Raw genomic sequence first — 56,547 nt, 5'->3', positions numbered from 1 at the left:
ATCGAACCTGCGCCGTCCAGTCTTCACCTTTCACACCGTTGCCACGGCTAATGGCCCGGACAAGCTTCCCGCCCTGGTACACCAGCGTCACAGCCACGCCATCCACTTTGGGCTGCATCCAGAGATGTTGCCGGGCTCGCATCCACTGGCTGAGCTCAGCTTTACTGGCAACCTTATGCACGCCCGTATGCGCAACCGGGTGTGTCACACTACCTGTCAGAGGTGGCGGTCTCTCTTCGGAAGAGACATGACCAAAGCAGCGCTGCCACTGGTTCAACCGCGCGTTAAGCTGATCGTAAACCCCGTCATCAACGTCACTGACTCCCTGCTTCCAGTAAGCATCGTCCCAGCGTTTGATCTGCGCGCTCAGCGCTACAATTTCCTTTTCTGCTTTTGCCTGCGACCATACCGGGCATACCGCTAACCCGGTGCTACACCACAACAGCGCAAACCCGCTTATCCATCGCCACATTATTACCCCTCCTTTGCGTTGGAGGAGGTATAACCCGGTATTGAAAACGACGCGAATGGCAACGTTACGCTTTACGAGGCGTTATCCAGCGTTTCTTTTTGTTGCTGCAAACCGCAGACAAAACCTGAAAACGGCACGCAAAATTTAATCATCCACGGGAAAAAGTGTGACAAAGGCTACGTCACACAGCGGCGACGTGTATAATAAGCCCGTATGTAGGACTTCTTCGTTAACACATACAAAAGACTCTCATGGCTCAAGGCACGCTTTATATTGTTTCTGCCCCTAGTGGCGCGGGTAAATCCAGCCTTATTCAGGCACTGTTAAAAACCCAACCGTTGTACGATACGCAGGTTTCTGTTTCTCACACCACGCGAGCACCGCGTCCGGGTGAGGTGCACGGTGAACACTATTTCTTTGTGAATCACGACGAATTCAGAGCGATGATTGGCAGAGACGCGTTTCTTGAACACGCAGAAGTATTCGGTAACTACTACGGTACTTCGCGTGAAACCATTGAGCAGGTTCTGGCGACCGGCGTGAACGTGTTCCTGGATATCGACTGGCAGGGCGCGCAGCAAATTCGTAAGAAAATGCCTGATTCGCGCAGTATCTTTATTTTACCGCCATCGAAAGATGAACTGGATCGCCGCCTGCGGGGTCGCGGCCAGGACAGCGAAGAAGTTATCGCGAAGCGTATGGCACAGGCTGTTGCAGAAATGAGCCATTACGCGGAATATGATTACCTTATTGTGAATGATGATTTTGATGCCGCGCTGAGCGATCTCAAAACTATCCTTCGCGCAGAACGTCTGCGTATGAGCCGCCAGAAGCAGCGACATGACGCATTAATCACCAAACTGTTGGCAGACTGAACCCACTTTCAGTATCATGCCCAGTCATTTCTTCACCTGTGGAGCATTTTAAGTATGGCACGCGTAACTGTTCAGGACGCTGTAGAGAAAATTGGTAACCGTTTTGACCTGGTACTGGTCGCCGCGCGTCGCGCTCGTCAGATGCAGGTAGGCGGTAAAGATCCGCTGGTACCGGAAGAAAACGATAAAACCACCGTTATTGCACTTCGCGAAATCGAAGAAGGTCTGATCAACAACCAGATCCTCGACGTGCGTGAGCGCCAGGAGCAGCAAGAGCAGGAAGCCGCAGAACTGCAGGCCGTAACCGCCATTGCTGAAGGTCGTCGTTAATTAAACCTGCGGGTCGCCCTTGTATCTGTTTGAAAGCCTGAATCAACTGATTCAAACCTACCTGCCTGAAGACCAGATTAAGCGTCTTCAGCAGGCGTATCTCGTTGCACGTGACGCTCACGAGGGCCAGACACGTTCAAGCGGTGAACCCTATATCACGCACCCGGTAGCGGTGGCCTGTATTCTGGCCGAGATGAAACTCGACTACGAAACGCTCATGGCCGCCCTGCTGCATGACGTGATTGAAGATACCCCTGCCACCTACCAGGACATGGAACAGCTGTTTGGCAAAAGCGTTGCCGAGCTGGTGGAAGGGGTCTCTAAGCTTGATAAGCTGAAATTCCGCGATAAGAAAGAGGCACAGGCCGAAAACTTTCGCAAGATGATCATGGCGATGGTGCAGGATATCCGCGTCATTCTCATCAAACTTGCTGACCGCACCCACAATATGCGCACGCTGGGCTCACTTCGCCCGGATAAACGTCGCCGCATCGCCCGTGAAACCCTCGAAATCTACAGTCCGCTGGCGCACCGTTTAGGTATTCATCACATTAAAACCGAGCTGGAAGAGCTGGGTTTTGAAGCGTTATACCCGAACCGCTATCGCGTGATTAAAGAGGTGGTGAAAGCCGCTCGCGGTAACCGTAAAGAGATGATTCAAAAGATCCTCTCTGAAATCGAAGGGCGCTTGCAGGAAGCCGGTATTCCGTGCCGCGTCAGCGGTCGCGAAAAGCATTTGTACTCTATCTACTGCAAAATGGTGCTCAAAGAGCAGCGTTTTCACTCGATCATGGATATCTACGCGTTCCGCGTCATCGTCCACGACTCTGACACCTGCTACCGCGTGCTGGGGCAGATGCATAGCCTGTACAAGCCACGTCCGGGGCGCGTCAAAGATTACATCGCCATTCCAAAAGCGAACGGATATCAATCTTTGCACACCTCCATGATTGGCCCGCACGGCGTTCCGGTTGAGGTGCAAATTCGTACCGAAGACATGGATCAGATGGCGGAAATGGGTGTCGCGGCGCACTGGGCTTATAAAGAGCACGGCGGTGAAAGCAGCACCACCGCGCAAATCCGCGCCCAGCGCTGGATGCAGAGCCTGCTGGAGCTGCAACAGAGTGCAGGTAGCTCGTTTGAATTTATCGAGAGCGTTAAATCCGATCTCTTCCCGGATGAGATTTACGTTTTCACGCCGGAAGGGCGCATTGTCGAACTGCCTGCGGGCGCGACGCCGGTCGACTTCGCTTACGCCGTGCATACCGATATCGGCCATGCTTGCGTGGGTGCCCGCGTCGACAGGCAGCCTTATCCGCTGTCGCAGCCGCTCTTCAGCGGGCAGACTGTCGAAATTATTACCGCGCCGGGCGCACGTCCTAACGCTGCCTGGCTGAACTTTGTCGTGAGCTCAAAAGCGCGCGCAAAAATCCGCCAGCTGCTGAAAAATCTCAAGCGCGACGACTCCGTTAGCCTGGGGCGTCGTCTGCTCAATCACGCGCTGGGTGGCAGCCGCAAACTGGCAGAGATCCCACCAGAAAACATTCAGCATGAGCTGGAGCGTATGAAGCTCGCCTCGCTGGATGACCTGCTGGCAGAGATTGGCCTCGGAAACGCCATGAGCGTGGTCGTGGCGAAGAACCTGCAACAGGGCGAAACGACAGCCGTTCCTGCTAACGCGCAAAATCATGGTCACCTGCCAATCAAAGGCGCTGACGGGGTGCTCATCACCTTCGCCAAATGCTGCCGCCCTATCCCGGGCGACCCGATTATTGCGCACGTCAGCCCGGGTAAAGGGCTGGTGATCCACCACGAATCTTGCCGTAACATCCGTGGCTATCAGAAAGAGCCTGAGAAGTTCATGGCGGTCGAATGGGATAAAGAGACAGCGCAGGAATTTATCACTGAAATCAAGGTGGATATGTTTAACCACCAGGGTGCACTGGCGAACCTGACGGCAGCGATCAACACGGCCTCGTCAAACATTCAGAGCCTGAATACTGAAGAAAAAGATGGCCGCGTTTACAGCGCCTTTATTCGCCTGACCGCCCGTGACCGCGTACATCTGGCCAATATTATGCGCAAGATCCGCGTGATGCCGGATGTCATTAAAGTCACCCGTAACCGAAACTAGCATTATGAATTCAACACGTTACGAGCGAATCTGCGAAATGCTCGCCAGGCGTCAGCCTGATCTGACGGTCTGCATGGAGCAGGTCCATAAACCTCATAACGTCTCTGCTATCGTTCGCACCGCAGATGCCGTCGGCGTGCATGAAGTCCACGCCGTCTGGCCAGGCGCACGTATGCGTACCATGGCCTCCACCGCCGCAGGCAGCAACAGCTGGGTATCCGTGAAAACTCACCAGACTATTGGTGAAGCGGTCTCGCACCTGAAAGGGCGTGGCATGCAGGTTCTGGCAACCAACCTCTCAGCTAAAGCCGTGGATTTCCGTGAGATCGACTACACCCGTCCGACCTGCATTTTAATGGGCCAGGAGAAAACGGGGATCACGCAGGAAGCACTGGATTTGGCTGACCGGGACATCATCATTCCGATGATCGGCATGGTCCAGTCACTCAACGTGTCGGTCGCCTCAGCGCTGATCCTGTATGAAGCGCAGCGCCAGCGTCAGAATGCCGGAATGTACGAGCGCAGCAACAGCATGCTGCCGGAAGAGGAGCAGCAGCGCCTGCTGTTTGAAGGTGGCTATCCGGTGCTGGCTCGCGTTGCGAAGCAGAAGAAATTGCCTTACCCCCACGTCAACGCGCAGGGCGAAATTGAAGCCGATGCCGAGTGGTGGTCCACCATGCAGTACGCAGGGTAAATCATGAAAGGCCGCCTGCTGGACGCCATACCGCTCAACAGCCTGACGGGCGTGGGCGCGGCACAAAGCAGTAAACTGGCGAAGATTGGCCTGCACACCGTGCAGGATCTCCTGCTCCACCTCCCCCTGCGTTACGAAGACCGTACTCAGCTTTATAAAATTGGCGATCTGCTGCCCGCTATTTACGCCACCGTTGAAGGGGAAGTGCTGAGCTGCAACATCACCTTTGGCGGACGCAGGATGATGACCTGCCAGATCAGCGACGGCACCGGCATTCTCACCATGCGCTTTTTCAACTTCAATGCGGCGATGAAAAACAGCCTTGCCACCGGACGACGCGTACTTGCGTACGGTGAAGCCAAACGGGGCAAATACGGCGCGGAGATGATCCACCCGGAATACCGCGTGCAGGGCGATCTCAGCTCACCTGAGCTACAGGAGACGCTCACGCCGGTCTATCCAACCACCGAAGGCATTAAGCAGGCCACGCTGCGCAAGCTCACCGACCAGGCGCTGGAGCTGCTTGATACCTGCGCCATTAACGAGCTGCTGCCGCCAGAGCTGGCGCAGGGCATGATGAGCCTGCCGGAGGCGTTGCGCACCCTGCACCGTCCACCGCCAACGCTTCAGCTTGTTGATTTAGAAAGCGGTAAACATCCCGCCCAACGGCGTCTTATCCTTGAGGAATTACTGGCTCACAACCTGAGCATGCTGGCCCTGCGCGCAGGTGCGCAGCGTTTCCACGCGCAGCCATTAAGCCCGCATGATGAGCTCAAAGATAAGCTGCTGGCCACACTGCCGTTTAAACCCACTGGCGCCCAGGCGCGGGTCACCGCCGAGATCGAACGCGATATGGCGCTGAATGTGCCGATGATGCGCCTGGTGCAGGGCGACGTGGGTTCCGGGAAAACGCTGGTTGCCGCATTGGCCGCTTTACGCGCTATCGCCCACGGCAAGCAGGTGGCGCTGATGGCGCCGACAGAACTGCTGGCCGAGCAGCACGCCAACAATTTCCGTAACTGGTTCGCCCCACTGGGGATCGAAGTGGGCTGGCTGGCCGGGAAGCAGAAGGGCAAAGCACGTCTTGCGCAGCAGGAAGCCATTGCCAGCGGGCAGGTGCAGATGATTGTCGGCACGCACGCCATTTTCCAGGAACAGGTGCAGTTTAACGGCCTGGCGCTGGTCATTATCGACGAACAGCACCGCTTTGGTGTTCATCAGCGTCTGGCGCTGTGGGAGAAAGGTCTGCAACAGGGCTTCCACCCGCATCAGCTGATCATGACCGCCACGCCGATTCCGCGCACCCTGGCGATGACGGCCTATGCCGATCTGGATACCTCCACCATCGACGAGTTGCCGCCGGGCCGAACGCCGGTGACCACGGTTGCCATACCGGACACGCGGCGCAGCGACATCATTGACCGCGTGCGCAACGCCTGTACGCAGGAAGGGCGTCAGGCGTACTGGGTCTGCACCCTGATTGAAGAGTCTGAGCTGCTGGAAGCGCAGGCTGCCGAAGCCACATGGGAAGAGTTAAAGCTCGCCCTGCCAGAGCTGAACGTCGGTCTGGTTCACGGGCGCATGAAGCCTGCCGAGAAGCAGGCGGTGATGCAGTCGTTCAAACAGGGCGAGCTGCACTTACTCGTTGCGACCACGGTTATCGAAGTGGGCGTGGATGTGCCGAACTCCAGCCTGATGATTATTGAGAACCCGGAGCGTCTGGGCCTGGCGCAGCTCCACCAGCTACGAGGCCGCGTGGGCCGTGGCGCGATCGCCTCTCACTGCGTGCTGCTCTACAAAGCCCCGCTGTCGAAAACCGCGCAGATGCGTTTGCAGGTATTACGCGACAGCAATGACGGCTTCGTCATTGCGCAAAAAGATCTGGAGATCCGCGGCCCGGGCGAACTGCTGGGCACGCGTCAGACGGGTAACGCCGAATTTAAAGTGGCGGATTTGCTGCGCGATCAGGCCATGATCCCCGAAGTACAACGCCTTGCGCGTCATATTCATGAACGCTACCCCGAACAGGCGGCAGCGTTAATTGAACGCTGGATGCCGGAAACCGAGCGGTATTCCAACGCCTGACGGTCAGCCAAACATCGGCAGCATCAGGTAGAGCTTAATGACCAGCGCGTTGACGATATCAATGAAGAATGCGCCCACCATCGGCACCACCAGAAACGCCATGTGCGACGGGCCGAACCGTTCGGTGATCGCCTGCATATTCGCGATGGCCGTTGGTGTCGCTCCCAGACCAAATCCACAGTGACCCGCAGCCAGTACCGCCGCATCATAGTTTTTGCCCATCATGCGCCAGGTAACAAAGATGGCATACAGTGCCATAAACACGGCCTGTACCGCCAGGATCGCCACCATCGGCAGCGCCAGCGAGGCCAGTTCCCACAGCTTGAGGCTCATCAGCGCCATCGCCAGGAACAGCGACAGGCTGACGTTCCCCAGCACGGACACCGCGCGTTCGAAGACGCGGTAGAAGCCCATCTGCGCCAGACCGTTGCTCAGGATCACCCCGATAAACAGCACGCAGACAAAGGTTGGCAGTTCGAAAGCCGTTCCCGCCAGCCATTGCGCAACGATTTTGCCCACGGTGAGGCAGATGGCAATCATGGCGATGGTTTCAATCATCACCAGCGAGGTGATGCTGCGACCAACGTCCGGTTTTTCGAACGCGGTCGGCACCATTTCATCGTCTGGTCTGCCTTCCGGCGTAGTGGAATGTTTCACCAGATAGCGCGCCACCGGGCCGCCAATCAGCCCGCCAAGCACCAGGCCAAAGGTCGCGCAGGCCATTGCCACTTCCGTTGCGTTTTCAAAGCCATAGCGTTCGATGAACAGCTTGCTCCACGCCGCGCCCGTTCCGTGGCCACCTGACAGGGTAATCGACCCCGCCAGCAGACCCATCAGCGGATCCAGCCCCAGCAGCGACGCCATACCGATGCCGATGGCGTTTTGCATCAGCAGCAGGCCCACCACGACAATCAAAAACACGCCCAGCACCTTGCCACCCGAACGCAGGCTTGCGAGGTTAGCGTTCAGGCCGATAGTGGCAAAGAAGGCCAGCATCAACGGATCTTTCAGGGACATATCAAAATCAATTTCCCAACCCATACTTTTTTTCAGCACCAGCAGGGCCAGCGCCACCAGCAATCCACCGGCGACAGGTTCAGGAATGGTGTACTTTTTCAGAAAGGAAACACTGTGTACCAGCTTGCGACCAAGCAGAAGAACCAGCGTTGCGGCAACAAGGGTCGACAACGTATCGAGATGAATCATAAAAGGCTCCTGTTATGCGCGTGTTCCATACACACGCGGCGTTATCCTGGGCCGGGTGATGCTCGTCATGAGCCGCCGGCGCGAAAAGTGTAATTTTTTTTTCCTGTTCGTTGTAGAAAACCTGCTCACACCGGCAGATTTTCTCTCTTTTTTTTGCTGGCAATCGTTTGCTTTTACCAGGTGGTCAGCTAAAATGCCCGCTTTTCCACCGTGGGATTGCCGCCGATGTCTGTTAACACTCTGGAGTCTGCTGATGCGCAACCGATTGCGCAGAAGCAAAACAGTGAACTGATTTACCGCCTTGAAGATCGTCCCCCGCTACCTCAAACCCTGTTTGCCGCCTGCCAGCATCTGCTGGCGATGTTCGTTGCGGTCATCACGCCGGCTCTGCTGATTTGTCAGGCGCTGGGGTTACCGGCGCAGGATACGCAACACATCATCAGTATGTCTCTGTTCGCTTCCGGTGTAGCCTCCATCATTCAAATTAAAGCCTGGGGTCCGGTGGGTTCGGGGTTGCTGTCGATTCAGGGCACCAGCTTTAACTTTGTGGCGCCGCTGATCATGGGCGGTACGGCACTGAAAACCGGCGGCGCAGATGTCCCGACGATGATGGCGGCGCTATTCGGCACCCTGATGCTGGCAAGCTGCACAGAGATGATCATCTCCCGCGTTCTGCACCTTGCGCGCCGGGTGATCACCCCGCTGGTCTCCGGCGTGGTGGTGATGATTATCGGCCTGTCGCTGATTCAGGTGGGTCTGACCTCCATCGGGGGCGGCTACGCGGCAATGAGCGACCATACCTTCGGCGCGCCGAAAAACCTGCTGCTGGCAGGCGTGGTGCTGGCGATCATTATTCTGCTTAACCGCCAGCGTAACCCGTACCTGCGCGTGGCTTCGCTGGTGATCGCCATGGCGGCCGGTTACCTGCTGGCGTGGGCGCTGGGCATGCTGCCGGAAAACACCACCCCAACCAACAGCGCGTTGATTACCGTGCCAACGCCGCTCTACTACGGCCTGGGCATTGACTGGAGTCTGCTCCTGCCACTGATGCTGGTCTTTATGATCACCTCGCTGGAAACCATTGGCGATATCACTGCCACCTCCGACGTGTCCGAGCAGCCGGTCTCCGGCCCGCTGTACATGAAACGTCTGAAAGGCGGCGTGCTGGCGAACGGACTGAACTCGTTTGTCTCGGCGGTGTTCAACACATTCCCGAACTCCTGCTTCGGCCAGAACAATGGCGTGATCCAGTTGACCGGCGTGGCCAGCCGCTACGTGGGCTTTGTGGTGGCGCTGATGCTGGTGGTCCTCGGCCTGTTCCCGGCGGTAAGCGGGTTTGTGCAGCACATCCCTGAGCCGGTCCTGGGCGGCGCGACGCTGGTCATGTTCGGTACCATCGCGGCCTCCGGCGTGCGTATCGTCTCCCGCGAGCCGCTGAACCGCCGCGCAATCATGATTATTGCGCTGTCTCTCGCCGTAGGACTTGGCGTCTCCCAGCAGCCGTTGATTTTGCAGTTTGCCCCGGACTGGGTGAAAAACCTGCTCTCTTCCGGCATCGCCGCGGGCGGTATTACCGCTATCGTGCTGAATCTCATTTTCCCGCCTGAAAAGAACTGATCCCCACACGGCAGGCTGTAATGCCTGCCGTGACATCTCTTTACACCATTCCCGCCTTGAGCATTGCGCATAATTCGTGCATAACACCCTTATGTGCGTTTCGCGGGAAGGAAGACCATGAAATTTATTGGAAAGCTGCTTATCTATCTTCTGGTAGCCCTGCTCATTGTAGTGCTCGCCTTTTATTTTCTGCTCCAGACCCGCTGGGGCGCATCGCAGGTCAGCAGCTGGATCACGGTGAATACCGATTACGAGCTCAACTTTGACCTGATGGATCACCGCTTTTCATCCCCTTCTCACATCCTTCTGGAAAACGTTACCTTCGGACGAGATGGCAAACCGGCCACGCTGGTCGCTAAAAAAGTGGATATTGGCTTAAGCAGCCGCCAGATCACCGACCCGCTGCATATGGACGCCATCACCCTGTTCGATGGCACACTGAATTTATCTCCACAGACGGCGCCGCTGCCGTTCCAGGCCGATCGTCTGCAACTGAATAACATGGCCTTTAACAGCCCGAATACGGAGTGGGATCTCAGTGCGCAAAAGGTGACCGGCGGCGTCAGCCCGTGGCAGCCCGAGGCGGGGAACGTACTGGGGAAAAATGCGCAAATCCAGATGAGCGCCGGGTCGCTCACGCTCAACGGCATACCGGCCAACAACGTGCTGATTCAGGGACAACTCAACGGCAAAGAGGTGGTGCTCAATACCATCGGTGCCGATATGGCGCGCGGCTCGCTTACGGGGTCGGCTCAGCGTAATGCCGACGGTGGCTGGGTTATCGACACCCTGCGTCTGAATGAGATCCGCCTGCAAAGCGACAAATCGCTGCTGGATTTCTTCGCTCCTCTCTCCACCCTGCCTTCGTTACAGATTGGGCGGCTGGAAGTGACCGATGCCCGTCTACAGGGGCCAGACTGGGCGGTAACCGACCTCGATCTCAGCCTGCGTAACCTCACCCTGAGTAAAGGGGACTGGCAAAGCCAGGAGGGACGGTTATCCATGAACGCCAGCGAATTTATCTACGGCTCGCTGCATCTTTTTGACCCTATCCTGAACGCGGAATTCTCCCCGCAGGGCATTGCGCTGCGTCAGTTCACTTCCCGCTGGGAAGGGGGCATGGTGCGCACCTCCGGCAACTGGCTGCGCGACGGGAACGCGCTGGTGCTGGACGACGTTGCCATTGCCGGGCTGGAATATACGCTTCCGGAAAACTGGAAAACGCTGTGGATGGATCCGCTTCCGGCATGGCTGAACAGCGTGACGCTGAAAAAATTCGGCCTGAGCCGCAACCTGGTGATCGACATCGATCCGGCGTTCCCATGGCAGATCACCTCCCTCGACGGTTATGGCGCTAATCTGCGTCTGGCGCAAGACCATAAGTGGGGCGTGTGGGGCGGTAACGCAACCCTGAACGGGGCGGCAGCAACCTTTAACCGCGTCGACGTGCGACGCCCGTCGCTGGCGCTGAATGCCAACGCCGCAACGGTAAACATTACCGACCTGAGCGCCTTTACCGAGAAAGGGATCCTGGAAGCGACCGCCACCGTGTCACAGCTGCCACAGCGACAAACCACCGTGAGCCTGAACGGGCGCGGTGTACCACTCAACGTTTTGCAGCAGTGGGGCTGGCCAGCGCTGCCGATTGCGGGCGACGGCAATATTCAGCTCACCGCCAGCGGCAGCGTGCAGGCGAATGCGCCGCTGAAGCCGACGGTGAACGGGAAGCTTAGCGCGGTGAATATGGATAAACAGCAGGTGCAACAGACCATGACCCGCGGGATGGTGTCGGCGGTGGCTCCGGCACAGTAAAAAGCCGGGTGGCGGCTTCGCCTTACCCGGCCTACGAGGTTTTGGTTCCCTCTCCCCGTGGGTGAGGACATCAGACCGCATAATTACCGTAGGCCCGGTAAGCAAAGCGCCACCGGGCATTTTTCCAGCTCAGAGGTGGATCACCACCTCATCCCCCTCGGCTTTCACCACCACACCCCACTCGCTGCCCGCATGTGAACCGCCTTTCACGCCGCCAACCTTTTGCACGTTGCGCAAGCACACCGACCAGTTTTGCGCATCTCCCGCGCCGGTAAAGGTCACGACGTCGCCCTGACGTGACGCCTTCAGCGTAAACACCACAGAACCGTCCGCCGCAGGCACTTCGCTTACCGCCGTTGCGCCATCGCTCAGGTTGAAGAGCTGGAAGGCTGTCCCCTCGTGCCACGCATAGTCCGGCTTCTGGTTATTATTGCCGAGCGCCAGCAGCGTGTTGTCGCGCACATAGACCGGCAGGCTCTGGAAATCGTGCTGCTGCTTATGCCAGCGGCTGCCCTCGATTACATCGTTGTGCCACAGGTGCGTCCAGCGCCCTTCCGGCAGCCAGAACTGCACGTCGCCCGCCTCGGAGAACACCGGCGCCACCATCATTGAATCCCCCAGCATGTACTGGCGGTCAAGGTAATCGCACGCCGGGTCGTCCGGGAACTCCAGCATCATCGCCCGCAGCATCGGCGTGCCGAACTCGCGGGCCAGCGCAGCCTGACGATACAGGTACGGCATCAGCTGGCATTTCAGCTGGGTGAAGTGGCGCACCACGTCGCAGGACTCATCATCGTACGCCCACGGCACGCGGTAGGATTTGCTGCCGTGCAGGCGGCTGTGGCTGGAGAACAGCCCGAAAGCGCACCAGCGTTTGTAGACGTGTGCCGGAGCGGTGTTTTCGAACCCGCCGATATCGTGGCTCCAGAATCCGAAGCCGGACAGGCCAATCGACAGCCCGCCGCGCAGGCTTTCCGCCATCGATTCATAGTTGGCGTAGCAGTCGCCGCCCCAATGCACCGGGAACTGTTGCGCACCCACGGAGGCAGAACGGGCAAACAGCACCGCCTCTTCTTCTCCCACCGTCTCTTTCAGCACGTTCCACACCAGTTCGTTGTAGATGTAGGCGTAATGGTTGTGCATCTTCTGCGGATCGGAACCGTCAAACCACTGGACGTCCGTCGGGATACGCTCGCCGAAGTCGGTCTTGAAGCAGTCGACGCCGATCTCCACCAGGCCTTTCAGCTTGTCGGCGTACCACAGGCACGCGTCCGGGTTGGTGAAGTCGTAGATCGCCAGCCCCGGCTGCCATTTGTCCCACTGCCACAGGGAGCCGTCCGGGCGCTTGAGCAGGTAGCCCTTCTCTTTCAGCTCACGGAAGATCGGCGATTTCTGGCCGATGTACGGGTTGATCCACACGCAGACCTTCAGCCCTTTCTCTTTCAGGCGGCGGATCATCCCTTCCGGGTCGGGGAAGGTCACCGGGTCCCACTCAAAATCGCACCACTGGAAGGCTTTCATCCAGAAGCAGTCGAAGTGGAACACGTGCAGCGGCAGGTCGCGCTCGGCCATGCCGTCGATAAAGCTGTTGACCGTCGCTTCGTCGTAGTTAGTGGTGAAGGAGGTGGTCAGCCACAGGCCGAACGACCACGCCGGCGGCAGCGCCGGACGCCCGGTGAACTGCGTATAGCGGTTTAATACCTCTTTTGGCGTCGGGCCGTCGATCACGAAGTACTCCAGATACTCCCCTTCCACGCTGAACTGCACTTTGGACACTTTCTCGGAGCCGACTTCAAACGAGACATTTTCCGGGTGATTCACCAGCACGCCATAACCACGGTTGGTCAGGTAGAACGGGATGTTTTTGTAGGACTGCTCGGTGCTGGTGCCGCCGTCGCGGTTCCAGGTTTCGACCGTCTGACCGTTGCGCACCAGGGCGGTAAAGCGCTCGCCCAGGCCGTAGACCGTTTCCCCCACGCCCAGATCCAGACGTTCAAACACATAGTTGCGATCGGTGTTGGTATCCTGCACGTAGCCGTTGTTTTTCAGCTGGCTGCCGGTAATGCGCTGGCCGTTGCGCAGGAAATCCAGCGCCCAGAACTCGCCTTTGGTGACGCGCACGCTGGCGCTGCCGCTTTTCAGCTCGGCAAATTCGGCGTTGTTTTCAATCTCTACCTTCACGTCTTTCAGAACGTTCAGCGGATAGTGCGGGCCGTTGTTCAGCGCGCCCTGGAAGTGCTCAATGCGCACCCCGACAATCCCTTCCTGCGGGGCAAACAGGCGCACCGTGAACATCAACGTGTCGAGCTGCCAGGTGCGTTCGCGCACGTCACGCGGCGCGACGTACACCACCAGGTCATTGCCCTGCTGCTCCACGTCGAACACCTGAACCGGATACGTCACGTTAAGGCCCGGTTGGATAAGCCAGTTTCCATCACTGATTTTCATGCTTACGTCCTCTTAGTTCTGCAATTCTTTACTGACCGGCAGGTTTTCAAACTCCTGCTGATTGCGGCGCGCACCTTGCGCCAGCTCGCGCAGGATTTTGGTCAGGAAGGGGGTTTTCAGCGTGTAGTAGCGTTTGGCGATAATGGCGCTCAGCACGTAGCAGATCGCCGGAGCCAGCGTAAACAGACCGATAATGATGCTGATGGTCGCGCTGTTCTGGGTTTTGGCTGCCGCGTCGTAGCCGCCGCCTGCCAGCATCCATCCGATCATCGCCCCGCCCAGCGCCAGGCCGAGTTTCAGCACAAACAGCGTGCCTGCAAAGCTGATGCCGGTCAGGCGTTTGCCGTTGGTCCATTCGCCGTAGTCGACGGTATCGGACATCATAACCCACTGAATCGGCGTCACCAGTTGATGCAGCACGCCGATAACGAAGATGAAGCCGAACATCAGCACGGTGGCATGCATCGGCACGAAGAACATCGCCACGCTGACCACAGCCAGCGCGGCGTTGGTCCACCAGAAGATGCTGACCTTACACTTCCAGTCGGTGAGCGGTTTCGCCAGCGCGGAGCCAATCAGGTTGCCGACGCAGTAGGTGGTGAGGAACGCGACGAACACTTCCGGCGAGCCCATGATCCAGGTGCAGTAATACATCATCGCGCCGCCGCGCACGCAGACGGCGAGAATGTTGAGGATGGTCAGCACGCCGACGATGCGCCACTGGTCGTTTTGCCAGATATCACGCAGATCTTCACGCATGGAGGTGGTGCTCGGCGGCACCTGGATGCGCTCTTTGGTGGTGAAGAAGCAGAACGCCAGCATCAGGAACGCGACCACCGACAGCACGGCGATCCCGCCCTGGAAGCCGAACGCCTTATCGTCGCCGCCGATCAGGTTCACCAGCGGCATCATCAGCACCGTGGAGAGCATGCCGCCCGCCGTCGCCAGCACAAAGCGCCAGGACTGGAGGGAGATACGCTGCGTCGGGTCGTTGGTGATCACGCCGCCCAGCGCGCAGTACGGGATGTTGACCACGGTATAAAGCAGGGTCAGCAGCGTGTAGGTGATAGCGGCGTAAACCATTTTGCCGTTGAGGCTGAGGTCCGGCGTGGTGTAGGCCAGCACGCAGACGATGCCGAACGGAATGGCGCCGAACAAAATCCACGGGCGGAACTTGCCCCAGCGGCTGCGGGTGCGGTCGGCAATCAGCCCCATGCACGGGTCGGAGATCGCATCCAGCGCGCGGGCCAGCAGGAACATGGTGCCGACAAACCCGGCGGGAATACCAAAAATATCGGTGTAGAAAAACATCATGTAAAGCATGACGTTATCAAAAATGATATGGCTGGCGGCGTCTCCCATGCCGTAGCCAATCTTCTCTTTTACTGACAATACTTCGCTCATATTTTTATCCTTCACGCTGTAGGGGGCGCTGAGACCGGTTGCATTGGTTTTAAACCATTGTTTCAGGAGCGGGTATTGCGTTTTCTGGTTAAGAGATTACGTTTCTTGTTTTTTGTGATCGGGATAAAAGTTGATGAGCACGAAATGCTAACCTGAGGATTTTCTTAAGAATTAGCTGAAACAGGGGGATTCAGGTCAAAAGAGAGGTGAAAAAAGTGGTGTGGGGTATGTGGTAAATGCCTGAAAGTAGCTATAATGCGCCCCGCCTCCATGTAGCAATGCAGGCGCGGAAGATCGTCATCTCCGGTGAGGTGGCTGGACTTCAAATCCAGTTGGGGACGCCAGCGTTCCCGGGCAGGTTCGACTCCTGTGATCTTCCGCCAAATATCATCTCCCCACGTCCGAAACAGTCCTTTAAAACCATTATTTACAGCAAGTTATCTAATACCGACATCCGTATCAGTCCGAGAGAATCTCCCTAAATCCACGAAAAATATGTATAGTGTTGTGTATATTTTTTTTATACACAGATTTCACTTATACACATGCCACTTACAGACATACAAATCCGACGCGCTAAGGCACAAGACAAGCCCTACACCCTCAATGATGGACAAGGCTTATCCTTGCTCATAAATCCCGACGGGAGCAAAGGATGGAGGTTCCGCTACCGGTTTGCAGGTAAAGCCCGGTTAATGTCATTTGGTTCCTACAGTCTCGTCTCGCTTGCAGAGGCACGCGACAAACGCGAAACAGCACGCAAGCAGGTGGCAAATGGCATTGATCCAGTCGAAGAACGCAAAGCTCAAAAGTTGGCACAGCAGCTCTCAACAGAAAACTCATTCGAAGCTATATGTCGGGAGTGGCACACAAATAAAGCAGATCGCTGGACGGTGGCCTATCGCGAAGAAATTATTAAGACATTTGAGCAAGATGTTTTCCCTTACATTGGTAAGCGCCCCATAAGTGATATTAAACCGCTGGAACTGCTTGAGGTGCTACGGAGGATAGAGAAGCGTGGAGCGCTAGAGAAAACACGTAAGGTGCGTCAGAGGTGCGGTGAGGTTTATCGCTACGCAATCATAACTGGCCGCGCTGAATACAATCCTGCGCCTGATTTAGCCATCGCTCTGGCCGTGCCCAAGCAAAAGCACCATCCATTTTTATCCGCTGAAGAGTTGCCTCATTTTATTCGGGATCTTGAAGCGTATACCGGCAGCATCATCACTAAGAATGCGACAAAAATCGTCATGCTAACTGGCGTAAGAACTCAGGAGATGCGCTTTGCTACGTGGGAAGAGGTAGACCTCGAAAAAGGTATATGGGAAATCCCGGCAGAGCGGATGAAGATGCGCAGACCCCATATCGTGCCATTATCCACACACGTGATTGAGCTCTTCAGGCAGCTCAAACCTATTACCGGCCATTATCCTTACATTTTTATTGGTAGAAATAATCGTAGCAAACCGATCTCTAAAGAAAGTGTGTCACAGGTGATTGAGTTACTTGGCTATAAAGGGCGTGCTACAGGTCACGGTTTTAGACATACAATGTCGACAATTCTGCATGAGCAGGGTTTTGATAGTGCTTGGATTGAAATGCAGCTGGCTCATGTGGATAAGAATAGCATTCGTGGTACCTATAATCATGCTCTTTACTTGAAAAAACGTCGAGAAATGATGAACTGGTATTCAAACTTAATAAAAGAGCACATTATATGTTTAAAATAATATCCATTATGGAACAAAATAAAGCTATAAATCTTTCTGAAGATAAAGATAATAGCCATAACACATTCACTGTCATTACTGGTAAGAATGCCTGTGGAAAGAGCAGTTTACTTGGAAAAATAGTAAATTCATTTATTTTTCAAGGAGAGTCAAAACGAATGAATCTAGCAGAATCATCTGTTAGCCAACCAAAAAAAGTCATAGCCGTATCAACGAGTAGATTTGATAAATTCCCGACAATAGAAAACGCTAAAAATAACATTAACTTCTCAGGGTCTTATAATTACTTAGGGTTTAGTGGAAAACACTCGTCACCATCTGATATATTATCCGATGGTTTTCTTTCTATAATAAAGGGGATTATGCATGATGATAAGAACACTTCTCGAATTGGTGACGTTTTTAATTATCTAGGCTTTAATCAAAATATCAGTGTCAACTTTGATATAAAAGTAAATATTGGTTACTTACATACAAAAGAGTACAATAATTATGCAAAAAAATATATAGCATCGATTGATAACAAAATATATAACCATAATGAAATGAGAGATTATATAAATTTTTCAAAATGGTTCAACCAAATTTTTCTTGAAGATTATATAGCACGTGACAGCGACATAAAACATCACTTCCTTAACCAAAAAGACACTTATCAATCCAATATAGATCGCTTAAGTTTTTTAAAATACATCGAAAATACAACTAATAGTTTTGGTGGGAAAAACTTTAATATCAAATTCGATCTTTACGATAAAGATAGTATTGATAAAGCAGATTATGAATGGCTTATATACCTAATGTCTAAAGGTGCAGTTAAGGTAAAAAATATAAATCTTACGAATAAGAATGAAAAAACATCTTTTAGCTTTAATCAAGCAAGCTCTGGTCAACAATGCATCATGACCATGATGATAGGCATTGCTGGTTCAATTGACGATAACTCACTGATTTGTATTGACGAACCTGAAATTAGCTTGCACCCTCAATGGCAACTTGATTTTATAAAATTACTACAAGAAACATTTAATCATTATAACGGCTGTCATTTCATAATCGCTACTCATTCGCCACAAATAGTTTCGGGCTTAGAGCAAAAAAATGGATATATTTGCTCCTTGGAAAAAAATAAATTACATGATGCATTAACTACTTCAAAAAAATCTGCTGATTTTCAATTGGCTGAGATTTTTAATTCCCCTGGATATAAAAACGAATATCTTTTAAGGGTTTTATTATCTTTTTTAACCAATCCTCATGAATTCTCCAACACTTCTGAAAATTCTCTTTCAGAAATACAAAGAATTATAAATCAAAAAGAAAATATAACACCTACTGATCCTGTATATAAATTAATTTGTCTAGCGGAAAATGTATTGATGGAGGGAAAAAATGTACTTAACCTCCAATGATTTAAAAGGAATTTGCAAATCTGCCTACAATGACTTCGCCGCTTTGCCGGAAGAGGAAAAAAAAGGCACATATTGGAATGACCTAGAGAATAAAGAATTAAGTCATTTCAAAACATTTGTGAAAGATTTTTACATGAGAAGTCAAGACTTTACATGTCCTTATTGTAAACAACGTATCGTTGTTGATCATCAAGGAATTTGGGATGCTGAGCATATTATCCCTAAAGATACTCACCCACACTTTTTGATGGAACCGAGTAATCTTTGTGTCTCCTGTAAGGATTGCAATTCCGAAAAGGGAAATAAAAACGTACTTAAAAATAAAAACAGAAAAACACTTCCTGCAAATGGAGATGATTACATAATTAGCCATCCGAACTATGATACATATACTGACAATATAAAAATAATAGAATTGTGTGGGTATTATCTACCAATTAATGATAAAGGTAGGGCAACAATAGAGATTTGCGGACTCCTACGTTTTACATATGAGTATGCAAACTATGGTAATCTTTCATTGAAAACTAAAGAGTTAATTAATCACTTAAGCACTGAGTTAATAAAATGCTCAACTCCATATGAAGAAGCAGCATTGTTAGGTTTCATAAGAGAATTGGCAACAAAAGGATTAGCGCAGATGGCTGAGGATTTTCTTGCGGCTCAACAGCAAAAACTTAATGCTATGGCTTAGCGCGCAATGCTCTCCCCGCCCCGCCTGCCCGCTTAAGGGGGCGCTTTTAATGCAGGTGCATGACCGGCCTCAGGGCGCGCCAGCGCTGGCACTGGCGGGGGATCCAGTGTCGGTAAAACGCATGCAAAACCATGCACCTTATGCATGCATGGCTTTTTTAGGGGATAAAGGCGTGATTTTCGGGAATTTTTGAAAGGACTACTGCGCGGCCAGCTCTGCACGGCGGCGGGTGTAATTCAGGTTCTGTGCAGGCGTGAATTTTTCACGATTATCATCGCGCGAAGCCGCGTCAGGCCTGAATTCGATGGCCGTTAAAATGTCATTATCCTGCGCCGAATAATTGATTTTTTCACCGGCGGACAGCCAGAGCTGTAGCGCCTCGCGCAGATAATCGAGTGAGTGCTGCATAGCGCAGCGCTGAACGGCGGAATGTTGCCCGGAATAATTCATCAGTTCAGGGGCAAGGGCGGCGGCCAACTCCGCGCCGTGCGCCTGCATAAAATCATTTAATCGGTCGCGGATGCTGATGCGCTGCACCTCCTCATGTGAGCGGATGTAGCGACCGGCAGCCTGATTAATTTCCCATTTTTTCACGTCGATAATCTCACGCAGCGTTTGCAGGCTCCGGCCGCTGTGGCCGCTGCCGGCAAGCTGTTCGCGGTATGCCTGTTCGGCCTGCGTCAGTTCTTCCCTGCGTTGCAGCCAGGCGGATTTGTTTGCCTGACAGGCCTCAAAGGCTTTCTGTAGCGTCAGTGTGGTCACGTATGTTTCTCCTGATGACTGGCCGTGCTTACGCACCGGCACGGTTAACGGTGGCCGCCGGTGCGGGTAGCGGGATAACCGGCTCTGTCACCGGTGAACGAATAACCCCGTCGATGGATTCAAGCGTGCGGAACGTGGCCGAGCACTCGATGTTCATGCACTGGTGATAGCGCTGTTTGACGTTATCGGACAGATAGCGACTGGTGCGGGAATGCGCGCTGGTTTTGCAGAACGGGCAGTGAAACATGCTTACCCCTCCGCTTCTGTCTCGCCATTTTCAGCCAGCTTTCTGGCAAGCATCATTCTCTTCGCAGGGCTGCGTAACAGCTCCGTATCAACGTCAGTAATCTGCGGCCGGTGCATGCCCGTCACGGACAACACCGGCTCCTGCGTCATATCGAAGTGATACAGGCTGCCCTCACGGCTCAGCGCATCGCGCAGCTCGCCGGTGGCCACGGACTCCGGTGCGCTTTCTCCCTTCATTTCGAGGGCACGAATGCGCAGCAGGAAAGCGCGGATGAGGGTGACAGGAACCGCATTGACAGCCTGAGCCCATTCCGCACCGGCGTAAGCGGTAAAGGCATCTTCATGCGCTGAAAGGTATTTATTGCCGGTGGAGCAGGCATTCAGCATGGCGCGTGTCCGGTCGGTCTCCAGCTCCGCAATCAGACCGGTGAACTCGTCGGCCAGCTCGCGGCTGGCGATACGCCTGCTGTGCTCAGCCTTCATTTCAGGGGTGAGACTGCCGCGCAGGGTGCGAAAGCGGCTGCGCCAGTCCTGCTCCGCCTCAGTGCTCTCATCGAGGGCGGTCTGCCGCTCCTGCTTACAGCGTTCAATGGACGTATCAATCTCTTTCAGAACCTGCATGCTGGCCGCGTGGGTGTCTCTTGCCGCAGTGAATGCGCTCAGCTTGTCGGTGATGCGCTGGCTGTTCTCTGCGTACCGCTGAGCGGCAACGTCTTGCAGGGCGGTAATGAGTGTTTCGGGTTTCATGTTCAGGCTCTCCGTTTATTCAACCTGAAATGATTCTGCCCTTCATGACACAACATCTCGATTCATTGCAGTTGTGGCAGTTCTGGCACAAACAGCACTTTAAACCCGGCTTGCCAGATAAAGGTCTCAGCAAAACCTTACTCATCGTTTGTTTTTTTACATATAACTGTTCACTACTGTTCACCTTAAATAAAAATATAAGTAATACAGTAAGATAAAGGGTGAACAGTTGAGGGTCTGACTGTTCACCGTCTGTTCACCACTGTTCACCCATCTTCTGAACTCTCCTGGAGGTGTATATATTTTTTATTAATAAAAAATAAGCTATTAACCACTTTTGGTTATGTATGGATGTGCCAGAATGTGCCAAAGGATACCCACGATATACCAGAACATTGTCAGAGATTGTCGCTGTATAAAAAACAGTCTGTTGTGTGGTGAAGTACTGCAAAATGACTTGTTGCCCTGAGGGAAAATATTCACAAAATAGAGAGCTACCCGAGGCCGGACGGACATGACCGGCACTGTATGGACTTTATAAGGTAGCCCGATGCACACCGCTTTTTCTTCCCCGTCTTCTGCCCCTGCCACCCCACTGATGCCGGTTTCTGATGCCGTTCAGGAGCGCTTTCTCCGCCTGCCCGAAGTGATGCATCTGTGCGGCCTGTCCCGGTCAACCATTTACGACCTCATCAGCCGGGAAGCCTTCCCGAAACAAATCTCCCTCGGTGGAAAAAATGTGGCGTGGGCGCAGTCTGAAATCACCGCATGGATGGCAGATCGCATTGACGAACGCAACCGGGGCTATGACGCATGATGATGACCGTTCAGCATTCAGCCCCTTTTTCTGGCTTGCTTCCTGTCGTCGTTTCCAGGTATAGTTTTCCCGCTGTCGCAAAATCGGCAGCCGGAATTGGCGTTCCGAATAACTTCAAGGCGACACGACACGCGCCATGCGTGTTTTTTTATGTCGTTGCTCAGGCACACCCATTTTCAGGGCTGTGGTGTTTATTCGTGCACCCGAGTCCTTTTCTGATAATGGTAGTCCGGGCGGGGCAGCCTTCGGGCTGGCCGGTTTCCTTGAAGGCCGGTTACGCCAACCCCGTTCGGGCTGCCACCAGTGAAATTGGCGTTTCCGGTGGTAGTTTTTCAAACTACTTCAAGGAGGCTGCCATCATGGCTACTACCCTCACCCCATCGTACCCGCAGTTTGTCTTTGTGTTTGCCGCCGTTCGTCGTGCAGACCGTAAACCCCGTATCTGTATGCTCCGCACCGTTGCCGGTGATGAACACGCCGCACGCCTGTCGCTCGTTCGCGACTACGTTCTGTCGTTCGCTGGCCGCCTGCCGGTTGCGGAGGTGCGTGCATGAGACACACCACCATTACCGCCCGTGACCTCGAATGTCTGGAGCATATGCGCAACGTCGGCCAGCTCGTCAATGAGCTGATGCAGGTGCAGGACTGCGCCACCATTCGTCGTGACCCTGCGCAGCAGTCGCAACTCACCTCCGTGATTTACCTTATGACCGCTCAGCTCGACGGCGTGGTAGAGCGCTGCAATCAGCGCTGGCTGACCGGGGAGGGCAACGTATGAAAAAGCCTTTACCGCCCGTATTACGCGCCGCGCTATATCGGCGCGCCGTGGCCTGTGCATGGCTGACGGTATGCGAACGCCAGCGCCGCTATCCGCACCTCACCCTTGACGCGCTGGAAAGCGTCATTGCCGTCGAGCTGGAGGGCTTCTACCTGCGCCAGCACGGCAAGGAAAAAGGCCGCCAGATTGCCTGTGCACTGCTGGAAGATTTAATGGAAGCCGGACCACTCAAAGCCGCGCCGTCGCTGTCCTTTCTCGGGCTGGCCGTGATGGATGAACTCTGCGCCCGTCACATGCAATCGCCTGTTATGCACTGAGGGAGAAAATAACGATGAAAATGAACGTAACGGAAACCGTAAAACAGGCGTGCGGCCACTGGCCGCGCATTCTTCCGGCGCTTGGTGTGAAGGTCATGAAAAACCGGCATCAGGCCTGTCCGGTGTGCGGCGGCTCTGACCGTTTTCGCTTTGACGATAAAGAGGGGCGCGGGACGTGGTTCTGTAACCAGTGCGGTGCGGGTGACGGTCTTAAGCTGGTCGAAAAGGTGTTCGGTGTAAAACCATCAGAGGCAGCCCAAAAGGTGAACGCCGTGACCGGCAACCTGCCGCCGGTTACCCCGGAAGTGATTGCGGCCGCAGAGGCTGAAACGGAGGCTGACCGCAAGGCGGCGGCCGCACTGGCCGTCAGGCTCATGGAGAACACCCGACCTGCCAGCGGCAACGCCTACCTGACCCGCAAGGGCTTCCCCGACCGGGAATGTCCGGTACTGACGGTCACGCATAAAACCGGCGGCGTGACGTTCCGCGCCGGTGATGTGATTGTCACGCTGTATGACGATACCGGCGCACTGGTTAACCTTCAGCTTATCAGTTCTGACGGTCTCAAACGCACCCTGAAAGGCGGGGCGGTAAAAGGAGCGTGCCATACCATCGAAGGGAAAAAACAGGCCGGAAAACGCCTGTGGATAGCGGAGGGCTATGCGACCGCGCTCACCGTGCATCACCTGACCGGTGAAACCGTCATGGTGGCGCTGTCGTCCGTGAACCTCCTTTCTCTGGCGAGCCTTGTCCGCCAGAAACACCCGGCCTGTCAGATTGTCCTCGCCGCCGACCGTGACCTTAACGGTGACGGCCAGAACAAAGCCGCTGCGGCCGCAGGAGCCTGTGAGGGCGTTGTCGCCCTGCCGCCGGTGTTCGGTGACTGGAATGATGCTTTTATACAGCACGGCGGGGAGGCCACGCGGAAAGCGATATATGACGCCATCCGGCCACCGGCGCAAAGCCCGTTTGATACCATGAGCGAGGCGGAATTTACGGCCATGAGCGCCAGCGACAAGGCTCTGCGGGTGCATGAGCATTACAGCGAAGCGCTGGCGGTGGATGCGAACGGCCAGCTCCTGTCCCGCTATGAAAACGGCATCTGGAAAAATATCCCGGCAGCCACTTTTTCACGGAATGTGGCTGACTTATTCCAGCGCCTGCGCGCCCCGTTCTCATCCGGGAAAATTGCCTCGGTGGTGGAGACCCTGAAACTGATTATTCCGCAGCAGGCCGCACCGGCACGGCGTCTGATTGGCTTTCGCAACGGGGTGCTCGATACCCAAAGCGGCATATTCAGTCCACATCATAAATCGCACTGGCTGCGCACGCTGTGCGACGTGGATTTTACCCCGCCGGTGGAAGGCGAAATGCTGGAGACTCACGCGCCGAATTTCTGGCGCTGGCTTGACCGGGCGGCCGGTAAAAATCCACAAAAGCGCGACGTGATACTCGCTGCGCTTTTTATGGTGCTGGCGAACCGCTATGACTGGCAGCTCTTTCTCGAAGTCACCGGTCCCGGCGGGAGCGGCAAAAGTATTCTGGCCGAAATTGCGACCCTGCTCGCCGGAGAGGATAACGCCACGTCGGCCGACATCGACACGCTGGAAGACCCGCGCAAGCGTGCATCCCTGATTGGCTTCTCGCTGATACGTCTGCCGGACCAGGAAAAATGGAGCGGTGACGGCGCAGGGCTGAAGGCCATCACCGGCGGCGATGCGGTCTCGGTTGACCCGAAATACCAGAACACGTATTCAACACATATTCCGGCGGTAATTCTGGCCGTGAACAACAACCCGATGCGCTTTACCGACCGCAGCGGCGGCGTGTCCCGTCGCCGGGTGATTATTCATTTCCCGGAGCAGATTGCACCGGAAGAGCGCGACCCGCAGCTCAGGGATAAAATTGCGCGCGAGCTGGCCGTTATCGTGCGCCAGCTTATGCAGAAATTCAGCGACCCGATGACCGCGCGCGCACTGCTCCAGTTGCAGCAGAACTCCGACGAGGCACTCAATATCAAGCGCGATGCTGACCCGACGTTTGATTTTTGCGGTTATCTGGAAATGCTGCCACAGACCAGCGGGATGTTTATGGGTAATGCCAGCATCGTCCCGCGTAATTACCGTAAGTATCTCTATCACGCGTATCTGGCCTATATGGAGGCCAACGGGTACAGAAACGTGCTCAGCCTGAAAATGTTCGGGCTGGGGCTGCCCATGATGCTGAAAGAGTACGGCCTGAATTATGAAAAGCGGCACACAAAGCAGGGGGTACAGACCAACCTGTCGCTGAAAGAAGAAAGCTACGGCGACTGGCTGCCGAAATGCGATGAACCCGCAGCAACATAACCCACTCCAGACCGGCTACAGCCGGTCTTTTTCTTTCCGGCAATTGCCATAAGGTGAACAATGCACTGTTCACCCTTCACCAACTCATCACCACTTAACTGCATGATATAAAATGAGAAATAACCGAGGTGAACAGTGTGAACAGTGTGAACAGTGTGAACAGTGTGAACAGTTAAATGCAAAAAAACTTTTTTATCATCATCTACACTCTGCTCGCTGTCATATAATTCTGTACCGTATTCACGATATGCTGTTGAAAGTAATTTTTTAAAATATCAAGGGCGGTCAAATCGTCCGCATTCAATGAGGTTAATAATGGCGCAGGATGCTTGGGTGGTGCAATTGCAGATGCTATTAGCTCATATACCTGTCAAGGATGTAATGGTTAATGCGGTTGGAAGCTTTGTTGGTGGTGTAGCACTCATTTGGCTCGCAATGAGTAAGCATGGAGTTCGTATTTTAAGGTCAAAGTTAGCAAGACCTAATGTACGTATCGAACGTCGTAGAACACCTGAAAATATATTCTCAGGGATAGAGCTTGGTGCTCCATCTCGCTGGGTTGAACAACAACTAGGTGTTCCTAACCGCATAGGGGATAAATGGTGGGGATACAGGTTTTCAGACTCATTGGTTTCTCTGACATTCGATTCAAACGATTCTATTGAAACCATCGCAGTGGCATTGATTGACCATGATACAACTTTCGAATTTCCATCTTGGCACCTTTGCTGTCCACCGCTGGGAAGATTAACCCTAAAAGATCTTATGGAAGAGGAACACTTAACTTTGGAGTATAGGGAGTCCTTACGGCATCAAGAACTCCTAGTTTCAGGAAGAGAGGGGCCACCAGGTGCATGGAATTATGTTGCTTTTGGGGCGCTGTCGCCTCATGCCCCTGGGCAGTTGTTACCGAGTGATTTTGAATGGGATAGGGCTAATGAAACTCTTCTTAGCAGTTCAAAAGATGTAAAAATCAACTGGGCAGCAGTTTCAAGCACCTCATACATCGATGTTTTTCCATGGGATTTAGGTTTAACGCTTCGACCTTGATAGCCACGATTTGGCGTATCTGCTTATATTGGTAAGTAGGGCAGGTATTCGTGAATGGGATTAGTGTTCAGGCCAAAATTTTTGACCTAAAGAGGTTGTATAAAAAACGAATGCATCCGCCAGTGTGTATAGATTTGTGTATAGGTTTATTTTTCATATTCTGTTTTTATAGTTAAATCAATTGCTTAGTTTGTTTTGTTGACTCCTGTGATCTTCCGCCAAAATTCATATAATTAATTTTTTCAAATATCCATTCTTAAAGCATATAATATTTTTATAACTATCACTCAGGAAGTGTTATATGAACATATTATTTGGCATGGAAACAAAAGATATAATTATGACAGCAGCAGTTATTGTTGGCCCTGTTCTTGCTGTTCAAATACAAAAAACATTAGAGCAATTCAGAGAAAGAAAACAAAGCCGCTTATCGATATTCAGAACTTTAATGTCTACCAGAGCTCAAAGATTGCATAGAGAACATGTGCAAGCATTAAATATGATCGATCTAGAATTTTATGGAAGAAAACTCCCAATAATAAGAATCAGATATCAAACTAAGAAAGAACAAACTGTTACTCATGCCTGGAAAAGTTATAATAGCCATCTAAATAAAATTAATGACTACCCAGATATTAATATTTGGATATCCAAATCCGATGATCTTTTTACTGACTTGCTCTACGCTCTTTCACAAGCAATGAATTACGATTTTGATAAAGTACAATTACAAAGAGACTGCTATAGGCCAATTGCTCATGGCGATTTAGAAACAACACAAGCAAATATCTTAAAAGGGCTAGAAAAAGTTTTCTCTGGCGATACAGCCTTACCGATGTTCATCACTAATGCCCCCATGAATAATTCAAATCAGAATGATGAAGTCATGCCTGAAACTACAACTGATTGCGATACAGAAACACGCTGACATATTCATGCTTTCGGTGAAATACCCTTAGCTCGTAACGCCTCCCTCGCCAGTTCCTTCAACCAACTGGCGAGGCTCACCCCTTCTTGAGCCGCCACAGCATCCAACTGCTCCTTCAATGCCGGATCAATACGCATCTTAAACTGCGGAGACTGCCCGCCGCCTTTTGGTTTTTTTTCGCGCGATATGATTGACATGAGGCCACCTATCCATCTACCCTGATACATATAGGAGGCCACCTAAACCTCCTGTATTTGCAACGCCCCGATGTGCGGGAACACAACCGGAGCGTCTAACCTCATCAACTATCAAGGAGTTGATTATGGCTGATTCGCATTCTACCTCAGACACCGACCAATCCGGAACCGAGCGTTCGGTAATTGTGGGATATCGCCCGAATGTTTTCGACAAATCCACGCCGAAAATCATCCTTTCCGGCAAATGGCTACGCGCCGCAGGTTTTGATACCGGACAGCAGGTCACAGTAAAGGTCATGAAAGGATGCATCGTTCTGGTGGCGTATAACGAGCAGGAGCAGCGTTTGCAGGACGATTATAAACGGACGAAAGCAAAGCTTATTGAGATAGAGGACGCGCTTGCAGCGATCCAAATTCCACATGCTGGAAAGCGCCTCGCAAAATCAAATACAAACCACCTGGCTTAGCGGCTGTTTCTGGCATACTACCTGCCTGGTGCATTAGATGTGGAGGCGACATGGCAGATAAAGACGTAATCCAATCCCCGGCAGGCGAATTTGTTATGTTTGCCTGTGATGACGGAACGGTTCGCATTACATGTCGCTTTAAACATGAAACGCTCTGGCTGTCGCAAGCAGCCATAGCGGCTCTTTATCAGGTCACTCCTCAAGCCATTACTCAGCATATTAAAGCAATTTACGAAGAAGGTGAGCTTGAATAAAAAGTAACTTGTAAGGCTTACTTACAGGTTCAGCAAGAAGGTCAATCGCAACACATTTCACTATTGCCTTCCCGGCTTCCTCGCTATCGGTTAGGGCAGGCCAGGCGCTTCAGGAATACCTAGTAAATGGCTTCGTTATGGATAACAAGTGCCTGAAGAATCTCTCAATCGGATCATCCGCCCTATATGTTTATTTCGAAGAAATGCTGGAAAGCGCCTCGCAGTTTCTCACTTGCACCATCCGTTTGATATCCCTTCTTTGTCATACTCCTGCCACTCACGCCCTGGCTGCCACTGACAGCCATTGCATTTATCAACTACAGCTTATATTCTTTTTATAAGCTACAGCTTATCATGGACGAAAGCATGTGGACGGTACTGTTTAGTAAGGTATTCGAGCAATGGTTGCTTGAACAGGAAGATGGGTTGCAGGAAAAGGTACTGGCAGACCTGTTAAATCTACAGAATTATGGACCGCGTCTTCCTCGTCCCTATGCGGATACCGTTAAGGGCTCACAGTATAAGAATATGAAAGAGTTACGTATTCAATATGCGGGTCGCCCGGTTCGTGCGTTCTTCGCGTTTGATCCTGTACGTCAGGCCATTGTGCTTTGCGCGGGCGATAAGCGTAATGACAAAACCTTTTATGAAAAACTGATTCGCATTGCGGATGCTGAATTCACCCTTCATCTGACAAGCCTGGAGGCAGCCAAGTGAAAACCTTAAATGAAGTGATTGCGTCACGCTCACCGGAAAGCCAACAGCGCATTCAGGAGATGGCAGAGGAAATGTTCCTCGAAACCGGTCTGCAACTTCTGCGTGAAGAGCTCCAGCTTTCGCAAAAACATGTCGCCGATCTTATGGGCGTAAGTCAACCTGCGGTAACACAGCTGGAGCAGCGTGGAAACGATCTGAAGATTGCTACGCTTAAGCGTTACATCGAAGCGATGGGCGGAAAACTTAGCATTAACGTGGAACTACCCACTGGCAAGCAGGTTGCGTTTCATCTCTAGCGCGATTGTATCTGTAGTTGATGGCGCAACTATATAAGCCGCATTTTACATCCACCTCAGAAAATTAATTCTGCGACGTGCGCCACACCCCAGGCGTACAACCATACTCCGTCTGAAAATGACGAATAAAGTGCGCGCAGTCGCTGAATCCCATCCGCTGCGCAATATCCGTCACGCTTTGCTGCGAGTTCTTCAGCAGCCAGCAAGCATAGCGCAGTCTGGCGCTGCGGATAAATTCGCGGGCCGTTTTGCCGAATTCTGCGTGGAACAGACGGTTGAGCTGGCGTTCACTCAATGCCACTTCTCGCGCAAGCCCGGCGGTGGTGAGCGGCCGGGTCAGGAACTGTTCTATCAGCATGACGGCGCGGCGCAACCGCGAGTCAGGGATAAGCGCAAGATTCGCCGGACGTGGGGTGGCAATTTCATGCGGAACGAGCGACAAACGCTGACAGGTGGTGCTGGCGATATCATCCCCGGCATGGGCGCGGATAAGCTCAGTTGCCAGCGTCAGGGTGGAAATACCGCCCGGGCAGGTCAGCACATCGCCATCGTCGATGAAATCATACCCTTGCTCAGCATAAACCAGCGGGAAAGCCTGCCGAAATGCATCAAGGTGGAAAGGATGGATGGACGCTCGTCGTTCATTCAGCAATCCTTCCTGTGCGAGGACAAAACTGCCGGTGCCAATGCCAATGAGCGGAACCCCGGCATGGTGGGCATGTGCCAGATACGCTTTATCCCCCTGATATCCTAAGTCCAGATACTGCAATTCACCGCCGATAACAGCAAGGTAGTTAAAACTTTCCGGCGGGGCATGGGGGGAATCCGGTCTCATGATTATTCCCGCATTGCTGATAATCGGGATATCAGGAAACTCACTTATCAGGCTGATTTTAAATGCTAATTTATCCTGCGCTTTCGCTGCATAACGCAGCGCCTCCAGCAACCCAGAGACGGCCAGGAGTGAATAACGGGGCCATAATATCAACCCAATATGCAGACACTTTTCCGGTACTGATTTCCCCCCATCGGAGGAGTCAAATACACTTTTCATTTACTTGCCAAATTTAAAATTAATTACATTATCGCAACATGATCTGTCGCACTTTATATTTCTAAGATAATCCTGATATTTTAAATCAAGCATAAATGAGACGGGAGGAAAATATAATGCTTTTCTCGTTTACATCATTCTTTTTTTGAACCACGACACACATATGTCGGTAATGTTCCTAAGGTAAAGATATAGTTACCATTATGTTGTTCATTGATACGCATATAAATACTCTTGCCCGGATAGACAAAAAATTGCGGTTCATATTTTTCCAGCCAGCTGTCTTCAACATTATCGTCCGGGAACGTCATATTTTTTTCTGACGTCAGCAAATAGAGGCGATCTTTTCTCTCCACCCGAAAGGAAATTTTCCTGTCGATGGTTTTACCCGGATCGCTCTTTGCCCGGCCATTCATGCTCAGGGTGCCGAATTTCCCGTCGAAGGTGTAATTCAGCCAGACCGTCAGCGTCTCATCCGGATGGTGCTGTACCAGATTAGCCTGGCATGAAAAAGGCTGAACGTAAGATCGGTGCCACAGGTAATAGCCCGTCAGCACGCCTGCCGTGACGAGGCCCGTCACGATGACATACAGCATCTGCCGAAAACGAGTCATGCTAGCTATCCTTCAGGAAATAATCAGATATACAGCGGTTCGGTTCTTTCATTGGCCGGTCGCAGCGAATAACCGACGCACGAGGAAGCAGGGCGTACCAGCTGATGTAAACCCAGGGATATTGCGCGCATTCAGCCTTGAATTGTTCTACATAGGTCAGCGCGGAAGCGCGTTCAGCGTGAGTCTGAATGTCGTTCGCAAGATAAACGCGACAGGCCCCAACGGATGCCGCAAAACGATAATCCTCAACAAAACGGTTTTCCCTGGCGTTCATATATCCCGTCACGCCTCCCACGGCCAGGATGACCAATAGCCCCATGACGACAGCCAGCCAGCGCGTGGGCTTCCTGGCAACGGGCGCTGCTGGCTCGGAGGATGCAGAGACCTCCTCGATCGCTGGCGCCTCCACACATTGTCCCTCTGCGGGTTGAGGCGCGACAGGCGAAGACTCTCTGACGGTTATTTGCGTGTCGCTTGCCAGCGTCAGCCCAATACGGGGAATGGTAACGATAGGGTCAGTTTCAAAACCAATCTTTTTAAGCCCTTTGCGCAGAATGGAGATGTTCTGGTAATAGGTATTGGAGGAGACAAGCATGCCGCGGCTTTGCCAGACAATATCAAGGAACTCTTGCTGTGTGACAATCGACCCCGCTCTGTCGATTAATAACAACAGGCATCGGCCTGCTGGCGAATTTAACACAACCACACGGTCAGGATTGTTGATATCACGTAACGTGCTGGCCGCAGGATGAAATTCGACGATATTATTTATAATGTAATGCTTATGCATAGGGGCAGTATGAATTCTCCGGTTAACAGATGTTGAACCTGAGTCACCGCATGTATGTGATGACATTCGCGTCGGGATTAATGTGACTGATTAACCGCATGCTGTATATCTTCGCCATTGGCGAAAAATCTTAATTTATATTTCATCCCTTAAGCTTCACTGAACCTGCATAAGAACTCAAGCCTTGTAGAATGCGGCTTGCAGAGCCGATTCATCCGCGATCATCCTCATTATGATGTTTTGTGAAGTGAATTTCCGCTCCACAGAAGTATCTGACTATCGACAGCATCTCTTTTATCAGAGCCTCTCCTTTTGGCGCATTCCTCGCCTCTTGACATTGACAAATATCTACATAAAAAAACATTGTACGCCACGGACATGCGTGTCTGAAATATTCAGTACTCTTAAGCCTTAAGTTTTCTCAACCTGACAAATATCAATAAGTTACATGGTTTTTGTATGCTTTTCACCCACCTCTCTATCAGTTTTTAACGATGATAACATTCGTAAATTGTTATTCCCCGTCAGCAACTTCACACCCGCACTGACACCAGACGACAAACTCCTTACAAAACATTTATCAAAGCTAAATTTTCATTAAAAATAGCGGCTATCATAATTTACAGAAAGCGAAGCGGAATAAGACCAATCAGAGGGAAGCGTCGTAACCGGTCTCGATCTTAGTAATTAATACAATTTTAGATTAATTCAGATTACCTCTTTATTGGCCGACGTATAGTAGGCCTACACTATGCAATACGTCATTGCTTCGAGAATACTGGCGATACCCTTATAAATAACTCGCCTGATTACTATTATAAATCGAGGAATAACATGACGAACAATAACCAAATAACACAGCATATTACTGTTGCATTGATGGGCGGCGATCATTATGCAAGAAACGGCATTAAAACGTTATTACGCAGCATCCGCGATGACCTTCACATCATTATCATCGAAGGAGGTTATCAGGAACTGGATAAGGCGCTGTCATCGATTCGTATCGATATCTTATTTATATCCGGCGCAGAGAAATACCATACAGGGTATGGCTCACTGAAATATTTAAAAAAAATCAAAGCCACGCATCCTGAGGTGATTATCTGCCTGTACTCAACCTCTGCCCATTCCCTGTTATGGGCCAGGGAAGATATTGATGCCTATATCTCGCTACAGAACACGGTTTATCAGTGGCGGATAAAGCTAGCAAAAATGGTCGATAGCCATTATCGGCCCCAAAAGCAGCCAGCGGCGTTATCGCTGACGCCTGGAGAAAGGAGGGTATTAAAGGAACTCAGGAACGGACTGGATATACGTTACATCGCAGAACTGGAGAAACTTTCTTATCGCCGCGTGAGCGCCTTAAAAAGCTCAGCGATAAGAAAACTCGGGCTCAGGAATAAGACAGATTTGCTGGTCTTTTTAACCAGTTAGACCTGCCGCTTTCAGAGCAAATCTCGTAATAAAAAAACCAAGGAACCATGAAATGAAAGCACGCCTTACTTGCCATTCTCTGCTGGCATTAAGCATTGCCGCCCTGCTGCCAGCGGGCTCAGCACTGGCCACCACCACCAGCGGCGGCACGGTTAACTTTAGCGGTAAAGTGGTGACCTCCGCCTGTGCCATCAGCGCCGGTAGCGCGAATATCGACGTCGACATGGGTGAAGTGCGTACCGCCACGCTGGCTGCCGCAGGCAGTGAAGCCAGTACCGCAAAAGCCTTCTCCATCACGCTGGAGGATTGCGAAATCGCCGATACCTCCGCGTCCACGGAAGATAACCCCATTGCCGCAACGACCGTGGCTATCACCTTCACCGGTACGCCGGACAGTACCGATGTGAATAGCCTGGCTGCGGGAGTAAACGGCGGCGCGGGCTCGGCGCAGCATGTCGCTATCCGTCTTTATGATGAACAGGGCAACGTCGTCAGGCTGGGTGAGCCGGCAGCAGCGATCCCCCTGCGTGCGGGGGCGAACACCCTGAACTTCAGCGCGAAATATTACTCCCCACTGGGCAACGCCACGGCGGGTGATGCCAGCGCGGTCGCAACCTACACCGTGACCTATTCGTAATCTTCAGGCCCGGTCTGCTGGCCGGGTCTGACTCAGCTTTCAGGAGACGCACAATGCGCGTAAACACATGGATTTGTCTGGCTGGCACGTTATGTTCATCCGCCGTGTATGCAGGCGGCGTGGGGTTGGGTGCAACGCGGCTGGTCTACGCAGGCGCGACGACGCAGACGATGATGCAGGTAAGAAATACCCACCCTGATGCCACGTTCCTGATCCAGTCATGGATGGAAGACGAGAAAGGGAGCCGTACCAACGACTTCATCATCACGCCGCCGCTGTACGTCATGAAGCCCGCCAGCGAAAGCGCGGTGAAAATCATGTTCAGCGGCAACGCACTGCCAGCCGATCGCGAAACGCTGTACTGGATGACGGTCAAAGCTATCCCACAGCAGGTTAAAAACGGTTCCGGCAATTCGCTGCAATTCGCCTCTGCCAACCGCATCAAGGTCTTTTATCGCCCTGAGTCGCTTCGGGAAGGCGCAGGAGAGGCATGGAAAAACCTTGCAGGCGCCTACCGCGCGGGCAAGGTCACGCTGACCAACCCAACGCCGTATTACCTCACCACCATTAACCTGAAAATTGATGGCAGGCCGGTGTCGCCCGTCATGGTGCCGCCGAAAACCAGCGTGACGCTGGCAGACACCTTCAGCCATGCGAGCAGCATGAGCTACCAGACGATTAACGATTATGGGGCCTGGACGCCCGTCACCCGCACGTCATTGTCCCAATAATAAAAACAGTAAGGCGTGACCACATGAAAATTAAAATCCTGTGCGCCACGGCGATCGCCCTGGTGATTCGGCAAGCCGTGGCTGCCGAAAGCGAGCTGCACTTTAATCCTGCGTTTCTCAACGGCGAGCGCGCCAACAGTGCCGATCTCGCCTGGGTCAACGCCGGGAGCGCGTTGCCGCCGGGCGAGTACAATCTTAACGTGTATATCAACACCCAGTTCGCGTTCACAGGTAACGTCACGTTTCGCGTCGCTGAAAACACCGCCGGTGAAGCCCTGCCGTGCCTTACACCTGCGCAATTCGCCGCACTTGGCATCGACAGCCTTCAGGCGAAAGGGGGTGAGCTGTCGCCTGCGCAGCGCTGCATTTTTTTAACCCGGTCATTCGCCGATACCCGGTTTGATTTTGACCAGAGGACGCTTACCCTCAACTTCACCGTACCGCAAAGCGCGATGCGCGCTCTGCCGCGCGGGTACGTCAGCCCGGAGAGCTGGGAATCCGGCATCCCTGCCGCGTGGCTGAACTATGTGGTCAATGGCGCGAATAATGACTACCGGGGCGAGACGCGCACGCGGGAACAACAGCTGTTTGTGAGCCTCAACAGCGGCGCCAACCTGGGCGCATGGCGGCTGCGTGATTTCACCACGTGGACCAAAGAGAGTAACGAGCTCACCCACGTCCAGACCTGGCTACAGCGGGATATCCGCGCCCTGCGTGCCCAGGTTTATGCCGGTGAAACGTTCACCTCATCGCAGGTGTTTGACGCCGTTGGCCTGCGTGGGATTGCCCTGAAGACCGATGACAATATGTTGCCCGCCAGCCTGAGCGGTTACGCGCCTGAAGTGCGCGGCATTGCGCGCAGCAATGCCACGGTGACGGTTCGCCAGAACGGTAACGTTATCTATCAAACCTCGGTTCCGCCGGGGGCGTTTGTGCTGAAAGATCTCTATCCGACCTCTTCCGGCGGCGATCTCGCGGTCACCATTCAGGAGAGCGACGGCAGCCAGACGCAATACACCCTGCCCTTTGCCAGCGTGCCGAATCTGGTGCGTAACGGTCAGGTCAAATATGCTCTGGGGGCCGGGAAATACCGCCCTGCGGGCAATCAGATCTCGCCCTCCTTCGCGCAGGGCGAGCTGTTCCTGGGCTGGCGATACGGTCTCACGTTTTATGGCGGGGCGCAGTTTTCCGATCGCTACAACGGCCTGGCCTTCGGTATCGGGCAGAATCTCGGCCGCTTTGGCGCCTACTCCCTCGACCTCACCCATGCCCGCAGCCAGCTGGCTGATAAGCAGCGCTACACCGGTGACTCGGTGCGCCTGCGGTACAGCAAGCTGCTGAACGATATCGGTACGCGGGTCAATTTCTTCTCGCTGCGTTACTCAACGGCAGGGTTTTATACTCTCAGCGATACCACTTACAAAGGCATGGCGGGCGGAGCGCCAGAACAGACCGTAGAAGACGATGGCACCGTCACCACCCGCTACGACACGGTTTACAACCTGCATATGTCGCGTAAGGCAAAAAATCAGCTGCTGTTGTCGCAGCCGATGGGCGAATACGGCGCGCTGTCGCTGTCCTGGGATCAACAAACCTACTGGAATACGTCAAAAACCACGCAAAGTTTGCAGTTCGCGTGGAACGCAACGTTTCGTAATCTGTCGCTTGGCATCAGCGCCCAGCGTAGCTCTAGCCTGTACGACAACAAGAAAGACAATATCCTCGCGTTGTCCCTGTCGGTGCCGCTGGGTAACCCGGCGCTGTCGACCCGTCTCCGTTTTACCGCTACCCATGCGGATCCCGCTGGCACCACCGCCAGTACCGGTGTCAGTGGTTATCTGCCGGGACAGGAGAATCTTTTCTATAGCGTCAACCAGCGCTACAGCGCGCAGCAGCACTACGGCGGCGATGCCGCGCTGCAATACGAGGGCGCGTGGGGAGACTATAACCTGGGCTACAGCTACGCCGGTGACTCCCGCAACCTCAGCTACGGGATGAGCGGCGGCGCGGTGCTGCATGAGGATGGCCTGACGCTGAGCCAGCCGCTCGGGAACACCAATATCCTGGTGAAAGCCCCGGGCGCCAGCCATGTCGCCGTGCTCAACCACAGGGGCATCAAAACCGACAGCCTGGGCTATGCGGTGATCCCGTACGCCACGCCGTATCGCGTTAATCAGGTTGCGCTAGATGTCACCACCGTGGGCAATGACGTGGAACTTGAGAACGCCATCGCCAATAAAATCCCCACCGACGGGGCACTGGTTCGCGCCACCCTCACCACGCGTCAGGGGGCAAAAGCGATGTTTATCGTGCGTCACGCTAAAGACGTGCTCCCCTTCGGTACGCTGGTCTCGTCAGAGGATGACAACGCCAGCGGTATCGTCGGCGATGGCGGCAGCGTGTATCTGACCGGCCTGTCAGCGGAGGGAACATTGCATGCCGTATGGGGGCGCGACAGCGCCCAGCGCTGCACGATCCGCTATGCGTTGAACCCGAAAAATTATCAGGCCCGCACCGGGCTGTATTCCCAGGAGGTCATATGTCAGTAACCGTCCGGTTTCTCCCCCTGATCTTGCTGATGTTCATCACCGTCCCCGTACACGGCTATGACGTGCTGGTTTCCGTGACCGGCAACGTGATCGGCAATACCTGTATTGTCTCGGAAGATTCGAAGGAGCAAAACGTGCCGCTGGGCACCCTCGGCGTGAAGCAATTTAGCGAGGCGGGGGCAGTCAGCAATATCAAAACGCCCTTCACGCTCACCCTTGAAGCGTGCGGCCCTACCTTTGCTGGCGTGAAAATCCGCTTCAGCGGTACGCCGGATGACGAGAATCCGCAGCTTCTGAAAGTCGCTGACGGCGGCGCGACCGGCGTGGCGGTGCAGATTCTGGATAAAGACAGCGTACTTATCCCGCTGGACACCCAAACCACTGCTTACGGCGCGGCGGGGGATGACAGCGTAAAAATGACCTTCTATGCGCGACTGGCCGCCACGGGTGCGCCGGTCAATGCCGGAGACGTTTCGGCAGTGGCGACCTGGACGACGGAGTATCAATAATGCGTTTACTGTTTTTAGGCCTGTTTTTCATGACCTCTCAGGCACTTGCCCTCTCCTGGACATCGGATATCACACTTTCACCCACGCCCATGTCCTGGTCCGGCCCGGCAGACTCCATCGTGCCCGGAAAGACGATCGGCTCTGAATGGAGCGCCACTGCGAGCGTCTCGGAAGTGTTCTGGTGCGGCCTGGTATTTACCTGCTCCAAAGGGACGCTGGAGCCGAGCAGCAGTATAACCGCCACCGGCATCACGGTTATTCTCGATGGCGCAAATTACATGGTATTTGAAACGGGCGTGCCCGGCATCGGCTTCATTCTTGGGCTTAAAGATTATAACGGCACCACCTATGTCCCGATGCAGACGGGCATTACGCAGAGCTATCCGGCCGATGGGACAAGCGGGTACGCCACTGCACTGGGCTGGTCGGCAAAAGTGACGTTTATCAAGACCGGCGTTCCGCTGAAATCCGGCGTATACCAGACCCCGACCATTAACGCGGCGATCCTGACGGCCTATAACAACGAAGTGAAAACCGCACAGGTGATCATCAACCCCACCACCATTACGGTGACGGCAAGCGGCTGCACGGTAGGCACAAAAAGCGCCAACGTCGACCTGGGCTCCATTGATATTCACACGCTCCCCAGCGTAGGCAGCACTTCACCGTCGGGGGAGTTTAACATCAACCTGACCTGTGATGAGAACGTGGCGGTTAACGCAGTAATGACCGATCAGACCACGCCGTCAAATACCTCGTCGGTCGTGACGCTGACCGGGGACTCCACGGCCTCCGGCATTGGCGTGCAGTTTTTCTATAACGGTACCGGGCCGCTGATGATGGGGCCGGACAGCTCGGCCGCAGGCACGACGGGACAGTTTTTCATTCAGACCACCAGCTCGGCACAAACGCTGTCCCTGCCGTTCCAGGCGCAGTACATCCGAACCGGAGAGCTGGTCCCCGGCTCGGCTAACGCCCTGGCGAGCATTACGTTTTCGTATCAGTAGGTCAGTGTTTAACCCACACCAGCTGATCGACCCGGAATCCCAGATCGCGTGCGGTATTCAGGTAGTCCTGTTTTACCGCCTCCGGAATGGTCGGGGTGCGCGATAAAATCCACAGGTAGTCGCGGTTCGGGCCGCTGACCAGCGCGTACTGGTACTTATCGTCCAGCTTGATCACGTTATAGCCGCCGTAGAACGGGCCGAAGAACGATACCTTCAGCGCAGCCGTAGTCGGTTCGCCGGTAAAGTACGCCTTTCCTTCGCTCTCATTCCACTTGTTCTTCACCGGATCATAGCCACGATTCAGTACGCTGATACCGCCATCGCTGCGCTTGCCGTACGTCGCGGTCACCTGTTCCAGACCGCGCTCGAAGCGATTTTCCAGTCGGGCGACTTCATACCATTTGCCGAGATAGCGGCTGGCATCAAAGCCGGTAATGGGCTGCACGCCTTTCGGCGGCGTGGGAGATTTACAGGCAACCAGCGTCAGCGCAATGGCGACACCGGTAACGACAGGCCATAGCCTCATGAGAACTCCTTTCATTTACGCGGTTGGACGTTAAGTGTAGCGCACCCGTGCGGCGCTTCATCCCGTCGGAGAATATTCGTAGTATATTGAGACTACTCCTTCTCTTCGGATGCAGACATGGCTTACTCCATCGGCGAATTCGCCAGACTCAGCGGCATCACCGCCACCACGCTGCGGGCGTGGCAGCGACGCTATGGATTACTCAAACCCGAGCGTACGGACGGCGGTCACCGCCTGTACAGCGATGAGGACGTTCAGCAGGCGCTGAAAATCCTCGACTGGGTTAAAAAAGGCGTACCCATCGGCCAGGTAAAATCACTGCTGGAACGCCCTGTGCCGCGCCGCGCCAATAACTGGCAAACCCTGCAACAGGCCATGCTGCAAAAGTTGCAGGAGGGGAAAATTGAATCCCTGCGTCAGATGATTTACGACGCCGGACGCGAATACCCAAGGCCAGAGCTGGTCACAAACGTGCTGCGTCCGTTGCGCAGCCAGATATCGGCCAACGTCGCCGCCGCCATGACGCTGCGTGAGATCCTCGACGGCATCCTCATCGCCTACACCTCGTTTTGCCTTGAGGGCGATAAAAAAGCGCCGGGCGATAACATCCTCATCAGCGGCTGGCATCTGAACGACCCGTGTGAGATCTGGCTTGAAGCCCTGACGCGCACCGGCCAGGGCCACCGCATCGACATACTGCCGGTTCCCCCTGCCGCGCTGGCCCCGGAAATTTTCCCGGATCGCAAATGGCTGCTGGTTACCAGCGGTAAACTTACCGCCGCGCGGAAAAAGCAGGTTGCGCAGTGGCAGCAGCAGGTTTCCCTTGAGGTAATTATCCTCTGATTATTTTCTGCTGTGGCAAACTTCACGAAAAGTTGAATATTTTTTCGCGCAGCGAGTGCTAACGTTTTCCTGTCACCGACAACTCAACAGGAAAACACGATGAAAAAGACACTCCCTCTGATGATACTGGCTACAATGGCTTTCGCCCCTGCCGCATTCAGCGCCCCGGCAGGCACCCTGAGCGTCCACGTTCTGGATCAGCAAACCGGTATGCCGCCAGCGGATGTGGCCGTCACGCTGGAAAAGCAGGAGCAGGACAAGTGGACCCCGATTGCCAGCGGTAAAACCGACCACGACGGGCGTATTAAATCGCTCTATCCGCAGGATCAGGATATGGCGCCAGGCGTGTATAAAGTGACCTTCAAAACCGCAGATTACTTCCACGGCAAAAAGCTGGACTCCTTCTTCCCGGAAGTGCCGGTGCTGTTCACCGTCACCCGCACCAATGAAAAACTGCACATCCCGCTTCTGCTCAGCCAGTACGGTTACTCAACCTACAAGGGCAGCTGATTGCCCTTGATTTTAAAGACGATTAAAAAATAATCCCGCCAATACTTGGACAAACTCGCATTGTTGTGTAACTTTTAGATATGAGATCGGGAGGTGCACATCATGACAACAAAACCTGTGCTGGGTATTAGCGGATGTTTGACCGGTTCCGCCGTTCGCTTTGACGGCGGGCATAAGCGTATGGGCTTTGTGATGGATGAGCTGGCGCAGTGGGTCGCTTTCCGCCCGGTATGCCCTGAAATGGCTATCGGCCTGCCCACGCCTCGTCCGGCGCTGCGCCTGGTGATGACCACTGGCGGCGAGACAGAAATGCGATTCAGCAAAGCGCCGCACGATGACGTCACGCAGAAGATGGCCGCATTTACGGCAGATTATCTGCCGAAAATCGGCGATCTGTCAGGGTTTATCGTCTGTGCAAAATCCCCTAGCTGCGGCATGGAGCGCGTGCGGCTGTACGACGAAAACGGCAACCGGGGCCGCAAGGAGGGTGTCGGGCTGTTCACCGCCGCCCTCCTTGAAACTTTCCCCTGGCTGCCCGTCGAAGAAGACGGTCGCCTGCACGATCCGGTACTGCGGGAAAACTTTGTTGAGCGCGTTTTTGCTCTCCACGAACTGAACGTAATGCGTAAAAATGGCCTGACGCGCCGTGCCCTGCTGGACTTTCACAGCCGCTATAAGCTTCAGCTTCTGGCGCACCATCAGGCAGGCTACCGTGAAATTGGTCCGTTTGTGGCATCACTGCATGAGTGGGACGATCTGGACGCGTTTTTCGTGGCCTATCGCGACAAACTGATGAATATCCTGAAAAAACCCGCTTCGCGGAAGAATCACACTAACGTGCTGATGCACATTCAGGGCTATTTCCGTAACCAGCTGAACAGCCGCCAGCGCGGAGAACTGCGTGATGTGATCCTGCATTACCGGGACGGACTGCTGCCGATCCTCGCGCCGCTGACGCTGCTTAAGCATTATCTGGCTGAATACCCTGACCGGTATCTGATGACGCAAAACTACTTTGATCCCTATCCTGATGATTTGGGTCTGCGTCTGGACGTTACCTGATAAGAAAGAAGCGAAGGCCCATTGACCCACAGAGGCCCAAAGCTGTACCCCGTTTAGACGACACCCTCACTGTCGTCTTTTTTTTGCGCTCAGCGTAAAATACTGTAATTCTGTACAGGTTAAGCATGCACAGCGGAGTACCCCGATGATCAAAAATCTGCATATTCAGAACTACCGCTCAATTCGCGATATGTCGCTTGAGCTGGAACAGCTCAACATCGTGTTCGGCCCCAACGGCACCGGAAAATCCAATATTTATAAAGCGATTTACCTGATGCACAGCGCGGCGCAGGGGCAATTCTCCCAGGCGCTGGCAAACGAGGGGGGAATTTTGAAAGTGTTCTGGGCGGGCAAAACCCGCAGCGATCAGCTGCGGCGCATGAACCTGGCGGTGGAAACGGAAACCTATGAATATGAGCTTCAGGTCGGGTTCGTGGAAAAGCTGCCCTATCCCTCACAGTTTCAGCTCGATCCGGTGATCAAAGAGGAATCTATCTGGTTGAGCGGCCAGCACCGTCGTCCGTCGTCACAGCTGATGAAGCGTAAGAACCAGGCCGTATTCCTGAACAACGTGCATCACGAAAAAGTGACCCACAGCGGTACGCTGTATGAGAACGAGTCGGTGTTCGGGCAGCTCGGCGAACCGCACCTCTATCCCGAAGTGTCGCAGATGCGCGAGTCCCTGCGTAACTGGCGCTTTTATCATGAGTTTTCCGTCTCATCCGGCTCGGCGATCCGTGCGCCGCAGGTGGGTTTTCGTTCCCCGGTGCTGGCCAGCGACGGCGCGAACCTGGCCGCCGCGTTTCAGACCATTGTCGAAATTGGCGACGAGCTGCTGCTGATGCGCATTCTCGACCAGGCCTTCCCCGGCTGCGTGTTTTACAGCGACAACACCGGCGGGCGCTTCCGCATGATGATGCAGCGCGAGGGGCTGAGCAGGCCGCTGGAACCGGCAGAGTTCTCCGACGGGACGCTGCGTTTTCTGTGCCTGGCGGTGGCGCTGTTAAGCCCGCGCCCTCCCGCATTCATCGCCCTCAACGAACCGGAAAACAGCCTGCATCCGCAGATGCTGCCCGCTCTGGCAAGCCTCATTGCCGAGGCCGGCCGCTACTCGCAGATCTGGCTCACCAGCCACTCGCCGGAGCTGGCGCAGTTGATTGAGAAGCACCGATCGTTTTCGCTGTATCAGCTGTCGATGGTGGAGGGGGAGACGCGGATGGAGCGGCTGGGGTAATGCATTTCTTTTATGCAGTCACCACTTTCAAGGTCGCCATCAACGACGAAGATGATTTCCGTCGGTATATACCTTCGGCGAATTCTGCGCTCGCGACAGATTATCAATACTGCGAATATTGTCGGAGGGCAACATCTCAGCGACGGACTCGCACGGATTAAATTTATGGATGATATTCGGCAGTTTGTGATGCAACAATTTAGCGCTACCCGGGCGGCCAGAAGTGATGAGGAGTGCATGGAGTGCCTGAAAAACATCCGGGCTGAGAACGAAAGTCTTCTTGAGCAAAGCAGAATGCTTCGCTCCCGTACTGCTCAGCTTTTTGCTCAGATTAACTAGTTAAAGAAAATAACAAAGTCGTCGGTTACGTTATCTCCCGCTGGATTTCTACCGTAAAGTCGACGGAATGAATCGCGCAGCGCTCACTATGAAAATTGTCGGCTGGGGTGTCTCTGCAAAAGTCTCGTTTGATTTAATTTCTAATGCGTCTGGCCAGAACGAATGTATTTCTTTCTGAAGCGCCAGGCTTTGTAAGCAATGATTGGGGGTTGAAAAAACCAGGCAATAATCAATACGATGAAAAGAGAAATACCGCCGGAAACAATATTGTAATGTTCAGCGAAAAAAAGAAGCGCCAGGAAAATCAGAGCCACAGCCGCAGTAATACACAGTACCATGATGAAACGCTTGCCCAACTCAAGCACCACCTCGAGCAGGGATGAACCATAACGGCTAACGTTTCGGTTCAGATACGCTAATTCCTTTACGGTGAAACCTGATTCAAGTAACTGCGTTTCAATATTGTTCATGCCACTACCTTTTCTTCTGGAAAGTAACGTGGATTATCTTAACCGGAAGAGAAGTGCTAGTAACCCGTCTGATGCATACCCATTACCGCCCGCTTTAAAGGCAAAGAAGTCGCCCACGTCTTTTTATTCCATCTCGCCAGCATTATTTTTCGCTGCAAACGGCTTAACGCGAAACGTCTTACGCCACTCCGCCGGACTGACGCCAAAGCGCGCCTTAAACTGCTGCCGATACGTCACCGCTGATAAAAACCCCACCTGCTCAGCGACGCTTTCAATTGGCAGACTGCCGGACTCCAGCAGGATCTGGCTGCGCCGCAGGCGCTCGGCGGTAAGCCAGTCGGCAACGCTCATGCCCGTCGCCTTGATAAAATGGCGGGTCAGCGTGCGTCGGCTCATCGACACCACGTCCGCCAGCGAATCCAGGTTATGCGGCTCGGAAATGTGCTGCTGAAAGTAGTCTATGAGACAGTTAATCCGCCCGTCGCGGGTATCTTTCGGCACAGGCTGCGCAATAAACTGCGCCTGCCCGCCCTCGCGGTGCGGCGGGACGATCATCCGGCGGGCAATCTGATTGGCGACGACGCTGCCAAAGCGCTGGCGGATGATATACAAACAGCAGTCGAGCGCGGCGGCGGTACCCGCCGAGGTGATCACATTGCCGTCGTCCACGTAGAGCGCGTTGATGTCCAGTCGAACGTCCGGAAACAGCGTCTGAAACTGGTGTTCAAACTCCCAGTGGGTGGCGGCCCGTTTGCCGCTGAGTATGCCGGCATAGCCCAGCACAAACGATCCCAGACACAGCCCAACAATTTCCGCCCCGTTGTCTCTGGCCTGAACCAGGCTGTCGAGCAGCGTCTGAGGCGGGCGCTCCAGTACGTGCTGCCAGTAGGGTACAACCACAATTTCAGCCGATGCGATCGCGGAAAAATCCTGCGTCGCATGCAGGGCAAAACCGTCTTTCGAGGTCAGGAATCCCGGTTTTTCAGCGCAGATCGTGACGTTAAAGCGCTTTTCCCCGGATACCGTATCGCCAAACAGAATGCAGGGGACGGAGTAGTGGAACGGGCTAAACCCGTCCACCGCGACAATAGCAACGTTAACAAGCGGCATCTGTCTCTCCTTTCCCCTTTAACACTCAGAATATAACGGTTTCGCCGTCCTGAGGAATGCTCACCGCGTCACTTATCTCGTTGGCGTCAACATACTCGCGCAGCGCGCGGCGGGTCAGCAGGCAGTGGTTGATAGCTTCCATATGGGTCGCCACGATTTTCGCCTGCGGCAACAGGAAATGCACGTTAAGCAGATCTTCTTCCCCCATGATAATTGGCCCAAACCCGATGACGTGGGCGTAACCAGCGTTGAGCACGACAACGTCCGGTTGATGCTTTTGTAGATCGGCCGCAACCGCGTCGCGCCAGATGGTATCCCCTGCGATATAAAGCGTCTTCTCATCGGGATGACGGAAGACCACGCCGCAGGCTTCACCCAGACGCTCTGCCAGCTCCGGCACGGCGTAAGCGCGGTCAGTGCCGTGCTGGCCGCCATAAGTTTTCGCAATCCGGATATCGCCGAACGTCGTTTCGTCGGTCATGACCGTCAGGTTTTGAAAGCCCTGTCCGCGTAGCAGCGCGGCATCGCTATCATTTTGCACGTAGATCGGCTTGTCTTTGGCGATCAGCTCAACGGCATACTGATCCCAGTGATCGTCATGGGTATGGGTGACGATCACCGCATCGGTGTCCAGCAGCGTTTGAACGTCAACGGGAAGCTCGACCATCGGGTTGCGAATATCGGCCCGCGCGGTGCCGGGAAAACCCGGATAAGCACCTTTTGGCGCCAGCATTGGGTCGATTAAAAAGCGTTTTCCCGCGTAAGTGATCAGCTGGGTGGCATTGCGAATTTGCGTAATGTTCATGGGCTATCCTCCGGTTGGTATGTGAAGGAGAATAGCCCCAGGGTGCCGTTAAGAATGTGGGCTAAAGGGCGATGATCGATGAAATCGGGTCAATCGATAAACCGCTTGCGCACCCTTTCCAGCGGATCGAAACTATATCGTCGTTTACCGTCATTCCACTTGTCAGCACCAGCTAACGATTGTAATTAAGCCTTCCTCCCCATCACACGGCTGAGTGAAGCTGAGCAATGCCTTCTAGTACCACGCTTGTTCGCTTAAAAGAGGCGGAATGGCAAATCTGACCGTGGCTTACCAGCCCGGCACCGCACCGCCGTTAAAAATGGTCTCTGCCGCTTTCGCCACTTCCGGCGACTGATAGGACTGGATAAATTCCTTCACGTTTTCGGCGTCTTTGTTGTCTTCACGCGTGACCACTATATTCACGTAAGGCGAGTTTTTGTCCTCAATAAAGACGCTGTCATGTACCGGAGACAGCCCCGTTTGCTGAAGATAGGTGGTACTGATGATGGCCACATCCACTTTCGGATCGTCCAGCACGCGCGGCAGCTGCGCCCCTTCCAGCTCCATAATCTGTACGTTTTTGGGATTCGCGGTAATATCCAGCGCCGTCGGCAGCAGGCCCACATCTGGTTTAAGGGTAATCAGCTTCTCTTTTTGCAACAGCAACAGCGCGCGACCGAGGTTGGTGGGATCGTTTGGAATCGCAATGGTTGCGCCATCCTTCAGCTCAGACACCGATTTAATCTTTCGGGAGTAACCCGCCATCGGGAAGACGAAGGTATTGGCCACGGCGACCAGCTTGTAATTGTGCGCCTTGTTATCTTCTGCGAGGAACGGGCGATGCTGGAAGACGTTGGCGTCCAGTTCGCCCTGGTTGGTGGCATCGTTAGGTAGCAGCGAGCCACTAAAGCCCACCAGCTCAACATCCAGACCGTATTTCTCTTTTGCCACCTTTTTGGCGACTTCCGCCACGTCCTGCTCAGCGCCATTAATCACGCCGACTTTAATGTGTTTGGCATCATTGCCGCCTTGATCGCAACCTGCCAGCAGCAGGGCCGCGAGCACCAGAGCACTCAACTGAAATTTCACGAGACAGTTCCTTTCGACAGTGGTTTTGAAGACTATATCGACAACGAGACGGCAGGCTAAAAAACGAAAAGGAATCAGTAATACGGATAGGTTATATGCGGCCTGTTGCCGGGTGGCGCTGCGCTTACCCGGCCTACGTGACGGTAGACGTGTAGGCCCGGTAAGCGTAGCGCCACCGGGCGATGGGCATCAGGCTACGGTAGTCCAGGCGCAAGCAGAACCGCTAACCTCACGCCTGCCGACGCAGCGGCGCTTCGCGCAAAAACCACGACAGCACAAATGCCAGCACCATAATCCCCGCCGCCAGCATAAACACCGCATGGATAGCCGAGCCGAACGCATCCAGATAGTCCAGACGCAGGGCATCAGGCAGATGGTGAATGGCAACGGGATTTAGTTCGCGCGGCAGTTCCGCCCCTTCCGGCAGCCTGTCGATCAGCCCTGATTGCAGAATATGGGTGAACACCGCGCCAAACAGCGCAACGCCAATCGCCCCGCCAATGGAACGGAACAGCGTCACCCCAGAGGTCGCTACGCCGTATTGATCGGCTGACACGCTGTTCTGCACCGCCAGCACCAGCACCTGCATCACCAGTCCCAGCCCCATGCCCAGCACGCCGGTAAACAGGTACAGCTGCCAGGTTGGGGAGGTGATTGAAATGCGCGTCAGTAACACCATCCCCACCACGCCGAGCAGCGTGCCGAGGATCGGGAACAGGCGGTATTTCCCGGTGCGGCTGATGATGCGCCCGCTGATGATGGAGGTGAGCAACAGCCCGCCCATCAGGGGGATCAGCTGCAAGCCGGCCTGCGTTGGCGTGGCGTCTTTCACCACCTGTAAATAGAGCGGCAGGAACGTTACGGAGCCAAACAGGGACATGCCGATGATAAAGCCAATCAGGCTACAGAGCAGGAAGCTGCGGTCGCGGAAGAGCGACAGCGGGATAATCGGCTCCCACGCCAGCCGCTCTTCGTAAATAAACCCGGCGATCCCCGTCAGGCCGAAGGCCAGAATGCACCACAGCTGCGGGTCGTTCCATTGGCGGATCGTACCGCCCTCGGTGGTAAACAGAATGATGCACAGCAGCGCCATGCTGAGGTAAATCGCCCCCAGGTAATCAATCTCATGCTTGCTGCGCCGCGCGCTGCCGTGGAATACCGCGCCAATCACCAGCAGCGCAAACAGCCCCAGCGGCAGGTTGATGTAGAAAATCCAGCGCCAGGATGCATGCTGAACGATAAACCCGCCGATCAGCGGGCCTATCACCGTCGCCAGGCCAAACACGCCGCCAAACAGCCCCTGATAGCGACCCCGATCGGCAGGCGGGATCACGTCCGCCACGGCGGCCATGCTGATCACCATCAGGCCGCCGCCCCCCAGCCCTTGCAGGGCGCGCATCAGCACCAGCTGGGTCATGTTCTGCGCCAGGCCACACAGCGCAGAGCCCACCAGGAAAAGCACTATTGCGATTTGCAGGACGATTTTACGGCCAAACAGATCGCCGAATTTGCCATACAGCGGCACCACGATGGTCGAACTGAGGATATAGGCTGTCACCACCCAGGAGAGCTTATCCAGCCCGCCCAGCTCGCCGACGATGGTCGGCAGCGCGGTGGAGACAATGGTCTGATCCAGCGCCGAGAGCAGCATCACCAGCAGGAGCGCGCTGAACAGCAGCTTTATCGACGGTGCGTTTTTCGCAGGTTGAGTCATTACGTCAGACTCCATAAGAGATCGCTTGAAATTAATTAATCGAATAATTAATATTCAGGTAAGTTATGGATAAGATCAAGAGACAGCGTGACCGTGCCAGCACTAAAAGACAATTCTGAACCCCGCCGCCCCGGACGTCCGCGCGGCGGCAAGCGCGTTACCGCCAGCCGCGAACAGCTGCTGGACATCGCCCTGAACCTCTTCTCCCGCCAGGGGATCGCCAATACGTCGTTGAACGCTATTGCCCGCGAAGCCGGCGTGACGCCCGCCATGCTGCACTACTACTTCAACTCCAGAGAACAGTTACTGGATGCGATGATTGAGGAGCGCTTCCTGCCGTTACGTGAGCGGATCGGGGCAATTTTCGCCGACAACCGGGATTCGCCGGTGGATGCCCTGACGGAAATGGTCAGGGTGCTGTCCGAACTGGCGGAAAAGTATCGCTGGTTTGCCCCGCTGTGGATGCAGGAGGTGATCGGCGAGATGCCGGTACTGCGTACGCATTTGCAGGAGCGCTTTGGCGATGAGAAATATCACACCACGCTGGCAACCATCAAAGGCTGGCAGCAGGAAGGAAAGCTGAATCCGGCGCTGGCCCCCGAACTGCTGTTCACGACGCTGCTGAGCCTGGTGCTGGTGCCGTTCTCTCGCATGCGCAATGACGAGAGGCTTAATGCTCTCTCGCCGGAGATCGTTGTGCGCCACGTGTTAGCCGTGATCGGCAACGGGATCGGTGGTTAAAGATCCCTGGTCAGATAGTGTCTCTGCATTCCCTGATAAGGGTAATCCTGTAAGGACATCTGCACCTGATAACCCTGTTTTTCATAGAACGGACGCGCCTGGAAGCTGACCGTATCCACCAGCGCGTGACGGCACCCTTTACGACGGGCCTCCTCTTCAGCCGTTTTGATCAGCTGGCTGCCGACGCCCGTTCCCCGCACCCTGTCGCTGACCCACAGAAAGTCGATATTCAGCCAGTCGCCTTTACGTACGCCGATTAACCCGCCCAGCATGACGCCGTTGTCGTCTCGCACATATACGCCAATATCGCCACTAAACGTCGCCAGATCTAAATACTGCGCGTTATAGGCTCTTAGCCCCGTTAATAATTCTTCTTTTTCTTCAGCCGTGACTTTATCTGTAATGCTCAGATGCATAAATCTCTCCTTATTTTCAGCGCAATCTGAATATCTCACAGCTTAACCTTCATAAAAACTCCTTATTTCCTCCATTGTTTAAACAAGGAAATATTCATTCAATATGTAAATAAAAAAAACCTTTCCAATAGGCTCCGAAAACGTATAATGAGAACGATCATTCTCACTTTTTACGGTAGCCGACGATGAGCACAAAGCTGGAAGAACGACAAAAACTACGGCAGGACGAAATCATCACCGCCGCGCGCCGCTGCTTTCGCGCCAGTGGATTTCACGCTGCCAGCATGTCGCAGATCGCCAGCGAAGCCAGGCTCAGCGTCGGACAAATCTATCGCTATTTCAGTAACAAAGACGCGATCATTGAAGAGATGATCCGGCGCATTATCGACTCACGTATTGAGGAGATGCAGGGCAAAACCCTGGTTGAAGGGATGCCGCAGGCGCTTGCCTGGCGCCAGACGCTTAACGAAGATGATGATGCGCTAATGCTCGAAATGTCCGCAGAGGCCACGCGCAATCCGCTGGTGGCAAACATGCTGATCGAAGCCGAAGCCCGCATGTTCGCCAACGCCTGTGAGCACCTGAAAAAGCAGTTCCCCCACCTGAGCGATGAGCATATTCGCTGCTGCGTGGAGATTACCGCCGTGATGATCGAAGGCACGATTTACCGTCGACTCACGCCTTTAAAAGTACCGTCAGAACAATTAGAGCCCATATACCAGAATATTTTAAATATGCTTTTCTCTGCGAAGTAATCGCATGTGAATAATTAGCGGAAATAAGTAATTTCCCTTTTTTCATTTCTGGCTCTGCCAGAGATGCGGGATCGCTGTGCTTTTAATTAGCCCTCCTCCCTGTTAAGCGATTAACAGGGCAGGCTTCGTTCACCCTGGAAAAAGATTATGAAAACCATAACAACCTCCATCGCAGCATTACTCCTCCTGACAGGGTGCGATAATGCGCAAACATCTGCTCCCCAGCGTCCTCTTCCGGAAGTGGGGATTGTCACACTCATGAGCCAGCCGGTGTCCGTGGTCAGCGAGCTGACCGGCCGCACCGCCGCCGCGATGAGCGCCGAAGTGCGCCCTCAGGTGGGCGGCATTATTCAGAAACGGCTCTTCACCGAAGGCGATACGGTCAAGGCCGGGCAGGCGCTGTATCAGATCGATCCTTCCAGCTACCGCGCCGCTTATGATGAAGCTGCCGCCGCACTGAAACAGGCGCAGGCGCTGGTGCAGGCCGACTGCCAGAAAGCCCGGCGCTATGCGCAGCTGGTTAAGGATGACGGCGTATCACGTCAGGATGCGGAAGACGCGAAGTCCACCTGCGCGCAGGACAAGGCCAGCGTCGAGTCAAAGAAAGCCGCGCTGGAAAGTGCCCGCATTAACCTCAACTGGACCACCGTCACCGCGCCGATTGCCGGACGTATCGGCATCTCCTCTGTGACCCCCGGCGCGCTGGTGACCGCCCAGCAGGATACCGCGCTGGCCACTATTCGCGGGCTGGACAGTATGTACGTCGATTTAACCCGTTCCAGCGCCGATCTGCTGCGATTACGCAAGCAAACCCTCGCCAGCAACAGCGATACGCTGAACGTGTCGTTGATCCTCGAAGACGGCAGCAGCTACAGCGAAAAAGGCCATCTGGCGTTAACCGAAGTGGCGGTGGATGAGTCTACCGGCTCAGTCACCCTGCGCGCCGTCTTCCCGAACCCGCAGCATCAGCTTCTGCCGGGCATGTTCGTCCGCGCCCGAGTGGATGAAGGCATCATGAATGACGCGATCCTCGCGCCGCAGCAGGGCATCACCCGCGACGCCAAAGGTACCGCCACCGCGCTGGTGGTGAACGCCAGCAACAAGGTCGAGCAGCGTCAGCTGGAGACGGGCGACACCTACGGCGATAAATGGCTGGTGCTGAATGGCCTGAAGGCGGGCGATAAGCTGATTGTGGAAGGCACCGACAAAGTCACCGCCGGGCAGGAAGTGAAAGCTGAAGAGATGAAAACCAACGGAGGAAACGCCTGATGTTTTCCCGTTTCTTCGTGCGTCGCCCGGTCTTTGCCTGGGTTATCGCCAATCTCATCATGCTCGCCGGGATACTGGCGATCCGCACGCTGCCCGTTGCGCAGTACCCGGACGTTGCCCCGCCGTCGATCAAAATCTCCGCCACCTACACTGGCGCCTCCGCACAAACGCTGGAGAACAGCGTGACGCAGGTGATCGAGCAGCAGCTCACCGGGCTGGATAACCTGCTCTACTTCACCTCCACCAGCAGCTCGGACGGGTCGGTGAGCATCAACGTCACGTTTGAACAGGGAACCGATCCGGACACCGCTCAGGTACAGGTGCAGAACAAAGTCCAGCAGGCGGAATCGCGCCTGCCGACCGAGGTGCAGCAGTCCGGGATCACCGTCGAAAAATCCCAGAGCAACTTCCTGCTGATCATGGGCGTGTATGACAAAACCGATACCGCCAGCAGCTCGGATATCGCCGACTGGCTGGTGAGTAATATGCAGGATCCGCTGGCGCGCGTGGATGGCGTCGGCAGCCTGCAGGTGTTCGGTGCAGAATACGCGATGCGCATCTGGCTCGACCCGGCTAAGCTGGCGTCGTACTCGCTGATGCCCTCCGACGTGCAGAGCGCGATTGAAGCGCAGAACGTCCAGGTCTCCGCCGGTAAAATCGGCGCGCTGCCCTCGTCGAACGCCCAACAGCTGACCGCCACCGTCCGCGCTCTGTCGCGTCTGCAAACGGTCGATGAGTTCAAAAAAATCATCGTCAAGAGCCAGTCCAACGGTGCGGTGGTGCGCATCAGCGACGTCGCGCGCGTGGAGATGGGCAGCGAAGATTACACCGCCACCGCGAAGCTGAACGGCCACCCGGCGGCGGGTATGGCGGTGATGCTCTCGCCGGGCGCCAACGCGCTTAACACCGCCACGGCGGTAAAAGACAAGATCGCCGAGTTCAAAAAGTCGATGCCGGAAGGCTACGACGTGGCCTACCCGAAAGACAGCACCGAGTTCATCAAGATCTCCGTTGAGGACGTGATTCAGACCCTGTTCGAAGCCATTATCCTCGTGGTGGTGGTGATGTACCTGTTTCTGCAAAACATCCGCGCAACGCTGATCCCGGCGCTGGCTGTGCCGGTGGTGCTGCTGGGCACCTTCGGCGTGCTGGCGCTGTTCGGTTACTCCATCAACACCCTGACGCTGTTTGCCATGGTGCTGGCGATAGGACTGTTGGTGGATGACGCCATCGTGGTGGTGGAAAACGTCGAGCGTATTATGCGCGACGAAGGGCTGCCCGCCCGGGAAGCGACCGAAAAATCGATGGGCGAAATTTCCGGCGCGCTGATCGCCATTGCGCTGGTGCTCTCTGCGGTATTCCTGCCGATGGCCTTCTTCGGCGGCTCTACCGGGGTCATTTACCGTCAGTTCTCGGTCACCATTATTTCGGCGATGTTCCTCTCCGTAGTGGTGGCGCTGACCCTGACGCCCGCGCTGTGCGGCTCGATCCTGAATCACACCGCTCCGCACAAAAAGGGCTTCTTCGGCGCGTTTAACCGCTTCTACAGTAAGACCGAGCACGGCTATCAGAATAAGGTTCTGCGCGCCCTGCGCCGTTCCGGCGGCATGCTGGTGATCTTCGCCCTGCTCTGCGGCGCGATGGGGTTCGCCATGCTGAAACTGCCGGGCAGCTTCCTGCCAACCGAAGACCAGGGAGAAATCATGGTGCAGTACACCCTCCCTGCCGGTGCAACCGCGGTGCGTACCGCAGAGGTAAGCCGCCAGGTACGCGAGTGGTTCCTCACCAAAGAGAAAGCCAATACCGACGTGATCTTTACCGTCGAAGGTTTCAGCTTCAGCGGCAGCGGCCAGAACGCCGGGATGGCGTTCGTCTCCCTGAAAAACTGGTCAGAGCGTAAAGGCGAGGAAAACACCGCGCAGGCCATTGCCCTGCGCGCCACGCAGGAGCTGAGCGCCATCCGCGATGCCACCATCTTTGCGATGACACCGCCGGCAGTGGACGGTCTGGGCCAGAGCAACGGCTTTACCTTTGAGCTGATGGCGAGCGGCGGCACCGACCGCGACGCGCTGCTGAAACTGCGTAACCAGCTGATTGGCGAAGCGAATCAGGACAGCTCGCTGCACGCCGTGCGCGCCAACGATCTGCCGCAGATGCCGCAGCTTCAGGTGGATATCGATAACAACAAAGCCGTGTCGCTGGGGCTCTCCCTGAGCGACGTCACCGACACCCTGTCCAGCGCCTGGGGCGGCACCTACGTGAACGACTTCATTGACCGTGGCCGCGTGAAAAAGGTCTACATCCAGGGCGACAGCGACTATCGCGCGGTACCGTCGGATCTCAACAAATGGTATGTGCGCGGCAGCGACAGCACTATGACCCCATTCTCCGCCTTCGCCACCACACGCTGGGAGTATGGCCCGGAAAGCCTGGTGCGCTACAACGGCTCGGCGGCGTATGAAATTCAGGGCGAGAACGCCAGCGGCGCCAGCTCCGGTACGGCGATGAGCAAAATGGAGCAGCTGGCGAATAACCTGCCGTCCGGCAGCACCTGGGCGTGGAGCGGTTTGTCGTTGCAGGAAAAACTGGCGAGCGGTCAGGCGATGAGCCTTTATGCCCTCTCCATCCTCGTGGTGTTCCTGTGCCTGGCGGCACTGTATGAGAGCTGGTCGGTGCCCATTTCGGTGATCCTCGTGATCCCGCTTGGGGTGCTGGGCGCGGCCATTGCCGCCTCCCTGCGCGGCCTGAGCAACGATGTCTATTTCCAGGTGGCGCTGCTGACCACCATCGGTCTGTCGTCGAAGAACGCCATTCTGATTGTCGAGTTTGCCGAAGCCAAAGTGGCCGAAGGCTACTCCCTGACGCGCGCCGCCCTGCGGGCCGCCCAGACGCGTCTGCGTCCGATCATCATGACCTCGCTGGCGTTTATCGCAGGCGTGACGCCGCTGGCGATTGCCACCGGCGCGGGGGCCAACAGCCGCGTGGCGATCGGCACCGGCATTATCGGCGGGACGCTGGCCGCGACGCTGCTGGCTATCTTCTTTGTTCCTTTATTCTTTGTACTGGTGAAACGTCTGTTCTCCGGTAAGCACGCAAACCGGAGGTCATAATGTTTCGTGTAACTGTTTTAGCGTTAGCACTGCTGAGCGCAGGCTGTGTGTCATTAGATCCCACGTATCAGCGCCCGGACGCACCCGTTCCGGCCACACTGCCCGGCGCGCACGGCGAAGCCAGCGCCGTGGTGAGCCAGTGGCAGCAGGTGATGAATGATGCGCGGCTGAAAAGCGTGGTGACGATGGCGCTCAACAGCAACCGCGACGTGCAAAAAGCGATTGCGGATATCGACGCCGCCCGTGCCCAGTATGGCGAAACGCGATCCTCCCTGTTCCCGACGGTGGACGCGGAACTGAGCCACACCCGCAGCCGCACGCTGGCGAGCGGCGTCGCGACGAGCGACGAAGCCAACGGCACGGTCTCCAGCTTCGAACTGGATCTGTTTGGCCGCAACCAGAGCCTGTCGCGCGCCGCGCGTGAAACCTGGCTTGCCAGCGAGTTCACCGCGCAGAACACGCGCCTGACGATGGTCAGCGAGCTGACCACGGCCTGGGTGACGCTGGCGGCGGATAACAGCAATCTGGCGCTGGCGAAATCCACCCTGGAGAGCGCCGCGAACTCGCTCAAAATCGTCAAACGTCAGCAGGAAGTAGGTGTGGCAGCGGCCACGGACGTCAGTGAAGCGATGGCGGTTTACCAGCAGGCGCGCGCCAGCGTGGCGAGCTACCAGACGCTGGTGATGCAGGACAAAAACGCCCTTAACCTGCTGGCGGGCGATACGGTGCCCGAGAACCTGCTGCCCGGCACGCTGGAGAGCCTGAGCGATAACGCCATCACGCTGATCCCGGCGGGCGTCAGCTCCAGCGCGCTGCTGCGTCGCCCGGACATTCAGGAGGCGGAACATAACCTGCTGAGCGCTAACGCCAACATCGGCGCGGCACGCGCCAACTTCTTCCCGACCATTTCACTGACCGCCAGCGCGGGCGTCGGCAGCGATTCGCTGTCATCCCTGTTCAGCCACGGCATGAAGGTCTGGTCGTTCGCGCCGTCCATCACCCTGCCGCTGTTTAGCGGGGGCAACAATATGGCGCAGCTGCGCTATGCGGAAGCGGAGAAGAAGGGGCTAATCGCCACCTATGAGAAGACCATCCAGAGCGCGTTTAAGGACGTGGCCGACGCGCTGGCGCGGCGCGAAACGTTGAGCGAACAGCTTGATGCCCAGCGTGAATACGTGGCGGCGGAGCAAAAAACGCTGGATGTGGCGACGCGCAGTTACAAGGCTGGCGCGGGCGATTATCTGACGGTGCTCACCGCGCAGCGGTCGCTGTGGTCGGCACAGGAATCACTGATTGCCTTGCAGCAAACCGACCTGGAAAACCGCATCACGCTGTGGCAATCGCTGGGTGGAGGGGTTCAGTAACGGCCTGAGAGGGCGATTCTCATACCAGGTGAAAAGTAAATTCATACTTTCGGCTGGAATCGCCTGCCTGAATGTAACGATACATTTCAGAGAAAGCCTGTGACTTTACCGGAGGTCTCAATGAAATCTGCACACCTGGTTTGCCTGCTCGTTTGCCTGATTTTCGCTGCGTTTGTTCACGCGCTGGAGAAGAGCGCTCCGGAGAAAGAGGCCCAGATAAAACAGCAGGTCCTGAAAGATGTGAAGAAAACCTGTACCCCGCAGAAAAAGCAGAGCGATAAGGCCTGGCAGGCGATGATTTTGTCGTCTGAGGCCAATCAGCTGCTGATCAAAAATGCCATCACCGCCGTGAAGCGTGACAACCTGGACGCCTACTGGGATGCAGTAAGTTAGGTGGATTGTATGGAAGATTACTGAGGGTTGAGCGCCGGGTGGCGGCTGCGCCTTACCCGGCCTACATCACATGTTTAACGCTTCCGCACATCCGGAATAATCAAATCCCCACGCAGAACGTAGGACCCGAGCATCTGCGTTTTCGCCGTCAGCCAACTCACGATGCGCGCCGCCATGGCGTCCATGGAATACTCAATGGCCGGGATCACCGGAATACCCGGGAGATGCAGCGAACCGCCGAGGCTGAAGACCATGATGTCTTCCGGTACCGATGTATTAAACGCCTGTAACTGCGGGATCACCCGCTGGGCTTCCTGCTCGTCTGCCACCAGCAGCGCGTTGAAGTTCAGCGTGGACGCGTTGTTGAGTAATTCCTGAAGCGCAACGGACGATGAAGTCGCGTCCATAAACACGAGGTTGCGATTAAAGGGCAGGAAGTTTTTCTCCAGCGCATGTTTGTAGCCCAGCAGCACCTGATCGGCAAAGCCGCTGCCGTGCGGGTGGATCAGTGCTATCTGGCGACGCCCCTGGCTGGTGAGATAGTTGCAGGCCGTTTCAGCCGCGAACGCGTGATCGAACTGAATGCTGTTGGCGTTATCGGCTTCCATACAGTCGACCAGAATGACGTTGTC

At 54.6% G+C, this 56,547-nt stretch carries 56 protein-coding genes, 1 tRNA gene and 1 pseudogene (2 of these 58 running past the window's edge); 39 read left to right on the top strand and 19 right to left on the bottom strand.

Annotated elements, in window-relative coordinates:
* Positions 1-472, bottom strand: partial view of an NAD-dependent DNA ligase LigB gene (ligB, locus tag ACQG03_RS00580; protein WP_063163328.1) — the start only. Its footprint begins 1,199 nt before the window's first position; 472 of the gene's 1,671 nt are visible here — the first part of the coding sequence; the start codon lies at positions 470-472; its stop codon lies beyond the left edge, outside the window.
* Positions 473-723: 251 nt separating this feature from the next.
* On the opposite strand from ligB, the gene gmk reads away from it, so the two are divergent.
* From gmk to recG, 5 genes are read left to right on the top strand one after another with little or no spacing between them, the layout of a single operon-like run.
* On the top strand, positions 724-1,347 hold the full coding sequence (gene gmk, locus ACQG03_RS00575) for a guanylate kinase (protein WP_006177710.1): 624 nt from the start codon (positions 724-726) through the stop codon (positions 1,345-1,347).
* A gap of 54 nt (positions 1,348-1,401) precedes the next feature.
* Positions 1,402-1,677, top strand: a complete 276-nt coding sequence (gene rpoZ, locus ACQG03_RS00570; RefSeq protein WP_000135058.1) for a DNA-directed RNA polymerase subunit omega — start codon at positions 1,402-1,404, stop codon at positions 1,675-1,677.
* 19 nt (positions 1,678-1,696) lie between these two features.
* On the top strand, positions 1,697-3,811 hold the full coding sequence (spoT, locus tag ACQG03_RS00565) for a bifunctional GTP diphosphokinase/guanosine-3',5'-bis pyrophosphate 3'-pyrophosphohydrolase (protein WP_022646616.1): 2,115 nt from the start codon (positions 1,697-1,699) through the stop codon (positions 3,809-3,811).
* Between the two features lie 4 nt (positions 3,812-3,815).
* Positions 3,816-4,505 (top strand): tRNA (guanosine(18)-2'-O)-methyltransferase TrmH, encoded by a 690-nt coding sequence (gene trmH / locus ACQG03_RS00560; protein ID WP_032622047.1) that lies wholly within the window; start codon positions 3,816-3,818, stop codon positions 4,503-4,505.
* Positions 4,506-4,508: 3 nt separating this feature from the next.
* Positions 4,509-6,590 carry an ATP-dependent DNA helicase RecG gene (gene recG, locus ACQG03_RS00555; RefSeq protein ID WP_063163329.1) on the top strand — a complete coding sequence of 694 codons (2,082 nt, stop codon included), beginning with the start codon at positions 4,509-4,511 and terminating at the stop codon, positions 6,588-6,590.
* A 3-nt stretch (positions 6,591-6,593) separates the two neighbouring features.
* Here recG and gltS read toward each other — a convergent pair whose 3' ends face one another.
* On the bottom strand, positions 6,594-7,796 hold the full coding sequence (gene gltS / locus ACQG03_RS00550; RefSeq protein WP_006812438.1) for a sodium/glutamate symporter: 1,203 nt from the start codon (positions 7,794-7,796) through the stop codon (positions 6,594-6,596).
* A gap of 225 nt (positions 7,797-8,021) precedes the next feature.
* On the opposite strand from gltS, the gene xanP reads away from it, so the two are divergent.
* Together xanP and ACQG03_RS00540 are read left to right on the top strand one after the other, a co-directional pair.
* Complete coding sequence (gene xanP / locus ACQG03_RS00545; RefSeq protein WP_032626600.1) at positions 8,022-9,413, top strand: xanthine/proton symporter XanP; 1,392 nt, start codon at positions 8,022-8,024, stop codon at positions 9,411-9,413.
* Between the two features lie 117 nt (positions 9,414-9,530).
* Positions 9,531-11,225 (top strand): AsmA family protein, encoded by a 1,695-nt coding sequence (locus ACQG03_RS00540; RefSeq protein WP_063137884.1) that lies wholly within the window; start codon positions 9,531-9,533, stop codon positions 11,223-11,225.
* Between the two features lie 129 nt (positions 11,226-11,354).
* Here ACQG03_RS00540 and yicI read toward each other — a convergent pair whose 3' ends face one another.
* Together yicI and ACQG03_RS00530 are read right to left on the bottom strand one after the other, a co-directional pair.
* Positions 11,355-13,673, bottom strand: a complete 2,319-nt coding sequence (yicI, locus tag ACQG03_RS00535; protein WP_063163330.1) for an alpha-xylosidase — start codon at positions 13,671-13,673, stop codon at positions 11,355-11,357.
* A 12-nt stretch (positions 13,674-13,685) separates the two neighbouring features.
* Positions 13,686-15,077 (bottom strand): glycoside-pentoside-hexuronide family transporter, encoded by a 1,392-nt coding sequence (locus ACQG03_RS00530; RefSeq protein ID WP_015570055.1) that lies wholly within the window; start codon positions 15,075-15,077, stop codon positions 13,686-13,688.
* Positions 15,078-15,365: 288 nt separating this feature from the next.
* On the opposite strand from ACQG03_RS00530, the gene ACQG03_RS00525 reads away from it, so the two are divergent.
* The 4 genes from ACQG03_RS00525 (at position 15,366) to ACQG03_RS00510 (ending at position 18,913) form a co-directional block, all read left to right on the top strand.
* Positions 15,366-15,460: transfer RNA gene (locus ACQG03_RS00525), tRNA-Sec, on the top strand.
* A gap of 162 nt (positions 15,461-15,622) precedes the next feature.
* Positions 15,623-16,807: a tyrosine-type recombinase/integrase gene (locus ACQG03_RS00520; RefSeq protein WP_063163331.1), complete on the top strand. Its 1,185-nt coding sequence runs from the start codon at positions 15,623-15,625 to the stop codon at positions 16,805-16,807.
* 8 nt (positions 16,808-16,815) lie between these two features.
* The gene (locus tag ACQG03_RS00515) at positions 16,816-18,219 is read left to right on the top strand and encodes an AAA family ATPase (RefSeq protein ID WP_316456836.1); all 1,404 of its coding nucleotides are present in this window, start codon (positions 16,816-16,818) and stop codon (positions 18,217-18,219) included.
* Positions 18,200-18,913, top strand: coding sequence for an HNH endonuclease (locus ACQG03_RS00510; protein WP_063163333.1), 714 nt, complete (start codon positions 18,200-18,202; stop codon positions 18,911-18,913). Before ACQG03_RS00515 ends, ACQG03_RS00510 begins: the two co-directional genes overlap by 20 nt.
* Positions 18,914-19,111: 198 nt before the next feature.
* Here ACQG03_RS00510 and ACQG03_RS00505 read toward each other — a convergent pair whose 3' ends face one another.
* The 3 genes from ACQG03_RS00505 to ACQG03_RS00495 are packed head-to-tail and all read right to left on the bottom strand — an operon-like array spanning position 19,112 to position 20,668.
* On the bottom strand, positions 19,112-19,675 hold the full coding sequence (locus tag ACQG03_RS00505; RefSeq protein WP_063163335.1) for a phage polarity suppression protein: 564 nt from the start codon (positions 19,673-19,675) through the stop codon (positions 19,112-19,114).
* Positions 19,676-19,703: 28 nt separating this feature from the next.
* The gene (locus tag ACQG03_RS00500; protein ID WP_023323621.1) at positions 19,704-19,922 is read right to left on the bottom strand and encodes an ogr/Delta-like zinc finger family protein; all 219 of its coding nucleotides are present in this window, start codon (positions 19,920-19,922) and stop codon (positions 19,704-19,706) included.
* Between the two features lie 2 nt (positions 19,923-19,924).
* Positions 19,925-20,668: a hypothetical protein gene (locus tag ACQG03_RS00495; protein ID WP_063163336.1), complete on the bottom strand. Its 744-nt coding sequence runs from the start codon at positions 20,666-20,668 to the stop codon at positions 19,925-19,927.
* Positions 20,669-21,218: 550 nt separating this feature from the next.
* On the opposite strand from ACQG03_RS00495, the gene ACQG03_RS00490 reads away from it, so the two are divergent.
* From ACQG03_RS00490 to ACQG03_RS00460, 7 genes are all read left to right on the top strand, one after another.
* A complete protein-coding gene (locus ACQG03_RS00490) occupies positions 21,219-21,485 on the top strand; it encodes a helix-turn-helix transcriptional regulator (protein WP_063163337.1) in 267 nt (88 codons plus the stop codon).
* Positions 21,482-22,039, top strand: coding sequence for a host cell division inhibitor Icd-like protein (locus ACQG03_RS00485; protein ID WP_059353804.1), 558 nt, complete (start codon positions 21,482-21,484; stop codon positions 22,037-22,039). The genes ACQG03_RS00490 and ACQG03_RS00485 overlap by 4 nt, the downstream gene beginning before the upstream one ends.
* Positions 22,036-22,263 (top strand): hypothetical protein, encoded by a 228-nt coding sequence (locus ACQG03_RS00480; protein WP_063163338.1) that lies wholly within the window; start codon positions 22,036-22,038, stop codon positions 22,261-22,263. Before ACQG03_RS00485 ends, ACQG03_RS00480 begins: the two co-directional genes overlap by 4 nt.
* Positions 22,260-22,580: a DUF5375 domain-containing protein gene (locus ACQG03_RS00475; protein ID WP_063163339.1), complete on the top strand. Its 321-nt coding sequence runs from the start codon at positions 22,260-22,262 to the stop codon at positions 22,578-22,580. Before ACQG03_RS00480 ends, ACQG03_RS00475 begins: the two co-directional genes overlap by 4 nt.
* Before the next feature lie 14 nt (positions 22,581-22,594).
* Positions 22,595-24,928 (top strand): primase-helicase zinc-binding domain-containing protein, encoded by a 2,334-nt coding sequence (locus ACQG03_RS00470; RefSeq protein ID WP_426726061.1) that lies wholly within the window; start codon positions 22,595-22,597, stop codon positions 24,926-24,928.
* A gap of 315 nt (positions 24,929-25,243) precedes the next feature.
* Positions 25,244-25,978: a hypothetical protein gene (locus tag ACQG03_RS00465; RefSeq protein ID WP_074141230.1), complete on the top strand. Its 735-nt coding sequence runs from the start codon at positions 25,244-25,246 to the stop codon at positions 25,976-25,978.
* 301 nt (positions 25,979-26,279) lie between these two features.
* The gene (locus tag ACQG03_RS00460) at positions 26,280-26,906 is read left to right on the top strand and encodes a DUF6680 family protein (protein WP_051979808.1); all 627 of its coding nucleotides are present in this window, start codon (positions 26,280-26,282) and stop codon (positions 26,904-26,906) included.
* 5 nt (positions 26,907-26,911) lie between these two features.
* Here the strand turns inward: ACQG03_RS00460 and ACQG03_RS00455 are convergent, their stop codons facing one another.
* Positions 26,912-27,103 carry a toxin-antitoxin system HicB family antitoxin gene (locus ACQG03_RS00455; protein ID WP_038416963.1) on the bottom strand — a complete coding sequence of 64 codons (192 nt, stop codon included), beginning with the start codon at positions 27,101-27,103 and terminating at the stop codon, positions 26,912-26,914.
* A gap of 125 nt (positions 27,104-27,228) precedes the next feature.
* Between ACQG03_RS00455 and ACQG03_RS00450 the strand changes: the two genes are divergently transcribed.
* The 4 genes and pseudogenes from ACQG03_RS00450 to ACQG03_RS00435 all read left to right on the top strand — a co-directional run bounded on the left by ACQG03_RS00450 (position 27,229) and on the right by ACQG03_RS00435 (position 28,837).
* Positions 27,229-27,570, top strand: a complete 342-nt coding sequence (locus ACQG03_RS00450) for a SymE family type I addiction module toxin (RefSeq protein ID WP_063163341.1) — start codon at positions 27,229-27,231, stop codon at positions 27,568-27,570.
* 50 nt (positions 27,571-27,620) lie between these two features.
* Positions 27,621-28,036, top strand: a pseudogene (locus ACQG03_RS00445) (hydroxyacid dehydrogenase); the annotation flags it as partial.
* 154 nt (positions 28,037-28,190) lie between these two features.
* On the top strand, positions 28,191-28,541 hold the full coding sequence (locus ACQG03_RS00440) for a type II toxin-antitoxin system RelE/ParE family toxin (RefSeq protein ID WP_047050720.1): 351 nt from the start codon (positions 28,191-28,193) through the stop codon (positions 28,539-28,541).
* On the top strand, positions 28,538-28,837 hold the full coding sequence (locus ACQG03_RS00435) for a helix-turn-helix domain-containing protein (RefSeq protein WP_023299004.1): 300 nt from the start codon (positions 28,538-28,540) through the stop codon (positions 28,835-28,837). Before ACQG03_RS00440 ends, ACQG03_RS00435 begins: the two co-directional genes overlap by 4 nt.
* A 64-nt stretch (positions 28,838-28,901) precedes the next feature.
* On the opposite strand, the gene ACQG03_RS00430 is transcribed toward ACQG03_RS00435, so the two are convergent.
* The 3 genes from ACQG03_RS00430 to ACQG03_RS00420 form a co-directional block, all read right to left on the bottom strand.
* Positions 28,902-29,672 (bottom strand): GlxA family transcriptional regulator, encoded by a 771-nt coding sequence (locus ACQG03_RS00430; protein ID WP_237765595.1) that lies wholly within the window; start codon positions 29,670-29,672, stop codon positions 28,902-28,904.
* A gap of 353 nt (positions 29,673-30,025) precedes the next feature.
* Positions 30,026-30,505: a hypothetical protein gene (locus tag ACQG03_RS00425; RefSeq protein ID WP_022646606.1), complete on the bottom strand. Its 480-nt coding sequence runs from the start codon at positions 30,503-30,505 to the stop codon at positions 30,026-30,028.
* Between the two features lies 1 nt (position 30,506).
* Positions 30,507-31,295, bottom strand: a complete 789-nt coding sequence (locus ACQG03_RS00420; protein WP_063163344.1) for a winged helix-turn-helix domain-containing protein — start codon at positions 31,293-31,295, stop codon at positions 30,507-30,509.
* A gap of 834 nt (positions 31,296-32,129) precedes the next feature.
* Here ACQG03_RS00420 and ACQG03_RS00415 point away from each other — a divergent pair.
* The 6 genes from ACQG03_RS00415 to ACQG03_RS00390 are packed head-to-tail and all read left to right on the top strand — an operon-like array spanning position 32,130 to position 38,165.
* Positions 32,130-32,732, top strand: a complete 603-nt coding sequence (locus ACQG03_RS00415; RefSeq protein WP_022646604.1) for a helix-turn-helix domain-containing protein — start codon at positions 32,130-32,132, stop codon at positions 32,730-32,732.
* A gap of 52 nt (positions 32,733-32,784) precedes the next feature.
* The gene (locus ACQG03_RS00410; RefSeq protein WP_058646788.1) at positions 32,785-33,369 is read left to right on the top strand and encodes a fimbrial protein; all 585 of its coding nucleotides are present in this window, start codon (positions 32,785-32,787) and stop codon (positions 33,367-33,369) included.
* A gap of 53 nt (positions 33,370-33,422) precedes the next feature.
* A complete protein-coding gene (locus tag ACQG03_RS00405; protein WP_063163345.1) occupies positions 33,423-34,100 on the top strand; it encodes a fimbrial biogenesis chaperone in 678 nt (225 codons plus the stop codon).
* A 23-nt stretch (positions 34,101-34,123) separates the two neighbouring features.
* Positions 34,124-36,649, top strand: coding sequence for a fimbria/pilus outer membrane usher protein (locus tag ACQG03_RS00400; RefSeq protein ID WP_063163346.1), 2,526 nt, complete (start codon positions 34,124-34,126; stop codon positions 36,647-36,649).
* Positions 36,640-37,158, top strand: a complete 519-nt coding sequence (locus ACQG03_RS00395) for a fimbrial protein (RefSeq protein WP_022646600.1) — start codon at positions 36,640-36,642, stop codon at positions 37,156-37,158. The genes ACQG03_RS00400 and ACQG03_RS00395 overlap by 10 nt, the downstream gene beginning before the upstream one ends.
* Positions 37,158-38,165, top strand: coding sequence for a fimbrial protein (locus ACQG03_RS00390; RefSeq protein ID WP_063163347.1), 1,008 nt, complete (start codon positions 37,158-37,160; stop codon positions 38,163-38,165). Before ACQG03_RS00395 ends, ACQG03_RS00390 begins: the two co-directional genes overlap by 1 nt.
* Position 38,166: 1 nt before the next feature.
* On the opposite strand, the gene ACQG03_RS00385 is transcribed toward ACQG03_RS00390, so the two are convergent.
* Entirely contained in the window at positions 38,167-38,691 is a 525-nt protein-coding gene (locus ACQG03_RS00385) for a lipocalin family protein (protein WP_022646598.1), read from the bottom strand.
* A gap of 117 nt (positions 38,692-38,808) precedes the next feature.
* Between ACQG03_RS00385 and ACQG03_RS00380 the strand changes: the two genes are divergently transcribed.
* From ACQG03_RS00380 to ACQG03_RS00360, 5 genes are all read left to right on the top strand, one after another.
* A complete protein-coding gene (locus ACQG03_RS00380) occupies positions 38,809-39,534 on the top strand; it encodes a MerR family transcriptional regulator (RefSeq protein WP_022646597.1) in 726 nt (241 codons plus the stop codon).
* Between the two features lie 99 nt (positions 39,535-39,633).
* Positions 39,634-40,044, top strand: coding sequence for a hydroxyisourate hydrolase (gene uraH / locus ACQG03_RS00375; RefSeq protein ID WP_058646786.1), 411 nt, complete (start codon positions 39,634-39,636; stop codon positions 40,042-40,044).
* 102 nt (positions 40,045-40,146) lie between these two features.
* Positions 40,147-41,106: a YbgA family protein gene (locus ACQG03_RS00370; RefSeq protein WP_063163348.1), complete on the top strand. Its 960-nt coding sequence runs from the start codon at positions 40,147-40,149 to the stop codon at positions 41,104-41,106.
* A 145-nt stretch (positions 41,107-41,251) separates the two neighbouring features.
* Positions 41,252-42,340, top strand: coding sequence for an AAA family ATPase (locus tag ACQG03_RS00365; RefSeq protein WP_063163349.1), 1,089 nt, complete (start codon positions 41,252-41,254; stop codon positions 42,338-42,340).
* A gap of 165 nt (positions 42,341-42,505) precedes the next feature.
* Positions 42,506-42,679: a hypothetical protein gene (locus ACQG03_RS00360; protein WP_159425306.1), complete on the top strand. Its 174-nt coding sequence runs from the start codon at positions 42,506-42,508 to the stop codon at positions 42,677-42,679.
* Between the two features lie 140 nt (positions 42,680-42,819).
* On the opposite strand, the gene ACQG03_RS00355 is transcribed toward ACQG03_RS00360, so the two are convergent.
* From ACQG03_RS00355 to ACQG03_RS00335, 5 genes are all read right to left on the bottom strand, one after another.
* Positions 42,820-43,149, bottom strand: coding sequence for a hypothetical protein (locus ACQG03_RS00355; RefSeq protein ID WP_063163351.1), 330 nt, complete (start codon positions 43,147-43,149; stop codon positions 42,820-42,822).
* A 123-nt stretch (positions 43,150-43,272) separates the two neighbouring features.
* Positions 43,273-44,259 carry a GlxA family transcriptional regulator gene (locus tag ACQG03_RS00350; protein WP_063163352.1) on the bottom strand — a complete coding sequence of 329 codons (987 nt, stop codon included), beginning with the start codon at positions 44,257-44,259 and terminating at the stop codon, positions 43,273-43,275.
* A 25-nt stretch (positions 44,260-44,284) separates the two neighbouring features.
* A complete protein-coding gene (locus ACQG03_RS00345) occupies positions 44,285-45,064 on the bottom strand; it encodes an MBL fold metallo-hydrolase (RefSeq protein ID WP_038415003.1) in 780 nt (259 codons plus the stop codon).
* 288 nt (positions 45,065-45,352) lie between these two features.
* Positions 45,353-46,153 (bottom strand): lipoprotein NlpA, encoded by an 801-nt coding sequence (gene nlpA / locus ACQG03_RS00340; protein WP_063163353.1) that lies wholly within the window; start codon positions 46,151-46,153, stop codon positions 45,353-45,355.
* 229 nt (positions 46,154-46,382) lie between these two features.
* The gene (locus ACQG03_RS00335; protein ID WP_046621848.1) at positions 46,383-47,882 is read right to left on the bottom strand and encodes an MDR family MFS transporter; all 1,500 of its coding nucleotides are present in this window, start codon (positions 47,880-47,882) and stop codon (positions 46,383-46,385) included.
* Between the two features lie 78 nt (positions 47,883-47,960).
* Here ACQG03_RS00335 and ACQG03_RS00330 point away from each other — a divergent pair, with 78 nt between their 5' ends.
* Positions 47,961-48,608 (top strand): TetR/AcrR family transcriptional regulator, encoded by a 648-nt coding sequence (locus tag ACQG03_RS00330; RefSeq protein ID WP_063152615.1) that lies wholly within the window; start codon positions 47,961-47,963, stop codon positions 48,606-48,608.
* Here the strand turns inward: ACQG03_RS00330 and ACQG03_RS00325 are convergent.
* The gene (locus tag ACQG03_RS00325; protein ID WP_022646571.1) at positions 48,605-49,024 is read right to left on the bottom strand and encodes a GNAT family N-acetyltransferase; all 420 of its coding nucleotides are present in this window, start codon (positions 49,022-49,024) and stop codon (positions 48,605-48,607) included. The genes ACQG03_RS00330 and ACQG03_RS00325 overlap by 4 nt on opposite strands.
* 185 nt (positions 49,025-49,209) lie before the next feature.
* Between ACQG03_RS00325 and ACQG03_RS00320 the strand changes: the two genes are divergently transcribed.
* From ACQG03_RS00320 to ACQG03_RS00300, 5 genes are all read left to right on the top strand, one after another.
* On the top strand, positions 49,210-49,779 hold the full coding sequence (locus ACQG03_RS00320; RefSeq protein ID WP_022646570.1) for a TetR/AcrR family transcriptional regulator: 570 nt from the start codon (positions 49,210-49,212) through the stop codon (positions 49,777-49,779).
* Positions 49,780-49,926: 147 nt separating this feature from the next.
* A complete protein-coding gene (locus ACQG03_RS00315; protein ID WP_038414997.1) occupies positions 49,927-51,048 on the top strand; it encodes an efflux RND transporter periplasmic adaptor subunit in 1,122 nt (373 codons plus the stop codon).
* Positions 51,048-54,158 (top strand): efflux RND transporter permease subunit, encoded by a 3,111-nt coding sequence (locus ACQG03_RS00310; RefSeq protein ID WP_063163354.1) that lies wholly within the window; start codon positions 51,048-51,050, stop codon positions 54,156-54,158. Before ACQG03_RS00315 ends, ACQG03_RS00310 begins: the two co-directional genes overlap by 1 nt.
* Positions 54,158-55,522, top strand: coding sequence for an efflux transporter outer membrane subunit (locus tag ACQG03_RS00305; protein ID WP_022646568.1), 1,365 nt, complete (start codon positions 54,158-54,160; stop codon positions 55,520-55,522). The genes ACQG03_RS00310 and ACQG03_RS00305 overlap by 1 nt, the downstream gene beginning before the upstream one ends.
* Positions 55,523-55,642: 120 nt before the next feature.
* Positions 55,643-55,915 (top strand): YicS family protein, encoded by a 273-nt coding sequence (locus ACQG03_RS00300; RefSeq protein ID WP_063163355.1) that lies wholly within the window; start codon positions 55,643-55,645, stop codon positions 55,913-55,915.
* A 74-nt stretch (positions 55,916-55,989) separates the two neighbouring features.
* Here ACQG03_RS00300 and ACQG03_RS00295 read toward each other — a convergent pair whose 3' ends face one another.
* Positions 55,990-56,547 carry the 3' portion of a LacI family DNA-binding transcriptional regulator gene (locus tag ACQG03_RS00295; RefSeq protein WP_426726060.1) on the bottom strand. The gene runs 393 nt beyond the window's last position, so only the last 558 of its 951 coding nucleotides appear in the window; the start codon falls outside the window, past its right edge — the gene reads right to left on this strand; its stop codon occupies positions 55,990-55,992.

Origin of the sequence: Enterobacter cloacae complex sp. 342H5 (genome assembly GCF_050030905.1) — a bacterium.
In the GTDB taxonomy this organism is placed as follows: domain Bacteria; phylum Pseudomonadota; class Gammaproteobacteria; order Enterobacterales; family Enterobacteriaceae; genus Enterobacter; species Enterobacter intestinihominis.
This window is presented reverse-complemented; position numbering and strand designations above follow the sequence as displayed.

What these genes read in the sequence shown, in the direction of transcription:
- gmk (WP_006177710.1), top strand. Translation starts at nt 724, where the DNA reads ATGGCTCAAGGCACGCTTTATATTGTTTCTGCCCCTAGTGGCGCGGGT.
- rpoZ (WP_000135058.1), top strand. Translation starts at nt 1,402, where the DNA reads ATGGCACGCGTAACTGTTCAGGACGCTGTAGAGAAAATTGGTAACCGT.
- trmH (WP_032622047.1), top strand. Translation starts at nt 3,816, where the DNA reads ATGAATTCAACACGTTACGAGCGAATCTGCGAAATGCTCGCCAGGCGT.
- recG (WP_063163329.1), top strand. Translation starts at nt 4,509, where the DNA reads ATGAAAGGCCGCCTGCTGGACGCCATACCGCTCAACAGCCTGACGGGC.
- gltS (WP_006812438.1), bottom strand. Translation starts at nt 7,796, where the DNA reads ATGATTCATCTCGATACGTTGTCGACCCTTGTTGCCGCAACGCTGGTT.
- xanP (WP_032626600.1), top strand. Translation starts at nt 8,022, where the DNA reads ATGTCTGTTAACACTCTGGAGTCTGCTGATGCGCAACCGATTGCGCAG.
- ACQG03_RS00540 (WP_063137884.1), top strand. Translation starts at nt 9,531, where the DNA reads ATGAAATTTATTGGAAAGCTGCTTATCTATCTTCTGGTAGCCCTGCTC.
- yicI (WP_063163330.1), bottom strand. Translation starts at nt 13,673, where the DNA reads ATGAAAATCAGTGATGGAAACTGGCTTATCCAACCGGGCCTTAACGTG.
- ACQG03_RS00530 (WP_015570055.1), bottom strand. Translation starts at nt 15,077, where the DNA reads ATGAGCGAAGTATTGTCAGTAAAAGAGAAGATTGGCTACGGCATGGGA.
- ACQG03_RS00520 (WP_063163331.1), top strand. Translation starts at nt 15,623, where the DNA reads ATGCCACTTACAGACATACAAATCCGACGCGCTAAGGCACAAGACAAG.
- ACQG03_RS00515 (WP_316456836.1), top strand. Translation starts at nt 16,816, where the DNA reads ATGGAACAAAATAAAGCTATAAATCTTTCTGAAGATAAAGATAATAGC.
- ACQG03_RS00510 (WP_063163333.1), top strand. Translation starts at nt 18,200, where the DNA reads ATGTACTTAACCTCCAATGATTTAAAAGGAATTTGCAAATCTGCCTAC.
- ACQG03_RS00500 (WP_023323621.1), bottom strand. Translation starts at nt 19,922, where the DNA reads ATGTTTCACTGCCCGTTCTGCAAAACCAGCGCGCATTCCCGCACCAGT.
- ACQG03_RS00495 (WP_063163336.1), bottom strand. Translation starts at nt 20,668, where the DNA reads ATGAAACCCGAAACACTCATTACCGCCCTGCAAGACGTTGCCGCTCAG.
- ACQG03_RS00490 (WP_063163337.1), top strand. Translation starts at nt 21,219, where the DNA reads ATGCACACCGCTTTTTCTTCCCCGTCTTCTGCCCCTGCCACCCCACTG.
- ACQG03_RS00485 (WP_059353804.1), top strand. Translation starts at nt 21,482, where the DNA reads ATGATGATGACCGTTCAGCATTCAGCCCCTTTTTCTGGCTTGCTTCCT.
- ACQG03_RS00480 (WP_063163338.1), top strand. Translation starts at nt 22,036, where the DNA reads ATGAGACACACCACCATTACCGCCCGTGACCTCGAATGTCTGGAGCAT.
- ACQG03_RS00475 (WP_063163339.1), top strand. Translation starts at nt 22,260, where the DNA reads ATGAAAAAGCCTTTACCGCCCGTATTACGCGCCGCGCTATATCGGCGC.
- ACQG03_RS00470 (WP_426726061.1), top strand. Translation starts at nt 22,595, where the DNA reads ATGAAAATGAACGTAACGGAAACCGTAAAACAGGCGTGCGGCCACTGG.
- ACQG03_RS00465 (WP_074141230.1), top strand. Translation starts at nt 25,244, where the DNA reads ATGGCGCAGGATGCTTGGGTGGTGCAATTGCAGATGCTATTAGCTCAT.
- ACQG03_RS00460 (WP_051979808.1), top strand. Translation starts at nt 26,280, where the DNA reads ATGAACATATTATTTGGCATGGAAACAAAAGATATAATTATGACAGCA.
- ACQG03_RS00455 (WP_038416963.1), bottom strand. Translation starts at nt 27,103, where the DNA reads ATGTCAATCATATCGCGCGAAAAAAAACCAAAAGGCGGCGGGCAGTCT.
- ACQG03_RS00450 (WP_063163341.1), top strand. Translation starts at nt 27,229, where the DNA reads ATGGCTGATTCGCATTCTACCTCAGACACCGACCAATCCGGAACCGAG.
- ACQG03_RS00440 (WP_047050720.1), top strand. Translation starts at nt 28,191, where the DNA reads ATGTGGACGGTACTGTTTAGTAAGGTATTCGAGCAATGGTTGCTTGAA.
- ACQG03_RS00430 (WP_237765595.1), bottom strand. Translation starts at nt 29,672, where the DNA reads ATGAGACCGGATTCCCCCCATGCCCCGCCGGAAAGTTTTAACTACCTT.
- ACQG03_RS00425 (WP_022646606.1), bottom strand. Translation starts at nt 30,505, where the DNA reads ATGACTCGTTTTCGGCAGATGCTGTATGTCATCGTGACGGGCCTCGTC.
- ACQG03_RS00420 (WP_063163344.1), bottom strand. Translation starts at nt 31,295, where the DNA reads ATGCATAAGCATTACATTATAAATAATATCGTCGAATTTCATCCTGCG.
- ACQG03_RS00415 (WP_022646604.1), top strand. Translation starts at nt 32,130, where the DNA reads ATGACGAACAATAACCAAATAACACAGCATATTACTGTTGCATTGATG.
- ACQG03_RS00410 (WP_058646788.1), top strand. Translation starts at nt 32,785, where the DNA reads ATGAAAGCACGCCTTACTTGCCATTCTCTGCTGGCATTAAGCATTGCC.
- ACQG03_RS00405 (WP_063163345.1), top strand. Translation starts at nt 33,423, where the DNA reads ATGCGCGTAAACACATGGATTTGTCTGGCTGGCACGTTATGTTCATCC.
- ACQG03_RS00400 (WP_063163346.1), top strand. Translation starts at nt 34,124, where the DNA reads ATGAAAATTAAAATCCTGTGCGCCACGGCGATCGCCCTGGTGATTCGG.
- ACQG03_RS00395 (WP_022646600.1), top strand. Translation starts at nt 36,640, where the DNA reads ATGTCAGTAACCGTCCGGTTTCTCCCCCTGATCTTGCTGATGTTCATC.
- ACQG03_RS00390 (WP_063163347.1), top strand. Translation starts at nt 37,158, where the DNA reads ATGCGTTTACTGTTTTTAGGCCTGTTTTTCATGACCTCTCAGGCACTT.
- ACQG03_RS00385 (WP_022646598.1), bottom strand. Translation starts at nt 38,691, where the DNA reads ATGAGGCTATGGCCTGTCGTTACCGGTGTCGCCATTGCGCTGACGCTG.
- ACQG03_RS00380 (WP_022646597.1), top strand. Translation starts at nt 38,809, where the DNA reads ATGGCTTACTCCATCGGCGAATTCGCCAGACTCAGCGGCATCACCGCC.
- uraH (WP_058646786.1), top strand. Translation starts at nt 39,634, where the DNA reads ATGAAAAAGACACTCCCTCTGATGATACTGGCTACAATGGCTTTCGCC.
- ACQG03_RS00370 (WP_063163348.1), top strand. Translation starts at nt 40,147, where the DNA reads ATGACAACAAAACCTGTGCTGGGTATTAGCGGATGTTTGACCGGTTCC.
- ACQG03_RS00365 (WP_063163349.1), top strand. Translation starts at nt 41,252, where the DNA reads ATGATCAAAAATCTGCATATTCAGAACTACCGCTCAATTCGCGATATG.
- ACQG03_RS00360 (WP_159425306.1), top strand. Translation starts at nt 42,506, where the DNA reads ATGGATGATATTCGGCAGTTTGTGATGCAACAATTTAGCGCTACCCGG.
- ACQG03_RS00355 (WP_063163351.1), bottom strand. Translation starts at nt 43,149, where the DNA reads ATGAACAATATTGAAACGCAGTTACTTGAATCAGGTTTCACCGTAAAG.
- ACQG03_RS00350 (WP_063163352.1), bottom strand. Translation starts at nt 44,259, where the DNA reads ATGCCGCTTGTTAACGTTGCTATTGTCGCGGTGGACGGGTTTAGCCCG.
- ACQG03_RS00345 (WP_038415003.1), bottom strand. Translation starts at nt 45,064, where the DNA reads ATGAACATTACGCAAATTCGCAATGCCACCCAGCTGATCACTTACGCG.
- ACQG03_RS00335 (WP_046621848.1), bottom strand. Translation starts at nt 47,882, where the DNA reads ATGGAGTCTGACGTAATGACTCAACCTGCGAAAAACGCACCGTCGATA.
- ACQG03_RS00325 (WP_022646571.1), bottom strand. Translation starts at nt 49,024, where the DNA reads ATGCATCTGAGCATTACAGATAAAGTCACGGCTGAAGAAAAAGAAGAA.
- ACQG03_RS00320 (WP_022646570.1), top strand. Translation starts at nt 49,210, where the DNA reads ATGAGCACAAAGCTGGAAGAACGACAAAAACTACGGCAGGACGAAATC.
- ACQG03_RS00315 (WP_038414997.1), top strand. Translation starts at nt 49,927, where the DNA reads ATGAAAACCATAACAACCTCCATCGCAGCATTACTCCTCCTGACAGGG.
- ACQG03_RS00310 (WP_063163354.1), top strand. Translation starts at nt 51,048, where the DNA reads ATGTTTTCCCGTTTCTTCGTGCGTCGCCCGGTCTTTGCCTGGGTTATC.
- ACQG03_RS00305 (WP_022646568.1), top strand. Translation starts at nt 54,158, where the DNA reads ATGTTTCGTGTAACTGTTTTAGCGTTAGCACTGCTGAGCGCAGGCTGT.
- ACQG03_RS00300 (WP_063163355.1), top strand. Translation starts at nt 55,643, where the DNA reads ATGAAATCTGCACACCTGGTTTGCCTGCTCGTTTGCCTGATTTTCGCT.